Annotated in this window: 40 protein-coding genes, 1 tRNA gene and 2 pseudogenes (1 of these 43 only partly in view); 12 read left to right on the forward strand and 31 right to left on the reverse strand. The window is 43.1% G+C overall.

Going from position 1 to position 50,058, the window contains the following annotated elements; genetic code table 11:
* The 3 genes from recN to ruvX form a co-directional block, all read left to right on the forward strand.
* On the forward strand, positions 1 to 934 hold the 3' portion of the coding sequence (recN, locus tag ACINWC323_RS04915) for a DNA repair protein RecN (protein WP_009514194.1). It extends 728 nt beyond the left edge of the window; the window shows 934 of its 1,662 coding nt (coding positions 729-1,662); the start codon falls outside the window, past its left edge; its stop codon occupies positions 932 to 934.
* A gap of 114 nt (positions 935 to 1,048) precedes the next feature.
* On the forward strand, positions 1,049 to 1,603 hold the full coding sequence (locus ACINWC323_RS04910; protein WP_004774079.1) for a YqgE/AlgH family protein: 555 nt from the start codon (positions 1,049 to 1,051) through the stop codon (positions 1,601 to 1,603).
* The gene (gene ruvX, locus ACINWC323_RS04905) at positions 1,596 to 2,039 is read left to right on the forward strand and encodes a Holliday junction resolvase RuvX (protein WP_032881641.1); all 444 of its coding nucleotides are present in this window, start codon (positions 1,596 to 1,598) and stop codon (positions 2,037 to 2,039) included. Before ACINWC323_RS04910 ends, ruvX begins: the two co-directional genes overlap by 8 nt.
* 92 nt (positions 2,040 to 2,131) lie before the next feature.
* On the opposite strand, the gene ACINWC323_RS04900 is transcribed toward ruvX, so the two are convergent.
* The 3 genes from ACINWC323_RS04900 to ACINWC323_RS04890 all read right to left on the reverse strand — a co-directional run bounded on the left by ACINWC323_RS04900 (position 2,132) and on the right by ACINWC323_RS04890 (position 5,489).
* Complete coding sequence (locus ACINWC323_RS04900) at positions 2,132 to 3,133, reverse strand: HlyD family secretion protein (RefSeq protein ID WP_005280899.1); 1,002 nt, start codon at positions 3,131 to 3,133, stop codon at positions 2,132 to 2,134.
* A gap of 63 nt (positions 3,134 to 3,196) precedes the next feature.
* The gene (locus tag ACINWC323_RS04895) at positions 3,197 to 3,403 is read right to left on the reverse strand and encodes a DUF1656 domain-containing protein (RefSeq protein ID WP_005226435.1); all 207 of its coding nucleotides are present in this window, start codon (positions 3,401 to 3,403) and stop codon (positions 3,197 to 3,199) included.
* The gene (locus ACINWC323_RS04890) at positions 3,396 to 5,489 is read right to left on the reverse strand and encodes an FUSC family protein (RefSeq protein WP_009514326.1); all 2,094 of its coding nucleotides are present in this window, start codon (positions 5,487 to 5,489) and stop codon (positions 3,396 to 3,398) included. The genes ACINWC323_RS04895 and ACINWC323_RS04890 overlap by 8 nt, the downstream gene beginning before the upstream one ends.
* Positions 5,490 to 5,923: 434 nt before the next feature.
* On the opposite strand from ACINWC323_RS04890, the gene ACINWC323_RS04885 reads away from it, so the two are divergent.
* Complete coding sequence (locus ACINWC323_RS04885; RefSeq protein ID WP_009514182.1) at positions 5,924 to 6,703, forward strand: IclR family transcriptional regulator; 780 nt, start codon at positions 5,924 to 5,926, stop codon at positions 6,701 to 6,703.
* A 210-nt stretch (positions 6,704 to 6,913) separates the two neighbouring features.
* On the opposite strand, the pseudogene ACINWC323_RS04880 reads toward ACINWC323_RS04885, so the two are convergent.
* The 8 genes and pseudogenes from ACINWC323_RS04880 to ACINWC323_RS04845 all read right to left on the reverse strand — a co-directional run bounded on the left by ACINWC323_RS04880 (position 6,914) and on the right by ACINWC323_RS04845 (position 15,215).
* Positions 6,914 to 8,074: pseudogene (locus ACINWC323_RS04880) on the reverse strand (hypothetical protein).
* Between the two features lie 113 nt (positions 8,075 to 8,187).
* Entirely contained in the window at positions 8,188 to 8,775 is a 588-nt protein-coding gene (gene pgsA / locus ACINWC323_RS04875; protein WP_104021904.1) for a CDP-diacylglycerol--glycerol-3-phosphate 3-phosphatidyltransferase, read from the reverse strand.
* A gap of 103 nt (positions 8,776 to 8,878) precedes the next feature.
* The gene (locus ACINWC323_RS04870) at positions 8,879 to 9,676 is read right to left on the reverse strand and encodes a thioesterase family protein (protein WP_009514296.1); all 798 of its coding nucleotides are present in this window, start codon (positions 9,674 to 9,676) and stop codon (positions 8,879 to 8,881) included.
* Between the two features lie 102 nt (positions 9,677 to 9,778).
* Complete coding sequence (gene uvrC / locus ACINWC323_RS04865; RefSeq protein ID WP_032881642.1) at positions 9,779 to 11,578, reverse strand: excinuclease ABC subunit UvrC; 1,800 nt, start codon at positions 11,576 to 11,578, stop codon at positions 9,779 to 9,781.
* 109 nt (positions 11,579 to 11,687) lie between these two features.
* Complete coding sequence (locus ACINWC323_RS04860) at positions 11,688 to 12,551, reverse strand: hypothetical protein (RefSeq protein WP_009514284.1); 864 nt, start codon at positions 12,549 to 12,551, stop codon at positions 11,688 to 11,690.
* 123 nt (positions 12,552 to 12,674) lie between these two features.
* Positions 12,675 to 13,094 (reverse strand): PH domain-containing protein, encoded by a 420-nt coding sequence (locus ACINWC323_RS04855; protein WP_009514132.1) that lies wholly within the window; start codon positions 13,092 to 13,094, stop codon positions 12,675 to 12,677.
* A 91-nt stretch (positions 13,095 to 13,185) separates the two neighbouring features.
* Positions 13,186 to 14,100, reverse strand: coding sequence for a lipid A hydroxylase LpxO (gene lpxO / locus ACINWC323_RS04850; protein WP_009514122.1), 915 nt, complete (start codon positions 14,098 to 14,100; stop codon positions 13,186 to 13,188).
* A 146-nt stretch (positions 14,101 to 14,246) separates the two neighbouring features.
* Positions 14,247 to 15,215, reverse strand: coding sequence for a hypothetical protein (locus ACINWC323_RS04845; protein ID WP_009514246.1), 969 nt, complete (start codon positions 15,213 to 15,215; stop codon positions 14,247 to 14,249).
* Positions 15,216 to 15,702: 487 nt separating this feature from the next.
* Here ACINWC323_RS04845 and fadB point away from each other — a divergent pair, with 487 nt between their 5' ends.
* Positions 15,703 to 17,856: a fatty acid oxidation complex subunit alpha FadB gene (gene fadB / locus ACINWC323_RS04840; RefSeq protein ID WP_009514171.1), complete on the forward strand. Its 2,154-nt coding sequence runs from the start codon at positions 15,703 to 15,705 to the stop codon at positions 17,854 to 17,856.
* A 12-nt stretch (positions 17,857 to 17,868) separates the two neighbouring features.
* Positions 17,869 to 19,041: an acetyl-CoA C-acyltransferase FadA gene (fadA, locus tag ACINWC323_RS04835; RefSeq protein WP_009514307.1), complete on the forward strand. Its 1,173-nt coding sequence runs from the start codon at positions 17,869 to 17,871 to the stop codon at positions 19,039 to 19,041.
* 65 nt (positions 19,042 to 19,106) lie between these two features.
* On the opposite strand, the gene ACINWC323_RS04830 is transcribed toward fadA, so the two are convergent.
* Positions 19,107 to 19,625, reverse strand: coding sequence for a hypothetical protein (locus ACINWC323_RS04830; RefSeq protein WP_009514146.1), 519 nt, complete (start codon positions 19,623 to 19,625; stop codon positions 19,107 to 19,109).
* Between the two features lie 252 nt (positions 19,626 to 19,877).
* Here ACINWC323_RS04830 and ACINWC323_RS04825 point away from each other — a divergent pair, with 252 nt between their 5' ends.
* Positions 19,878 to 20,729 carry a hypothetical protein gene (locus tag ACINWC323_RS04825; RefSeq protein WP_009514224.1) on the forward strand — a complete coding sequence of 284 codons (852 nt, stop codon included), beginning with the start codon at positions 19,878 to 19,880 and terminating at the stop codon, positions 20,727 to 20,729.
* A gap of 104 nt (positions 20,730 to 20,833) precedes the next feature.
* On the opposite strand, the gene ACINWC323_RS04820 is transcribed toward ACINWC323_RS04825, so the two are convergent.
* Together ACINWC323_RS04820 and ACINWC323_RS04815 are read right to left on the reverse strand one after the other, a co-directional pair.
* Positions 20,834 to 22,639 (reverse strand): ABC transporter ATP-binding protein, encoded by a 1,806-nt coding sequence (locus ACINWC323_RS04820; RefSeq protein ID WP_009514188.1) that lies wholly within the window; start codon positions 22,637 to 22,639, stop codon positions 20,834 to 20,836.
* A gap of 54 nt (positions 22,640 to 22,693) precedes the next feature.
* Positions 22,694 to 23,443: a hypothetical protein gene (locus ACINWC323_RS04815; protein WP_009514352.1), complete on the reverse strand. Its 750-nt coding sequence runs from the start codon at positions 23,441 to 23,443 to the stop codon at positions 22,694 to 22,696.
* 176 nt (positions 23,444 to 23,619) lie between these two features.
* Here ACINWC323_RS04815 and ACINWC323_RS04810 point away from each other — a divergent pair, with 176 nt between their 5' ends.
* From ACINWC323_RS04810 to ACINWC323_RS04795, 4 genes are all read left to right on the forward strand, one after another.
* Positions 23,620 to 24,315, forward strand: coding sequence for a DsbA family oxidoreductase (locus tag ACINWC323_RS04810; RefSeq protein WP_009514138.1), 696 nt, complete (start codon positions 23,620 to 23,622; stop codon positions 24,313 to 24,315).
* Between the two features lie 586 nt (positions 24,316 to 24,901).
* Positions 24,902 to 26,335: a hypothetical protein gene (locus ACINWC323_RS04805; protein ID WP_009514269.1), complete on the forward strand. Its 1,434-nt coding sequence runs from the start codon at positions 24,902 to 24,904 to the stop codon at positions 26,333 to 26,335.
* A gap of 208 nt (positions 26,336 to 26,543) precedes the next feature.
* A complete protein-coding gene (locus ACINWC323_RS04800; protein ID WP_032870527.1) occupies positions 26,544 to 27,671 on the forward strand; it encodes a hypothetical protein in 1,128 nt (375 codons plus the stop codon).
* A 134-nt stretch (positions 27,672 to 27,805) separates the two neighbouring features.
* Positions 27,806 to 28,684, forward strand: a complete 879-nt coding sequence (locus ACINWC323_RS04795) for a hypothetical protein (protein WP_032881645.1) — start codon at positions 27,806 to 27,808, stop codon at positions 28,682 to 28,684.
* Positions 28,685 to 28,775: 91 nt separating this feature from the next.
* Here the strand turns inward: ACINWC323_RS04795 and htpG are convergent, their stop codons facing one another.
* The 5 genes from htpG to ACINWC323_RS04770 form a co-directional block, all read right to left on the reverse strand.
* A complete protein-coding gene (gene htpG, locus ACINWC323_RS04790) occupies positions 28,776 to 30,704 on the reverse strand; it encodes a molecular chaperone HtpG (RefSeq protein WP_009514228.1) in 1,929 nt (642 codons plus the stop codon).
* A 115-nt stretch (positions 30,705 to 30,819) separates the two neighbouring features.
* Positions 30,820 to 31,170 carry a lysozyme inhibitor LprI family protein gene (locus ACINWC323_RS04785; protein WP_032881647.1) on the reverse strand — a complete coding sequence of 117 codons (351 nt, stop codon included), beginning with the start codon at positions 31,168 to 31,170 and terminating at the stop codon, positions 30,820 to 30,822.
* Between the two features lie 136 nt (positions 31,171 to 31,306).
* Positions 31,307 to 31,909, reverse strand: a complete 603-nt coding sequence (locus ACINWC323_RS04780; protein ID WP_009514333.1) for an OmpW/AlkL family protein — start codon at positions 31,907 to 31,909, stop codon at positions 31,307 to 31,309.
* Positions 31,910 to 32,293: 384 nt separating this feature from the next.
* Positions 32,294 to 33,658, reverse strand: a complete 1,365-nt coding sequence (locus tag ACINWC323_RS04775) for a Na+/H+ antiporter family protein (protein ID WP_009514241.1) — start codon at positions 33,656 to 33,658, stop codon at positions 32,294 to 32,296.
* A gap of 76 nt (positions 33,659 to 33,734) precedes the next feature.
* Positions 33,735 to 34,607, reverse strand: a complete 873-nt coding sequence (locus ACINWC323_RS04770) for an alpha/beta fold hydrolase (RefSeq protein ID WP_009514116.1) — start codon at positions 34,605 to 34,607, stop codon at positions 33,735 to 33,737.
* Between the two features lie 114 nt (positions 34,608 to 34,721).
* Here ACINWC323_RS04770 and ACINWC323_RS04765 point away from each other — a divergent pair, with 114 nt between their 5' ends.
* A complete protein-coding gene (locus ACINWC323_RS04765) occupies positions 34,722 to 35,213 on the forward strand; it encodes a DUF4442 domain-containing protein (protein WP_005280965.1) in 492 nt (163 codons plus the stop codon).
* Positions 35,214 to 35,267: 54 nt separating this feature from the next.
* Here the strand turns inward: ACINWC323_RS04765 and ACINWC323_RS04760 are convergent, their stop codons facing one another.
* The 12 genes and pseudogenes from ACINWC323_RS04760 to tuf form a co-directional block, all read right to left on the reverse strand.
* Positions 35,268 to 35,627 carry a YMGG-like glycine zipper-containing protein gene (locus ACINWC323_RS04760; RefSeq protein ID WP_004774022.1) on the reverse strand — a complete coding sequence of 120 codons (360 nt, stop codon included), beginning with the start codon at positions 35,625 to 35,627 and terminating at the stop codon, positions 35,268 to 35,270.
* Between the two features lie 382 nt (positions 35,628 to 36,009).
* A complete protein-coding gene (locus tag ACINWC323_RS04755; protein ID WP_004774021.1) occupies positions 36,010 to 36,375 on the reverse strand; it encodes a hypothetical protein in 366 nt (121 codons plus the stop codon).
* 163 nt (positions 36,376 to 36,538) lie between these two features.
* On the reverse strand, positions 36,539 to 40,732 hold the full coding sequence (gene rpoC, locus ACINWC323_RS04750) for a DNA-directed RNA polymerase subunit beta' (protein WP_004774020.1): 4,194 nt from the start codon (positions 40,730 to 40,732) through the stop codon (positions 36,539 to 36,541).
* Between the two features lie 141 nt (positions 40,733 to 40,873).
* The gene (gene rpoB / locus ACINWC323_RS04745) at positions 40,874 to 44,962 is read right to left on the reverse strand and encodes a DNA-directed RNA polymerase subunit beta (RefSeq protein WP_032881648.1); all 4,089 of its coding nucleotides are present in this window, start codon (positions 44,960 to 44,962) and stop codon (positions 40,874 to 40,876) included.
* Positions 44,963 to 45,271: 309 nt separating this feature from the next.
* Positions 45,272 to 45,643 (reverse strand): 50S ribosomal protein L7/L12, encoded by a 372-nt coding sequence (gene rplL / locus ACINWC323_RS04740; protein WP_004774018.1) that lies wholly within the window; start codon positions 45,641 to 45,643, stop codon positions 45,272 to 45,274.
* Between the two features lie 42 nt (positions 45,644 to 45,685).
* Positions 45,686 to 46,192 (reverse strand): 50S ribosomal protein L10, encoded by a 507-nt coding sequence (gene rplJ, locus ACINWC323_RS04735; protein ID WP_004774017.1) that lies wholly within the window; start codon positions 46,190 to 46,192, stop codon positions 45,686 to 45,688.
* A 250-nt stretch (positions 46,193 to 46,442) separates the two neighbouring features.
* Positions 46,443 to 47,138 carry a 50S ribosomal protein L1 gene (gene rplA, locus ACINWC323_RS04730; RefSeq protein WP_005226393.1) on the reverse strand — a complete coding sequence of 232 codons (696 nt, stop codon included), beginning with the start codon at positions 47,136 to 47,138 and terminating at the stop codon, positions 46,443 to 46,445.
* Positions 47,139 to 47,141: 3 nt separating this feature from the next.
* Positions 47,142 to 47,570, reverse strand: coding sequence for a 50S ribosomal protein L11 (gene rplK, locus ACINWC323_RS04725; RefSeq protein ID WP_004637639.1), 429 nt, complete (start codon positions 47,568 to 47,570; stop codon positions 47,142 to 47,144).
* A 112-nt stretch (positions 47,571 to 47,682) separates the two neighbouring features.
* A complete protein-coding gene (nusG, locus tag ACINWC323_RS04720; protein ID WP_004774016.1) occupies positions 47,683 to 48,216 on the reverse strand; it encodes a transcription termination/antitermination protein NusG in 534 nt (177 codons plus the stop codon).
* Positions 48,217 to 48,223: 7 nt separating this feature from the next.
* Positions 48,224 to 48,664, reverse strand: a complete 441-nt coding sequence (gene secE, locus ACINWC323_RS04715; protein WP_009514157.1) for a preprotein translocase subunit SecE — start codon at positions 48,662 to 48,664, stop codon at positions 48,224 to 48,226.
* 76 nt (positions 48,665 to 48,740) lie between these two features.
* A tRNA-Trp gene (locus ACINWC323_RS04710) sits at positions 48,741 to 48,816 on the reverse strand.
* A 54-nt stretch (positions 48,817 to 48,870) separates the two neighbouring features.
* Positions 48,871 to 50,058, reverse strand: a pseudogene (tuf, locus tag ACINWC323_RS20420) (elongation factor Tu).

Below are 50,058 nucleotides of genomic sequence, written 5' to 3' on the forward strand. Positions count from 1 at the left end.
AGTGGCATCGATCATCCGTCGCCTGGAGTCTCATGCAGGCCGGAGTGAGCAGCTCGCCAATATCTATAACGCTTTGTTGAATGCCCAAAGTGAAATCGATGATGCTACGGCAAGCCTGCGTCAATTTATTGACCGTCAAAGCTTTGATCCGGAGCGGATGGAACAACTGAATGCGACGTTGGAGGTATTCCATCGTTTGGCCCGCAAGCATCGCACCCAGCCCGAATTACTGAAACAGGAATATGAAAGCTGGCAGCACGAATTAGAACAGCTACACCAACTGGAAGACCCAGAAACGCTGGCGGAGCAGGTTGAAGTCTCCTATCAGGACTTTATGCAAAAAGCACAGCATTTAGATGACATTCGTCGTGCAGCAGCGATTCCATTAGCGAAACAGCTCACCGAACAAGTCAAACCCTTGGCACTGCCTGAAGCGCATTTTGAATTTAAGTTTGAACCCTTAGAGCCTGCCAATGCAGAAGGACTCAGCTTTATCCAGCTGCTATTTACGGCCAATAAAGGCATTCCACCTCAACCACTGGCACGCGTAGCTTCCGGGGGCGAGTTATCACGTATTGCCCTGGTCATGCAAGTCATGAATGCAGAAAAAACAGATGCTGAAGTGCTGGTATTTGATGAAATTGATGTCGGAATCAGTGGTGGGACGGCTGAAGTGGTGGGACGCTTACTGGCGGATCTCGCCCAGCACGTCCAATTATTATGTATCACTCATCAGGCTCAGGTTGCAGCACAGTCAGACCAACATCTGCTGGTGAAGAAACAACAAACCGATCCGGCCAGCAGTACCATTATCGAACTGAGCGAAGAGCAACGTATTTTAGAGTTGGCGCGCATGTCGGGCGGCGTTGAAATTAGTGAGACCACTTTGCAACATGCCAGACAGTTACGACAGCTAAAATTTCAGTCGGCCTGAGCCAAGGCATAAAATATGAGAAAATAATTGGCGAAATCCGATTAACTCTTGTATGTTGATAAAAAGAACCTATATAGATAGATCAGCACCATACATTGAGGGAGAACCGCCTAGGTGACGAAACAATATCTAACTCACCGTTGTCTCATCGCCCCACCTGACATGGCCGATGACTTCTTTGCCAATACGGTCATTTACGTGGCTCGCCATGACGAAGATGGCGCTCAAGGTATTATCATCAATCGCCCTTCTGAATTACAGATTAAAGAATTGCTCAATGATTTAGAAATTGATGCCGATAATGTGCATCCGCATGCGGTATTGCAGGGTGGCCCATTACGCCCAGAAGCAGGTTTTGTGTTACATACCGGTCAACCGACATGGCATTCGTCGATTGCGGTGGGCGAAAACGTCTGCATTACCACCAGTAAGGATATTCTGGACGCCATCGCGCATAATGAAGGGGTGGGTCGCTATCAGATTGCCCTGGGTTATGCCAGCTGGAGCAAAAACCAGCTTGAAGAAGAAATTACCCGCGGTGACTGGCTGATCTGTGAGTCGGATATGGATCTGATTTTCAATCTGCCTTACGGCGATCGCTGGGATGCGGCCTACAAGAAAATTGGGGTAGATCGCACCTGGTTTGCATCCGAGATTGGTCATGCCTGATATGCAAACAGCTCTATCCATTATGGCCTTTGATTTTGGTACGCAGAAAATGGGGATGGCGATTGGACAATCCACGATTGAAAGTAGCAATCCCCTGCCCTTATTTGCCATGAAAGATGGTATTCCAGACTGGGATAAACTGTTAAAAATCGTCAAGGAATGGCAACCGACCTTATTTTTGGTGGGCTTACCGCTGAATATGGATGACTCTGAATCTGAACTATCGGCACGTGCACGGAAATTCGCCCGTCGTTTACGCCATCAAACCAATATTCAGACCTGGATGGTAGATGAGCGTCTGACCACGCGTGAAGCCAGAGAAGAACTCGAATCTTATCAGAGCAAAGGTCAGGCCAAGCGTTTATCTGCGGATAGCTTTGCCGCTGCATTATTAATTCAAAGCTGGTATCGCGATCCTGCCGGGATTACCCCTTAGCAAAAACCATCTTTTTATCATTAAGCGGCGTTCCATGCCGCTTTTTGTTGTCTCATTCTTGAATGAATTAGAGCACTTGGGAACCGCATGGATTATTTTTCAATAATTCTTACGGTCGCGGTACGTCCAGACACGAAGGCCAATGGATTATGCGGCTGCTCATCCAGTACAATTTTAACCGGTACGCGCTGCGCCAGACGCACCCAACTGAAGGTTGGATTCACATTCGCCAATAAATTTGAACTGCCAGAACGCTCACGGTCTTCAATCCCTGAAGCAATCCCCTGCACATGACCACGAATCTGTTGACGATCACCCATCAGTTGTACAGTTGCAGCATCACCGACATGAATACGGTTGAGTTTGGTTTCTTCAAAATAACCGACTACATAAAGTTGCTGACGGTCTAACAATGCCGCCACGGCTTGCCCAACCTTGACATAGTTACCGACACGTAAATCAAAGTTCGATAAGGTACCATCCGCTGGTGCAACCACTTCAGAACGATGCAAATTCAACTGGGCCAAATGCAGCGTGCTATTGGCCACCTCAATCAGGGCCTGTTGTTGCTGGATCGCAGCATTGGCTTGTTCAATATTGGCAGTCAGTTGCTCTTTCTCTGCAATCGCTTGATCACGTGTCGCAAAGACTTGATCCTGTTCTTGCTTGGAAATGGCACCATCCATCAAGCTGGCATAACGCGCAGCATTTTTCTCCGCCAGTTTCATATTGGCTTCAGTTTTGACCAGACTGGCTTTGGCTCCTGCCAGATTGGCATGTGCCTGCGCCAAACCGGCTTTGGCTTTGGCTAAATCCGATTTGGCCTGTTCCACATCCAGCGCCTGACGTGCCACATCAATTTTAAATAGCACCTGGCCTTTTTTCACGCTCTGGTTGTCCTGTACCAGCACTTCGGTGACCAACCCATTGACATCGGAGGCCACCTGAATCACATCACCACGAATACGGCCATCCCGTGTCCACGGTGCAGCATTGTAGTAATTCCATAAATGCACCACCGTATATACTGCGATCAGGACCGCCACAAGTAATACAATTGGACGGATGACTTTTCTCACATCAAATGCATTCATGTTCATTACCTTTACCATTTATGTTTAAATCATTAAATTTCATAGATGCGTTATTCAAAACACTTAAGCCCAGAACCATACAAATAACCCGTGCACCAGCAGCAACAGTCCCAAGTAAAAGCACAAATTAAAAATACTCGGCAGTGCAATCCAGCCTTTACTGATCAGCCGATCAAGCCATGGACCTGCAAGCTTAAACAACACATAGGCAATAATGGCCTGTACCAAAAGAATCGGAATATAAATGCCATAAAGATTAAGTTCACCCATGAGATATACCTAAGCCATACATGTCTGAATAGCGCTGTTCTGTGGAAATATGACCAATGCTTTCGCAAATATTATTCAGCGAAATCAGTAGTCGTTGACGTAATTGAACATCTTCAATCTGTGGAGCAATATGCTGCAAACGCGCGATTTGCTGTACGATCTCTGCTGGAAAATGATGAATCGACAGTTGCTTCTCTTGGGCCTGAAAATACGCGGTCAGTTGTTGCTGTAACAGATTCACTTCTTGTTGCAGTTCGGCCAGTTGCGGCAATTTCTGGCTAATTTCCTGTAAACGGACCAGATCCACAATCGAGCTACTTTCCACCAAAGCATTTTGAATCGCTGTTTTAATTTCTGGATTTTGTACCATCTTGGTATTCAATACACCGACACGATCCAGCATGCTGCGTAAATGAATCTTGAAGTCACTGCCATAAGACAGATGTAATGCCTGTCGCATGGCCTGATAATGCAAGGCCAGAATCCGTGTCGCACTGGTATCTGGAGAAACCGCACGTACCAGATCAATCACAATCAGCGACACCATCACCCCCAGAACCATGGCAAAGGAACTGTCCAGATAAGACACGGCATCCATGGTGTACTGATTATGCAAGTTCAAACCCATCATGGTGTTAATGCCCAGTACCATACCGATTGGCATCAGCATCTGGTTTGCCATCATGGTCACAGCCACCAGAAACACCGGAAACAATACCAGCGCCAACTGCCAGAAGTGAGTGACGTGCGGGAAGATACCAAAGGCGTATAAAAATACGAGTCCTGCCGAAACGATACTGCCCCAGATAAAGATGCGTAGTACTGGCACCGGATTATCCAGAGCGGTCAAGATACAGGCCGTGATGGCACCCATTTGCGCCATCATGAAACCCGCTTTCCAGCCTGATAAAATCCAGGCACCGGTAACAATAAACGTGATCAGCACGGCACTAATACCACCGCGAATCGCAATACCATGATCGCGGTGCAAACTCGGATACTTGGTAGTGATCGAGGTAATTTCAGCGGGTATGTCTTTTTTACCCTGCTGGATCTGTTGCCAGATCAGTTTTACCGCCAGCATATTGGCAATAAAATGACGCACATCCATTTTCAAGGCTGCCAGTACAATTTGCTGTTCAGGCGTTGCAATCGACATCAACTCAGCAAAGTCCTGTTCAAAACTATCAGGCAATGTTTGTAAATCTGCTGGTGTTAAACTCCGTTCCTGTTTCAGAAAGGTCAAGGTATCCTGACGAAGCCGATCTAAATGTGGGGTCAGACTGGTCAATTGCATTTGCCCGAGCTGTTTCACCCGTTGCGACAAAGCCACCAGATTCGCTACCACCAAAGACACCTGATGCAGCATTTCCTGTAAGGGTTTGGTCATGCCATTGAGCTCACCTTTTTCATAAGCCAGATGCACGGCCAAGGCATGAATATCGGAAGCATCGCGGGTAATGACCGATAAAACCTGAGTATAGTTTTCTGGTTCTTTCTGCGCGGTAATCAAACGCTCAAAGGTATTTTCCAGATCATTCAGGGTTTTATTGACCCGCTGCTTGATCATGGCCCCGACATGGACCGGGAAAAAGGTGGCTGAGACCACGGCAGTGGCCACCACCCCAATAGAAATTTCCAGCACGCGAGCCATGGCAATATCAAAAATATTATAGGTATCGATATAAGTAATCGCGTTATACACAATCATTGCCGTGGAATACCCCGCCAGCATGAACACATAACTGCGCGGCGTGCGGTCAAGTAACGACACATACAAGGCAAAACCGACCCACAAAGACAGGATAATGGTGAATAGCCACGGCGTATTAATAAAATGCGGTGTCAGCAATAAGGCAATGATTGCCCCCGCAACGGTTCCCACTAAACGGTACACACATTTGGAAGACACCATCCCTGAATAAGGATTGGCAATAATCAGCACGGTACCAATCGACCACATCGGATTGATCAGGTCCAGTTCAAACGAGATAAACAATGCCAGCATACCTGCTACAAATGTTTTGCACGCAAAGATGATGTCGAGTCGACTCGGTCTAAAAGCCAACAACTGTTTAAATAGCATGAACATGTCTCAATTCAGAGTCAGTTTGATCCTCATCACATCGATAAATAGGTGACGACTTGTCCAGACTGATCTGAAGAATTCAAATCAGGGCAATTGATAGGAATAAAACTGGATATTGGGAGTGATATACAATGCTTGCGTCTGGGATTTTTAGAGAGATTTCCCTAAAAATAATTATCCAAATAAGACATTGTGCTGCTAATTTTTTCAAAACAAAGCGAATTAGTCAATATAAATTATCACTATTTGATAATTTTTAATTTTAATCTAAAATAATTACGTTAATATTTCAGAATTTTCTCAACAACGGCCTCTATTTCCTGATCGAAGCTGAGCAAATTTAAAATCCCATACCCCACTTAAGCCTTTTCTGTTATAAAGCAATAAAAGTTCGGTTTTCACGTTATTTGGCAAGGAGTAGACAACGCATCATGGCAATTTCGAGTTTTGGTAAAATTCTCACCGTGCTGGATTTATTTTCAGTTTCACGTCCGATTATCAATGTCGATATCATTTGTGATGAGCTTGGTCTCTCCAAACCCACTGCCTATCGTTATTTAAAAGAGCTGGTCTCGGCCGATATTCTCAAGCGCATTAGTGGTACCTCGGGTGACTATACCCTTGGTTCTAAAATTGCGGTACTTGACTATATTTCGCATAGCACTGATCCTCTGGTTCAGATCAGCATTCCGTTTATGCGCGATATTGTGGAACGCACCGAATTATGTTGTTTACTCACCTATTTAAATCATGATTACTGTATCGATCTGCATCATGAGACCTTTAAGGATGCAGAATTACTGTCTTTTGGCCGAGGTTGTCCACGTCCGGTGTATATTGGCGCTTCACCTAAAATCGTGATCGCTCATTTATCCAAGCAACGAATTCAGGCCTATTATCAGCAGTTTTCAAAAGAATTGGCACAAGTCGGATTTGCGCAGACCCAGGAAGAGTTCATTCAACATATGCGCAAAATCAAGAAACAAGGCTTCTATTTATCTCAAGGTGAAATTGATCCTCAACTGTGTAGTTTGTCGGTACCTATCCGTTTCTCCAGTAAAGAAGCACCGATTGCACTGACCCTGGTAGCTTCAAAGAACCGTTTTGACTTCATCAACATCCAAAAGCTGATTGAAATTTTGCAGAATAATGCCCATCAGATTGAACATAAATTTGTAAGCTTGCCTGAGAGCCCAGGCCAGCCAGTTTGAGAATATTAAAAAACTTTTACATTTTACACGGTTGTAAATAGCAATAAATTCTCATATGATGATTATGTTCTTCAGCATACTCTCCCAAAAGAGCATGACTTTCCTCAGAGAACTAAGCTCATCGTTGTTATGGGCTTTTTTCTTGCCTGAGGTATGTTTATGCCATAAAAAAAGCCTTCTTGTTCGAAGGCTTTTACAATTAAAAGTATATTAACATATGATTTTTTGAATCAGCTTGGCTTCTACCAACATCGTCTCAGTCTGATCAGCTGCAATAGATATCAAGTGCTTTCCATTTGAATAAAGAACTGTACCCTCAGTATCCAAGCTATAACTCAACACACCTCGTTTAAGTACTTTTTGCTCTCCTGTGCTTGAATACAGGACTAGCTCCCAACTACGTGGAATAATGCCGGCAAATTTCTCTCCAGCATTTTGATTTTGCTGCACTGCCTTTTGTGCCTTAATCAAATTTCCTTCCACAAACAGTTCTTCTTCTGATTTTTGTCTCGATTTCGCAGGGTTACTACCTGAGGTTGACTTCAAGGATTCACCTGTATAGCGCTGGGTAAAGAAATCCAACCAACCAAATACTGCCCGAATAATTTTAAATGGCGCAAATACAATATCTTTTAAAGAGTTGCCACGATAGTGTTGATTCTTATAAGGTCGCTTTAAAAAATGTAACTGTCCCTTCGCATCTATTTTCGGTTTGTAGCAATCATAACGAGGGTCGGCAATAATCGTTTCCAGATCACCTGTTTTCAGATTCAAACGACACACTTCCCGAGGCCCGATACTGACACTTCCTTGTTGATCATAGGCAAAACCACAACTATCGTAATAAATAATGTCTGGATTTTGTGGATCAAAACATGGATGCTGATCCTGACAATCACCTTCTGTAACATATTGAATCCGATTAGAATCTAAACCTAAAATACAAAGATGACGTTCATAGGCATGCTCTGGACTAGCTGATAAAACTAGCCTTTTATTCTGCGCATCGTAATCCATGTGGTGAATAATAAATTCATTATTTCTTAACACTAATGCTTCGGGTTGCTGTAGATCCAAGAGTGATTTGATGTAAATCGCACAGCCATCCTGCAATTGTGCAGCATAAATTAAATGCTGCTCATCTATTAAAACCGCATCAACAGGATAAACATGCGCCAACTCCTCTTGCTCGCTATAATTCGCGACACCCATGAATTGCGCCCCCGTTCCCGAGGTTTTCCATTGCTTGCGCTGCTTGATTTCTTGCAAATTTTTCTTGTACTGACTGACCGCATGACAATCAATCGTGTGTGATTTTTGGCCTTACAATTGATGTAAGAATTGGTCAGATAAATATAATACTGATGACATTGATGTATTCCCAACTTATCGTTTTAAGCACTCACGCTTGTCCAATCAAGTATCGTGAGTGCAGTTATTCTCTAATTTTTTTTAAATTTGCGCCGGCTAGGTGGACTTAGCTTCTAAGGCTGTTTTAAATACGGCCACGCAGCTTTCATGTAAATAAACATCGACCATAAGGTTAAGATGACAGCAGCATAGAGCAAGGCATAGGCCCAGATCTCCAAAGGTTTCCAGTTCAACAGGAATACGCTAATCGCAATCATTTGAAAGGCGGTTTTGTATTTTCCGACCGTTGAAACCGCAACACTGGTACGCGCACCAAGTTCCGCCATCCATTCACGTAAGGCAGATACGGTAATCTCCCGCGAAATAATCACGATCGCCGCAAAGGCCATGGAAATGGTTGGTTGCCATTGCACTAGAACGATCAGGGCCGCTGCAACCATTAACTTGTCTGCAACCGGATCCAGAAAGCGTCCAAAGGCCGAGGTCTGATTCAGGGTTCGTGCCAGATAGCCATCAAACCAGTCGGTTATAGCTGCCAGAACAAAGATCGCTGTCAGTACCATATGACGCACCATACCCCCATGATGCTCAGCAATTCCAATTGCTGGTGGCCAGTAAGCAATCACCAGAAACACGGGAATCAGGGCAATACGTGCCAAGGTTAAGATATTAGGAATGTTCAGGATTTGCCCTGTGCTCATAAACACCGCCATGTTGTTCGCATCAAATGCAGTTTGCACAAAGGATGTGCTGAGATTGTATTCATGTGTAGGCAACTTTATACGAAATGCACCGCAGTGTCGACTAGGCAAAAACCGCAACTGTTTGTCTAAGCACCGCAATTAAACGGTTTTCACGGTTCCACAGATAAGCATATTCGGTGGAATAACCATGTTCTGCATACTCGGTCACAACTTTATACTTAAACCAGTCTTGCACCTGCTCCGTCACGGGATGTAAATAGGTAATCTGCCATGATAAAGAACTTGCCGGTGCAGGTATTTTAAACATCGGCAACACCCCCGGCGGCCACACGTCCATCAAGGCAAACAGATCAGGAAGCTGCATGGCACGGTTCTGATGCAAATCGGGTGAAAAACGGCTCCATCCACCAAAATCAGGAACTTTACTGCCAGCCATTGGATAACTGCCTTCAGCCCAGCACAGTTCAAAATGCTGTAAACATTCAGGCATTAAGCCTTCAATATAAAAGGTTTTATCGAGTTGCTCTGGCGTCGGATAAGCAGGCACCTGTGGCAAGTTTTCAACATGAATCCGGGACTCACGCGCTGAACCAAAGCTAGCGATCAAGATCGTTTGTACAGCCTCGTTCTGCCATAACCTCACTTCCAGCGTAGTCACCGACTTGCCTTCACGTAAGACTTCCGCGGTAATATTGGCTTGTCCTTGCTGTACCGGGCCCACAAACGTAATATTACAGCTCAGCAGTTGTTTTGCTGCATCTTGTAAAATACTTAAAGCTTTCTGGATCAGAATGCCTGCGACCAGTCCTCCAAACACGGTACGGCCTTGCAGCCAGCCTGACGGGATATCAATCCACTGTTGTTGTTCAACCTGCTGATAGAGCGGAAGCAATGACATCATTTTTCCTTCATGACAAAACGTCCTATCTTTGAACGTTTTTCATATTTTGTGAATGATCATTGATACAGTCTGAACAGGACGATTAAGTCAATTGGCCTTTTATTCATGCAAGATTTTATAAATTGTTCTCGCCAGCACTTCACCCAGACCGGGAACAAGCATTAAATCTTTTTCGGAAGCTTTTAATACTCCCTGAATGCCACCAAAATGGGTGAGCAAATCGCGTCTACGTTTTGGCCCCAAACCTGGTATCGCTTCCAGAACTGAACTGCTGCGACGTTTATCGCGCTTGGCACGATGTTTGGTAATGGCAAAACGATGGGCTTCATCACGCACCTGCTGTATCAGATGCAATGCTTTATGATCTTCGGGCAATTGAATCTTGGTGCCATCAGTAAAATGCAGGGTTTCCAGTCCAGGTTTACGTCCTTCGCCTTTAGACACCCCAATCATAAAGGCCTCCAGCTGTAGCTCCTGCATCACCTCCATCGCCATATGCAACTGCCCTTTACCGCCGTCAATCAATAGTAAATCTGGCAGCATATTCTTTTTATAACGGCGGATCAGCGCTTGACGCATGGCCGCATAATCATCACCACCGGTAATATCCTGAATGGCAAACTGGCGATAATCACGTTTTCTGGCACCACCCTGATCGAACACCACACAAGAAGCAATCGGTGCTTCGCCCATGGTATGACTGATATCAAAACATTCAATCCGGTCAACCGGGCGACCAACCACCTGTTCTAGCTGATGAAAACGCTCATTCAGTTCCAGATGACTACTCAACTTACCTTTAATCGCATGCTGGACATTCATTTGCGCCAGCTCAAGCCATTCCGCGCGCGTTTCACGCACTTTATGCTTGATCTGAACCTTTTTATGAAAGCTTTGCTGTAACGCCTCTTCCAGTTGAATCTTGTCAGGAATGTCGATGTTCACAATCAGTTCAGACGGCACTTCATCAGCCACCTGAAAATAAAAATTCGCCATAAAATCACTGAGCATCTGTCCCAAATCATCACTCAGCATATCCGGGAAATAACTTTTACCGCCAAGCATACGTCCATTACGCACATGCATAATCTGGACACAAGTCACCCCTGCCTGATAGGCAATCGCCAGAATATCGGCCTCGCCCTTAATTTTAAATACTGCTTGCTGGGCCTGAACTTCACGCAATAAGCCCAAACGATCGCGATAGAACACGGCTTTCTCAAATTCCAGCGCTTCTGCCGCCTGCTCCATTTTGCTGATCAGTTCCTGATTCAGCTCTTTGGTATCGCCTTGCAAGAAGCGGATCGAGTTATCGACATCTTCTTTATAATCTTCGGGGCTAATCAGACCCACACACGGCGCAGTGCATCGTTTAATCTGGTATTGCAGACACGGGCGTTTGCGTTGTGAAAAATAGCTGTTTTCACACTGACGTACATTAAATAATTTTTGTAAAACCAGTAAGGTATCTCTGGCACTATAGGCACTAGGATAAGGCCCAAAGAACTTGCCAATCTGATGCTTGCCCTTGCCTCGCCCACTGGCGATTCGCGGATAGGGTTTATCGGCAGATACAAAGATATAGACATAAGACTTATCATCCCGCAACATAATATTGTAGGGCGGACGATGCAGTTTAATCAGGTTTTGTTCGAGTAATAATGCTTCCGTTTCCGAGCGCACCACCAGCGACTCAATATCATAAATACGGGCCACCAAAGCCTGTGTCTTCGGATGATCAATGGTTTTTACAAAATAGCTCGAGACACGGTTTTTCAGGTTTTTGGCTTTGCCCACATATAGCAATTCGCCATCCTTACCCAGCATTTTATAAACACCGGGTAATTGGGTCATATGCGCCAATATTTTTTCAATGTGTTCTCGAGCGTTTGAATTCACTAGTCAGCTTTAATCATCAGTATTATCTTGATGATGTAGCCTGCCTAAATCAATTTCAAGTCAATTGAGCTGAAATCTATCAATTGAATAACTCAAATTACATTGATGATTAAAGAACCTTACCTAATACTTTGTCCACGCTCTTAAATGCAGACTCGTTAAATAAATCACAGGCCAGTTCATTTGTGGAAGGAACTACCTGAACTTCTCTTGTAGTATGATAAAAACCCCAATATTCACGAGCCTGATGACGGATCCGTGTATTCGCTAAGTTAAACTCTGTGCTGGGTTGAAATGCTGTCCATGCTGCATTCTGCCAGATTCCCTGATTTTGGACATTACTACTTGTGCTGACGTGCGCAAGATTTTGTGTCGGATAAGATTCAATATAATCTTGCGTACTCAACTGAACTTGTTTCTGCCAACATGTTGCACCTGAGGGGAATTTATCTTGACTAGCAAATAATAAAGCTTGAAGAATTTCCAGTGTTGCATCATTTATCAGAGTTGATGCTGTCGCTTGGCTTAAAAAGTATCGCACGGCGTCTGAAACTTGTAAGCCAGATAAGTCAATCTTCTTAAGCTGATAAGTGAGCTTAAATGTTGTTCTCTGTTCTAAATTATAAGGTTCGTATTCTAAAACATGATCATTAAATATTGCTTTACGCCCCACTATATAAGCTCCCGCTGTATTTTGTGGCGGAAATATTGTTGAGATACCATTGCTTGTTATAAAGTTTCGAAGAGCTTCCGTTTGTAATACAGGTTTTTCATTGTAAGTAATTAAAAGATCATTATTTTTATCGATCTGATAGCTTTTCTTTATCAGTTTGTTTGATTGATTTGCGGCTGCAAGATCATAACTGTAAAAAGCGTTATTCTTTGGATCAACAGTTCCATAATGATCATCATTTTCTTCACTACAAGCCACTAGGCTTAAAAAACTTAACCCAATCAACAATTGTTTTTTCATTATATTTTCTCATGATTTTAAATATTGAATTTTATCCAAGTCATACTACTCCGTACAACTAAAAAATTATTTCCATTCAAAAAACAAGTTTATCTAGCTCATCTGAAATAACAAATTATTCACCTATGCTTTATCGCGTCCTTGTCCTAGGGCCTGACAGAAAACATCTTTATCTTTAGGTGAAATCAGGATATGACTTATCACACCATTTTTCTGATAATCAATACGTAAACGATCCAAAGATAAGGCAGGAGATGAAATGAGGTTATGACTTTCCGAGATTTTGGTAATATCTGATCTGTTGATCTGCCACTTAAATAACATCGAACGAATCACTAAGTGCTGTTCGGTTACGATATAGCGCGTATTTAGAATCGGCCACCACAACAATACAATAGTAAAAAAATAAATTACTGCATGTTCAGGATATTCCTGTATCGTTCCCTTGATATACATGGCCCACAAAAATTGGAGCAATAAACCTGTAGTTGCGATGACCACACCCCAGAACCACCAATCAATTTTTGAACGGAATACTTGCATGTTTTTCCTTAAGTTTTTTTTATAAACTTATATTATTCTAGCTTAATCAGCCATAAAAAAACGCCCTTTCGGGCGTCCACATTATTCGAACTTAAAAGACATAAGGACGAATAAAAATCAGGAAGAACAAACCTAGCATAATGAACCACTTCAAAAAGTAGTACAACGAACGGTTCGACTTCTTCAAGGCTTTGGCTTTAATACGGATCTGGTAAATATAACCAAATGCCTTGTTTAAACCACCTGTCTGGTCACCCGCTTCATTTGGCGAACTCGCAGCCGTCATTACCTTTTTTCCAAACCAGTGATTAAACTTTTCCATAAAACGTGTTTTTAATGGACGCTCAACATCGGCAAAGAAGATAATACGGTTTTGATCGGTCGTATTTTCAGCATAGTGGATATAGGTTTCATCGAACACCACACTTTCGCCATCACGCCAAGAATAACGTTCACCATCTACATCAATAAAGCAACGGTCATCATTTGGTGTGATTAAGCCCAAATGGTAACGTAATGAACCAGCATACGGATCGCGGTGACGAACCAGACGGCTATCTGGTGCCAGTTCAGTAAACATCGCTGCTTTAATCGTAGGCAATGTTTTTAATAAAGCGGTTGTTTTCGGACAAAGTTCAGCTGCTGATGGATGCGCAGAGTCATACCATTTCAAATAGAACCGTTTCCAGCCCGTTTTAAAGAACGAGTTAAAGCCCAAGTCATCATAACTACTTGAAGCTTTAATCCCACCTTTGTCATACAAAGCTTTGGCTTCATCACGAATCATTTCCCAGTTTTCATCAAGGATTTTTAAATCCTTAAAATGCTGGGTGTCGATATACGGCTGATTCGGCACTTTGGAAAACATGTACATTAAAAAGTTAATTGGCGCGAGGATCGTCGAATGGTCAAAAAACTGACGATAAAACGAATGTTTCACTTTCCCACGACGCTGGATATACAATGCAGAAATGATAAAAATCGCTAATATGATCCACTTAATCATATAGTTACCCCTTCTCGGTTTAACTAAGCTAGCTTCAAAGCTTGGAAGTGTCTGGAAAAATTTTAGCAATATTAACAAAAGCTACTGAAATAGAGAAATATAAAAAGCAAGGGAGGTGCCTTGCTTTTTATTAAAACATTTGAAAATTATAGTTTCGCTATGGTTTGTGCTGCAATATCGTTATACCACGAACAACCTTTTTCCAACTCAGAAACATAAGCTTTTTGATTATAATAGTTATATGGGTCTGTTTCTTTATTGAGGGTGGCCAAACGTTTTTGCTGCTCCGTAATCATATTACTCAGATGAGTATCTTCAAAATGATTCATTTTACCTATAACAAGTTCACCTTTAAAATTAATGAGGACTGCCTCAAAAACGACTCCATAAGCATCATATTCACGATAATAACGCCAGGTATAGTCATTCCATTTTCCTGTCGAAATCTTATAAGTATGCCCTGCTTCTTTCACAGCTGCTTTGAAATTTGCTTCAACCAAGGATAAGACCTCATCATAGTTGTCACCAGTCATACCTTCTTTAGAAAAAGTAATATATGGCTTATCAACAATCTCATCTTGGACTTGATAACAATAAGACCCCTGAGGAAAATATAAGGGTACTGTTCTTTGATAAGCTTGACCGACTGTTTGCTCCTCAAACCCACTAGTCCCCCATTGATCAAAAATAACTTTATAACCAGGGTAAAAGCGATCAAAAACATTTTCACCAGAGATATTTATCTTCTTAAACGTATGGTAATAGCCTGTTTTAGGAGCATCACTAAAATAAAATTTTAAGGGTGTAATTGCTTTCGTATCTGAGTCAACCCAAGTGTTTGTAAAAAGTTGATCTGCCGTCAACAAAAACTCATCTTCACTTAACGGTGTATAGTAGGTTATTCCTTTAATCACATTATCAACATACGCATATTTTTGCGCAGATAAAGTTTCAGGATCTACATGATACAAATCTACTGTAACTTTTTCCTGAATGGGTACAGTTGTATTATTGTCACTCTTTGGACCGGAATCATTTCCTGAACTGCCACCTCCTCCACATGCGCTTAACATCAATGGAAGCATGGCCAATACAACAATTTTAATTTTTAACATAATTTTACTTTCTTAAACATTTTTATCACATGAAGCTTATCTAAAGATAAAAAAATAGACAAGTCTTTCTGTCTGTTATACAAAAAATGTCCTAATTTGTTTAATAAGAATGTTTGTTTGATATTTTCAATCTTTAGATTAAAGTCAAAATTTATAGAGATAACTCCCGCTTCACTGGTCTGATTCGTAGCATTAAAAACAGTTGAATATTTAAAGAACGTAGGCATTTCGACGGGATAAATAAAGCCTCATAAAAGCCAGAATAAACACAACTAAGAATACTTAAAAATTATTTTTTTCAAAAAGATAAATTCAAAGATAGGGCAACAAAAACAAATGGTGACCCTAGCGTCACGGCTTGATACAACTTGTTATGTCCTTTTTGGATATAGTTATCGTAAGATTAGCGAAGCTTTTTTATGTGCTCAAACTGCACATATGCTTTATGACATCCACTTAGAATCCTCCACAACAAGGGAGATCAGGCATGATCCACGCTGGCAATGCCATTACCGTCCAAATGCTTGCGGACGGAATTGCAGAATTCCGCTTTGACTTACAAGGTGAGTCGGTTAACAAGTTTAACCGTGCAACCATCGAAGACTTCCAAGCAGCAATTGCTGCAGTGAAAGCCAATAACGATATTAAAGGCTTAGTCGTAACTTCTGGCAAATCAACCTTCATCGTTGGTGCTGACATTACTGAGTTTGGCGATAACTTCGCTGCTGGTGAGCAAGCGATTGTTGATTGGCTTATGCCTGTACATGAAATCTTCAACAGTTTTGAAGACTTAGATCTACCTAAAGTTGCTGCCATCAATGGTACAGCGTTGGGTGGCGGTTTTGAAATGTGCTTGGTGTGTGACTATCGTGTGATGTCAGAACAAGCGCAAGTTGGCCTACCAGAAATCAAATTGGGTATTTATCCTGGTTTCGGTGGTAGCGTACGTTTAAGCCGTTTAATTGGTATCGACAATGCCGTTGAATGGATGGCAATGGCGAACCCGAAAAAACCAGCTGCTGCATTGAAAGACGGTGCTGTAGACGCGGTTGTTGCTGCTGACAAATTACAAGAAGCTGCGGTTGATCTAGTTAAACAAGCTATTGCTGGCCGTTTAAACTGGAAAGCAAAGCGTCAAGAAAAATTAGATGCAATCAAATTGAACCCACTTGAACAAATGATGGCGTTCAATACGGCGAAAGGTGCGGTCCTTGCAAAAGCAAACCCGGCTCAATACCCTGCGCCAAAATTATTGCTTGATTCTTTACAAGCAGGTGCAAGCTCAACCCGTGATGATGCGTTAAAAGCAGAAGCACAAGGTTTTGCAAAAGCTGCGATTACTCCACAAGCAGGTGCATTGATTGGTTTATTCATCAATGACCAAGTGGTGAAGAAAACTGCGAAAAAATATGAGAAAGGTGCTCATCCAGTGAACCAAGCCGCTGTACTCGGCGCTGGTATCATGGGTGGTGGTATTGCTTACCAAGCGGCAAGCAAAGGCACACCAATCATCATGAAAGACATTGGTAACCCACAACTTGCATTGGGTATGAAAGAAGCGAATGGCTTGCTCACCAAGCAAGTTGAACGCAAGAAAATGAAACCTGCGCAAATGGGTGAAACACTGGCTCGCATCCGTCCAACTTTAAGCTATGACGAGTTTAAAGAAGTGGATATCGTGATCGAAGCGGTGACTGAAAATCCAAAAGTCAAAGAAATCGTGCTTGCTGATACTGAAAAGCATGTTCGTGAAAACACGATTATTGCGTCTAACACGTCTACGATTTCAATCACACGTTTGGCGAAAGCTTTACAACGTCCTGAAAACTTTGTAGGTATGCACTTCTTCAACCCGGTACACATGATGCCGCTTGTAGAAGTCATTCGTGGTGAAAAGACCTCTGAAGAAGCAATCGCAACCACCGTTGTTCTTGCTCAGAAAATGGGTAAAACCCCAATCGTTGTTAACGACTGCCCAGGTTTCTTGGTTAACCGTGTATTGTTCCCGTACTTCGGTGCATTCGACCTGCTTGTAAAAGACGGTGCGGATTTCCAGCAAGTGGATAATGTCATGGCGAAATTCGGCTGGCCAATGGGCCCTGCATACTTGATCGACGTTGTTGGTATCGATACAGGTGTTCATGGCGCAGAAGTGATGGCAGAAGGTTTCCCTGACCGTATGAAGCCAGACTACAAAGGTTCAATCGAAGCAATGTACGAAGCAAAACGTCTTGGTCAAAAGAACGACGTTGGTTTCTACAAATACGTGTTAGATAAGAAAGGCAAGAAAGCGAAAACTGTTGATCCAACAGCATACGACATCATTGCACCATTCGTGACTGGTGAAAAACGTGAGTTTGATAACCAGGAAATCATTGACCGTATGATGCTTGCTTTCTGTAACGAAACTGTTCGTTGCCTAGAAGACAAGATCGTTGCAACTGCTTCTGAAGCAGACATGGCAATGATCATGGGCGTTGGTTTCCCTCCATTCCGCGGTGGTCCATGCCGTTACATCGACCAAACAGGTGTTGCTGAATACGTTGCGCTTTGCGACAAATATGCACACTTAGGTAAGGCTTATGAAGCGCCACAAATGTTGCGTGACATGGCTGCTAACAACACAAAATTCTACGGTTAAGGAGCGACGTGAATGGCTACTTTAAATCCACGTGACGTTGTGATTGTTGATGGCGTTCGTTCTGCCATGGGCAAATCACGTAACGGTATGTTCCGCAATGTACGTGCCGACAGTTTATCTGCTGAATTAGTACGTGCACTTGTTGCTCGTAACCAGTTTGATACTAATGAAGTTGAAGATGTAATCTGGGGCTGTGTCAACCAGACTTTAGAGCAAGGTATGAACATTGCTCGTAACATTGGTTTATTGGCTGACATTCCAAAAACTGCCGGCGGCCAAACAGTTAACCGTCTGTGTGGTTCTTCTATGCAAGCAATCCACACGGCTGCTGCACAGATTGCAACCAACCAGGGTGATATCTTCATCATCGGTGGTGTAGAGCACATGGGCCACGTCGGTATGATGCACGGCATCGACCTTAACCCAGAAGCATCTAAACACTATGCCAAAGCATCGAACATGATGGGCTTAACCGCTGAAATGTTAGGTCGCATGAATGGTATCTCTCGTGAAGAGCAAGATGCTTTCGGTGTTGAATCTCACCGTCGTGCGTGGGCTGCAACTCAAGAAGGTCGTTTTAAAAACGAAATCGTTGGTGTTGAAGGTCATGATGCAAATGGCTTCAAAATCCTTTGCGACATCGACGAAGTGATTCGTCCTGATGCCAACCTTGAAGCATTCCAAGCATTGAAACCAGTGTTTGATCCTAAAGGTGGTTCAGTCACAGCAGCAACTTCATCTGCTCTTTCCGACGGCGCATCTGCAATGTTATTGATGTCTGCTGAACGTGCTCAAGCATTGGGTTTAAAACCACGTGCTGTAATTCGTTCAATGGCAATTGCGGGTTGTGATGCTGCGATCATGGGTTACGGTCCAGTACCAGCAACTCAAAAAGCGCTTAAGCGTGCTGGTTTAACCATGGCGGATATCCAGACCATCGAGTTAAACGAAGCGTTTGCTGCACAAGGCTTATCAGTGATGAAAGGCTTAGGCGTTTATGACAAGCAAGACATCATCAACTTGAATGGTGGTGCGATTGCATTGGGTCACCCATTGGGCTGTTCTGGTGCACGTATCACAACAACATTGTTGAACGTGATGGAACAACAAGATACACAAATCGGTCTTGCGACCATGTGTATCGGTCTTGGTCAAGGTATCGCGACCATTATCGAACGTGTTTAACCGACACTAAGATAAAAGAAAATCCCCGCACTATGCGGGGATTTTTTATTTCTAGGAACAAACTTTTAACGCGGCAATAAAGGATTCTGTGGCGGATTTAATCCATCTCGAATCTGTTGCTGCAATTTCAAAATATCGCCTAGATCGATTTTAATCGTGCCATTGCGAATACCGTCAATATTACCTCGGTTAATATTCAAAGGCTCCAGCATTTTAAAAAGACCATTGGTCGGGTCTGAAGACTGAAAACCTGATGCCACAGCCAATATGTACTGCTGCAAAATCGGAGAATATTGAGACAGATCCGGCTGTGCCGTCGTAGGCTGATAATTCACAGTAGTCGGACTTGCAGTCACACCTGCATTCTGTATGTCATTGTGAATTTTATAGACACGATGCTGCAGTGCTTGGCGAGTTTGCTTATCTTCTTGATAAGGCACGAAACCAACTTCTTCACGCAGTTCGGATTCAGCCATGACCCGAATCGTCGGCAATGCCGTCACCTCATCCTCTTGCGCATAAGCCATTGGCATGCCTGTAATCATCAACAGGGAGATTAAAGCTGCTTGTTTTTGAAAATTCATCGTTTGCTCCAAATATCCCTCATCCATAAGACAATAGTGAGTTAAATAAAAGCAGATATAAATAGGCTACAGCAAAGTCAGAATGGATTCAGTAAGGGTCAGATAAACGGTAAATTTCAATTTAAATCCGCCCTGCTTCATCAGAAATAAAAGCCTATTTAAATTATTAAAAAATAATAATGATAACTATTTACTTAAATACATTATTTATCCATAATTTTACAAAAATTTACTCAACCTCTTAAAGTACACATGAAAAAATTACTCTGTTGTTTGGCAATTGGTCTTTCTGTCACAGGCTGTGCAACCACTAAAATCTCTCCAGAAGAGCGAAATAAACTCAATCAAACTCAAACGCTGATCAAAACAAATCAGGTTGCCGTTATCTCGGATGGATGTTTAATTCGAAGTGAGTTGGGCACCAGTCTGATTGAAGGTGAACAGTCTCGTTTAACCGCCCAGAAATTTGCAGCCCTGCTCTCCAGCCAGCTCAATGAACAAGGTGTAACAGTCAGTCATACTTTCATGCCTTTTGTGTGTGGTCTTATGCCTGAAGAGCAACTGAAGAAATATGACTATCGCCTAGATAGTGAAACTAAACGTGCTGAAATTAAAAATTATCCACTTGTTTCTTTAGAAAACAAAACCTTGTCAGAGCAACAGCAGCAAGCTCTGCTCAATCTTAAACAAAGCTTTAATAAACAGGTAGCATTGGCTGTTAAAAATGCCAAAGAAAAAAAACCGGTGAGTAATCTGCTTGAACTAAGCGATCAAGACGTTACTACAATTAAAGACTTAACCCAATCCAATTACGCATTTATTGCATCAGTGACAGGTACGGATGCGTCTTTTGGTAAGAAATTTGCCGCCGGCGCTTTAAGTGTAGGCGTTACCCTTGCAACCGTCGGTGCTGGTAGCGGTCTGGTAACGGCCTATATTCCACAGGAAGGGCAACAGTATGTGGTACACATTGTTGATTTAAACAATAAAACCATTATGTGGACAAAAGCGGGGTTACTGATGGGCAAACCTTACTCCAAGAAAAATCATTCTGTTGAAGCGAAAGCAATCTTGAATCCACTCTTCGAAGTCGCAAGTAAATAAAATTTTAAAAGAAATCCTCATCAACTGTGGGGATTTCTTTAGCTCTGTTGCAAATCGTCGCAAGGATATTTAACTGAGAATTTGTCGAACTGAATGAAAATCCACTAACTATGGGTTTCCTCCTCATCATCCCCCTCAAAAGTCTTGGAAATTTTTTCGATATTCAGGCTCTTGGCCATCGCATCAAAGATGTTTTTATACACGCCTTGTTGCTGGTACAGCTGATGATGCTCACCATGTTCCACGATCATGCCATCCTGCATCACATAGGTATAATCCGCATCAATAATCTGTGACAGACTATGGGAAATAATAATCACGGTGCGTCCCTGCTTAATCTCATCCAGACTATGTTTGATCTGTTCAGTTGCGATTGCGTCCAGACTTGCGGTTGGTTCATCCAGAAAAATAATCGGGGGATTTTTCAGGAACATGCGGGCAATCGCAATCCGCTGCTGCTGTCCACCTGAAAGCAATAAGGCGTCGGACTGATAGGCCTGCGGTAATTTCAGAATCTGCTCATGAATCGAGGCTTTCTTCGCGGCAGCAATAATTTCATCCTGTGTTGCATTCATCTTGCCATAACGGATATTTTCCTCAATGGTTCCCTGAAAAATATGATTTTTTTGCAATACCAGACCAATATGATCCCGTAAATATTGGGTATCAATATCATTTAACGAGGTGCCATTCAGTAGAATTTCACCCGACTGCGGCAGATAAAACTTATCCAATAGACTGATCAGGGTAGATTTCCCCGCTCCCGATAAGCCCACCAAAGCCGTAATCTTGTTGGGCTGAATCGTCAGGTTAATATCCTTCAAAGCATGAAAACCATTGGGATAAGAAAAATTCACCTGTTTCAGCTCAAATTTGCCGGTGAGTGGCGAAGGTTTTAATTGGCCCGACGTCTCCACCTCATCATCCGCTTCCAGTATCTTGAAAAAGCTTTCTGCATAAATCATCGCGTCATTGACTTCGTCATAGATCCGGTGCAAGGACCGGATCGGCGCAGAGACATTGTTGAATAGCAGAATATGAAACATGATCATGCCGATGCTCATATCACCGACCAGCACAAAATAGGCGGTGAGGATGATAATAAACACCACACCGATCTGTTCAATAAAGGTTTTTAAGCCCTCGAACAAGAAACTGAGCTGCCGTGTCCGCATCTGGTGATCGGTTAACTGTTTTTGTAGCGTCAGCTGTTTTTCTGCTTCGATCTGTTCACGGTTAAAGGATTTGATCACGGTGATCGAATTAATGATACTTAAAATACCCTGACTTTTACGTTCGCGCCCATCACGTAAATTACGGCGTGTGCCACTGAGTTTCTGCGCCTGTTTAAAGGTGACCCAGAAATAAATCGGGACAATACACAGTGCCACCAGACCGATCCAGACATTGGCATAGAACATCAAACCCAAGGCAATCAAGGCACTACTAAACAGCGGGAAAATCTCGATAAAGAAAATCTGTACCAGTCGGGTGATCGAACCGATCCCCCGATCAATACGGGTCTGTAATTTTCCGGCCTGATTATCATCCTGGGTAAAGAAAGCGAGCCGATATTGTAAAAATTTCACGATGATCGACTGCGCCACATCCTGCGAAATCAAAATGCGGAGTCTCTCGCCAAAAAGCTTTTGCCCAAATTGAATAAAGATATTGATGATCTCTTTACTCAACAGAATCACACTGATGGTGACCAGAATATGCCAGCCTGCTCTCAAGCCCTGTCCTGATTCGACTACGGCATTGATCTGGTCAACCGCATATTGCAAGGTCAACGCATTGACCTGTGCAGTGAGAGCACCAATCAGGGTTAGCAGCAAGGTCACGGCAACCAGCCACTTATAGGGAAGGACAAAAGGTTTTACTTTATGAAATAACTGCCATAAATTCATATATTCGACGTCTGCCTTTTATGCGTGCAATGTGTATTGAGTCAGCGATATTGATTACAGTTCTTCTTCCAGTACCTCTGCATTATTTCTCTTGATCTTCTCCATTTTGCTATTCAATTTCAGCACATCCTGATACAGCGTATTAAACTTTTTCACCTGCGCGGATTCACGGAAAAGGATCATTTTGTCTTTTCTTTGCCATTGCTGCTTTTTCAGCATGTCAAACATGGCTTGTGCTTTTCCAATAATCTGCTGTTCGATCGGGAAAATATCATGCGCTTTATCGGCTTTCAGGTTACTTTCCAGTTTTGCCTGTAAGGACTGTCGCATTTCATTATGAATGGCCAGACTTTTTGCCTGTTGCATGGAACTGGACTGAATCTGGTGTCGTGCTTGCTCATATTCAGCAGATGCTTTACGCACATCGGCCAGCATCTGTTCCGTTTCTTTATAATCCTGCTTTCGGTCCCGATCCAGTCGTTCCACATCCAAGAAGGTATCCCAGTTCGCAGCTTTGAGCGCACGTAAATAACGATTGCGTGCCTCAACATTCTGCATCCAGTAATTGAGCAGGAATTCTGACATCAGCTTATAATCGCCAGACAGCCGATCATCATGAATATCCAGTTGTACGGGTGTGCTCCAGTCTTGGGCCTGATCATAAAGTGTACGCATTTTCTCTGCCATCACCACTTCAAACATCTGTTTGTTGTTGGCGGCACGTTGCTGTAAATGATGCTGATAAAGAAAAAAAGAACCGATGCCCAGAACCACCACAAGGACAAATAATAAAAAACGGCGCATGTTGCCTCCAAATTCATTATATTTTTTTATGTTCTAAATCTTAGTTTAATCGATCAAAGACAATCCTTTATATGATTTTTATTTCAGTTCTCGTAACGCAGCATTACATATTCATCGCTTTAAATTCATCGGTTGCGCCCCTATTATCTGTTTAACGAGAATTGAAGAGATACGCCATGCGTGTAGATATTTGGTCAGATGTGGTCTGCCCTTTTTGTTATATCGGTAAAAAACGTCTTGAACATGTCGCAGAACAAGCAGGCATCGAGCTGGAAATTCACTGGCATAGCTTTGAGCTGGACCCAGATGCACCAGCCAAGCATGACACCTCAAATACCGAACGCCTAGCCAAAAAATATGGCCGTAGTTATGCGGAAATGGAAGAGATGGAGCGTAATGTTGCAGCGATGGCAGCAGCTGAAGGCATCGACTTTCAATGGCAAAAAGCCAACTCCGGCAACAGCTTCAATGCGCATCGGATTATTCATCTTGCCCAGAGTAAAGGCTTGGGTAACGAAGCAGAAGAAGCATTCTTCCATGCCTATATGACCGAAGGTCTGGCCATTGGCGAACGTGAAGTGGTGGAAGAAATTGCATCACGTATCGGTCTGGATAATGCTGAAGTCGAGTATGTTCTGGATTCTGATGAACTGGCAGATTTTGTCCGTCATGATGAGAAAATTGCACGTGAACAGTTGAATGTCACTGGCGTACCGTTCTTTGTGTTTGATCAGAAACTGGCGCTGTCTGGTGCCCAGCCACGTGAGATTTTCTTGCAAGCCTTGCAACAGGCGCAATCTACATCCTCTGAACAGATTGAGCAGGATGACACCGCTCAATGTAATGATGAGCAATGTGAAATCAAGCCTTAATCATCACACTCAGCTGCTTTAATCTCATGATTAAAGCAGTTTTTTCTCCTGAAATGATAATCCCCCTTATTGACCGCCTGCCCTTTTATATCCCATCAGCGTTGGATTGCTGTACCATATCAGTGTGCCACCAAGCCGCTTTTTTATTTGCTGGACTTTTCATCGCTGCTTCTGTGAGTCTGGTCACAACTCGCCCATAAATTTATAGATACCTTTTTGCTTTATCATCTAGATATCCGATCTATTGTTTTAAAATGTTTTTATTTTCAAAGACAAACCATGATCCATATCTCGATTTAAACTGTTTGAATGTGATTTTCTACTTATTTTCGAGCTATAGATTTTGTCTGGTTTTCTTCTATAATCGTCATAAAGTGACAATCTTTTGTGATGTATATTCAAGCGTTACGCGCGTTATTCGAGCTTTTAATGCCAGTCGAATAGACAAATAGCTCACAGCTTGTCATAGGGGCAAACATATACTTGAGCAACAATAATTGATAAAGCCGGTCTAAAACAGCGGTCAAATTTGCACTGATTCATTATTTAAAAAACAGGCTCAAGCCTATCTCTAAGGAAACAGCAGATGGACGTATTAGAGAAAGCACTTTTGGTGGATGAGCTGCAACATCTCATCGATGGGCTCAACAATGAAAAAACCTCACTTTTTGAAATTGCAAAAGCCAAACAACGGATTAAAGATATTTGCGCCTCTTGCGACGATCCTGCATTTCAGCAACAAGTAACGCCATTCAAACAGTTTATTCTGAATGAAGAATTTTCGGCTGACGATTTAGCCAGTTATGGTTTTAGCATGACCTATCGCGGGACCTATAACTTCATGGGACGGGTAGAAAATGCCTTATTTGCTTCGGCAGATATGGGCTGGGCAGCGTTGCGTCAGGCACAACTCTGGCAAGTCTGGGTAATCCGGCCGGCCTTATCCTTTCTCAAAAGCCCTTGGCTAAACTCATCAACAGATGCCCTGCAGTGGCTGCAAAATCATGCTCATGAATATATCAAAACCGATCATGAACTCCAGCATTTGATTCCGGTTCTGCAACCGCTGGATCAACATGTATCGGATCAAGACCAGCAGGCTTCAAACGATGCACTGGCAAGACTCAAACAAGAAAGCGCCAACTTTCAGTCCCAGCTCGATGCGATCATTCAAGATAAAATCAGAACAGTGCCAGAAAGCGTAGCTGCGCCTGTTCCTACCGAGAACCGGATCAAACCCGGTTTTAGACACAGTGCCAAGCCTTCACCGCACCTGAATAAAGCACAGCCTTTAGCCTTGAATGATTTTAATCTGGATGGCCTGATCTGCCGTCTGGAACGTATTGATGCACGAACCTTCCCCTCATTGTATCGGGCCGACTTGCATAATGAGATTGACCAGAATATTAAGATTGACTGGCTCTATTTAAAAGCCGAAAACGAAGCACAACCCATCTGGGAATCTGCGCAGGTTTTTGTCGCGGAACAGCTCTATGCACAAGGGCAGTTTTCCCATTATGTGGTGCTGGTGGGAACCCATAACGTGGAATATGCCATTACTATTCTGCAAGCCTATACTGATCAGCGCCATACCCGCACCAGCTCGATTCATCAAACCAGCTGGTCCCATTTCAAACAGCATTACCATCAGCACGAAAGCCTGTTCAATGAATGCATTATGAATGGTACCTTGGTGTGGCAACGTGATCAGCGCGTTTATCCGTATATTCCAGCATCATTTATCAATACACAAAAATTCATTCCATTTGAAGAAACCTCGGCGACCTTTTTCACTCCTGTGATTTTATTACGGGAACGTCAGAAAATCCGGGTCATTCATGGCTTGGAACGGGTAAAACTTTCCAGTGAAGATCAGGCCTATCCCTATTTATTATTAGACCGCAGCGATGGTTATACCTGGCAATTGATTCGTCAGGTGATTAGCCGATTACCGCAACCGATTTCGGTGCACGATTTATATCAGGCACTGGAAAACAGCATGCCGGTCGAATCCTCTTAAAAGCCTTTCAATCGCTCATTCATTTAATCCATCATTTCAAGCTATTCAAAAATCGACTGAAGCTTGGAATGATGGCTATTTATTACGCTAAATCCTTATGATCTTTAGCATTTTTGTACAGTTAAATTGCTGCTTTTTGTGACAGCCGCTTGATTTTATGCATTAAATCATCAAAAGTTAAACCAAGAACAACATATAAGCCTTTATTATGAATAATTTGCAGCAAATGGTACCATCGCGTATCGTTTTTGCTTTGCTCGCATTGACGATGGGTACGTTCAATGTAGCGCAAGCAGAAACTACTCCCTCACCGCAAAATCAGCAGCCGAATACAACTTCGCAAAGCAATTCGGAAAATGCGCTGGACTATATTCCCCGTTTGGTCGATGCCACTCCGACGATTTTTCCCGAGCAGTCCGACCAAGTGAATGTTCCTCCCACCGCGGAAACAGAAGATAAAACCTGGTTTGATAAAAAACAGCGTCGTATTCGGGAATGGGCCGATAATACTTCAGTGAAAATTGATGACTGGTTTGGCGAAGTCGATCCTGATAAACCCGCCTCAGCAACCATCCGGGTTATGCTGGATAATTACTGGAATGAATATGATAATTATGAGGTCAAGCCCCGTATTCGCGGTAAGATTAAATTACCGACCTTAGAGAAAAAGGTCAGCGTGGTATTTGGTGATGACACCTTGGATGATGAATTCAAGAACAATGTTGGCAATACCAATAATCAGCCCAATCAGGACCCAGATAAAAAATTTGACTCCAAACAGACCCGTGATAGTAATGGCTCGCTGGCCTTGCGTTGGTCAAATTTCTCCAAAAAATTACCTTTTGAGACCGATGCCGATCTTGGTGTGCGCTCAGGCACGGATATTTATGCGCGTTTAAGAGCCGAAAAACATTGGGATTTACGCAATGATTTCCGTTTTAATGCCGAACAGATCTATCGCTATGGCAGTAAAAGTGAAAACTATTTACGCACCAATCTAGAGTTGATTCACGCGCGCCCAAACCAGCCTTTCTTATCCAATCAATTCAGCTTAACTTATGCAGATAAGCAGGATGATGATCTATGGTGGGATAACCGTATTTTCCGTCAACACCAGTTCTTTGCCCACAATACCTTCAATTACGGCATTTACACAGGCGGTTATTACAATAACAGTGACTTGCGTTTAAATAACTGGGGTCCATTCGTATCATGGCGTCAACCGCTGTGGCGCGAATGGTTCTACGTACAAGGTGATCTCAACTATTTCAATGATCACCGTGAAGACCGTAACCATTACGTAAGTACCTTTGTGCGTCTGGAAACTTTATTCTAAATTTTACACCAGCCTCGAAAAGCCCAAATGCTCCGTTGTTTGGGCTTTTTTTATTGAAAAAATAATATTTCTTTCAATAAATCCTTAAGCTTTGCTTGTTACCGTCATCTTTTTTTATTGTTCTTGTTTATGGCATGCGTCATCAATACGCTGTAGTTGTGTATTTTTTGATTGTAGGGAACCTGTGTCTGGGGGATGTGCTGATGCTTTTATTTCCAATACTTTTACCTGTCAGCAGATCGTTTAACCGTCCTTTTGTTTCAGGACATACAGTATTTGTCCAAGCCTACCACTCACCGAGAACCAATTTTAGTTGCGCAGAAGAAAATAAGCTTGCTCCCGATGATTCACAACTTGCCCACGACTTAATGGCGGTTTTCGGCACCGATACCCTGTGGCAACGGGCTCAACAGCCTCAACCAGTCAAAAAATTAGGTAAAGACAACAAACATCACAGCCAGCAAAAGCTTGCGACAGCAAATCCGCTCAGTGCAAGCTGGTCAACCATTTCAAGCCTATTACCTTTTAGTAATGATCTTGATCTGGGTGCAAATTCTGATACCGATATCTATATCCAGTTTCTCGCCAAAAAGAATTGGGCTTTGCCTTTAGGATTACAGCTCAATACGGCGCAAATTTTCCGTTATGGCTCCAGCAGTAAAAACTATGCCGAAACCAATCTTGATCTGACCCAAAAACTTCAGCATCAAAACCAACTGTCAAGCCAGTTCAATGTCTCTAAAACTCAGGATACCGACTATAGCTGGAGTAATCGTACCTTCCAGCAACTACATTTCTTGTCGCAGGATAAGCTGAGTTATGGCATTTTCGCTACAGGGGAATATGAAAATAAAGAACTGCGCGTTAACGAATGGGGGCCCTACTTTTCCTGGCGTCGCCCCATCTGGCGCAACTGGATTTTTATGCAAAATGATCTGAATTATTTAAATGTCCCTGCCACCAGACAGGAGGATCATTTTAGTTACCAGATGAGCTTTGAAGCACAGTTCTGATGAAAACATCGCCACAGTTGTGGATAACTTTAAGGTTATCCATAGCAATAAAAAAACCTCTGCCGAAGCAGAGGTTTCTTGATCAAATGCCTTATTTTAATAACAAGCTATTGATGCGTTTGACATAGGCTGCCGGATCTTCTGGTAAACCACCTTCTGCGATCACCGCCTGATCAAAGATCACATTGGCAAGGTCATCAAATTGCGCCGAGCTTTCCAGTTTTTTCACCAATGGATGCTCAGGGTTAATTTCCAATGTCGGTTTAATCTCTGGAACCGCTTGACCCGCCTGTTTCAACATACGAATCAATTGTGGAGACAACTCACCTTCACTGGTCACCAGACAGGCTGGTGAGTCTACCAGACGTGTCGTGACACGCACTTCTTTGGTCTTGTCTTTTAACGAGGTACTTAAACGCTCGACCACCGGTTTAAACTGCTCTGCTGCCTGCTCTAAGGCTTTTTTCTCTTCAGCATCTTGCAAGTCGCCCAAGTCAACTGCACCCTTCGATACGTTCTGAAGCGGCGTACCATCAAACTCAAATACGAAGTTCATGGCCCACTCATCGACACGGTCCGCCATGAGTAAAACTTCAATGCCTTTCTTCTTGAACACTTCGAGTTGTGGTGAATTCTTGGCTGCAGTCAGGTTTTCTGCGGTGACGTAGTAAATCGCCTTCTGACCTTCTTTCATCCGTGCTTTATAGTCAGCAAAAGAGGTTGAAATCTCATCATTATTTGAAGTCGCATAACGTAATAGTTTTAAGATACGTTCACGATTACCCGTATCTTCACCTAAACCTTCTTTCAATACTGAACCAAATTCAGTGTAGAAAGTCTTGAATTTCTCTTGGTCTTTCTCATCTTCCGATTTTGCCAAACCATCGAGTAAAGTCAGCACACGACGCGCATTGCCTTCACGAATGGTTTTTACATCACGGCTTTCTTGTAGCAGTTCACGGCTGACATTGAGCGGTAAATCAGCGCTATCGACCACGCCTTGAACGAAACGTAAGTAATTCGGAATCAGGTTATCCGCTTCATCCAGAATAAATACACGTTTTACATAGAGCTTGATGCCCGCCTTGGCTTCACGGGTGAATAAATCCTGTTTGGCCTGACTTGGGATATACAATAATTGCGTATATTCAGTACTGCCCTCAACACGGTTATGTGCCCATGCCAATGGTTCAGCAAAATCGTGGCTCAGGTTTTTATAAAATTCGATGTATTGTTCATCAGTGATTTCGCTCTTATTCCGCGTCCACAGCGCGCTTGCCGAGTTGATCGCTTCCCATTCATCGGTCTTGACCATCTTACCGCCGCTTGTAGCGTTAGCTTCTTCAGCTTCAGCGACTTCGTCCTCTTGCCAGATTTCTTTTTGCATTTCGATAGGCAAGCTGATGTGGTCAGAATATTTATTGATAATTTGTTTAACTTTCCACGACTCTAGATACTCAAGCGCATCATCACGTAAATGCAAGATAATGTCTGTACCACGTGTGGCCTTATCAATGCTTTGAACTTCAAACTCACCTGTGCCGCCGCTAATCCAGCGCACACCTTCTGCTGCATCTAAACCGGCACGGCGTGATTCCACCGTAATCTTGTCCGCAACGATAAAGCCTGAATAGAAACCAACACCGAACTGACCAATCAACTGCGCATCGGCTTTCTGATCGCCGGTCAGTTTAGACATAAAGTCTTTGGTGCCCGACTTGGCAATGGTTCCCAGATTATCAATCGCTTCTTGCTGGCTTAAGCCAATTCCGTTATCCGAAATGGTGAGGGTTTTATTGTCTTTATCTAAAGTGACACGAACATGCAGGTCTGGATCATTTTCATAATATTCAGGATGATTAATCCCTTCGAAACGTAACTTATCGCACGCATCAGACGCATTTGAAATCAATTCACGTAAGAAAATTTCAGGGTTGGAATACAGAGAATGCGTCACTAAATGTAATAACTGAGCAACTTCAGCTTGGAAACTATAATTTTGTGCGACTTGTTCACTCATAAATCACTCCTTTCTGTGAGGCTTATCTATTTGGAATGATTTATGAATGGTGTATATCTTGAATTTTTCAATCCTTGAAGCGTATTTTTCAGGCAAAAAATATACAAAACGGTAATTAGAACGGACCTCGACTCAATACTCGCTCCTGTAACAGCTGATCAAGCTGCTGTTGACGTTGCGCATAAGCATGTTTGATACACGGCGTATTAGCACCACATGAGTTACGTTGTTTTAACCACTGAAATTGTCTGTCTTTTTCAGCATCACGTCCGCCCATTGGCAAGGCATGTAAAATAATCTGATAGGTCGTTGCCATTCTCACATCGGCATCATTCAAACTACGTTCATTACAGATTTGCTGTTCGACTTTCAACTTGGCTGCCTTACAGGAGTAACTGGCCGCATGCGCTGGGGATAAAAATAACACGGGGATCAACAATAAAATCGAAGTCATTAGTTTTTTCATGATGATGGTCTCACTTTTATTAAGATTATTTTTTCAGCATACAAAACTCTCTGTGTAAGGCCTGTATCTGTTTTATATGGGAATTGCAAAAATAAAAAAGCCTCACAACGTGAGGCTTTTCAAGAGCAAGTTCAGCTTAGAACTTATAGCTATAACCCAATGTGTATACCATCGGATTAATATCTAGATCAGTCAGCTTCTGACCATTTAATTTTACTTCAGGACTGATTTGTGCATAACGCGCGTCAAAGAATACACCCCAGTTTTTTGCATCAGCAGGCTGGAAGTTAAAACCGACCTGGCCGGCAAAACCAAAGTCTTCTTTCACTTTTAATTTTGCGCCTTCTAAAGCACCTGTTGTTTCTTCATCCCAAGTTACAAAAGCTGTGCCACCGACACCAATATAGGGTGTGAAACGGGTTGAATTTTTAAAGTTATATTTAAAAGTCACAGTAGGTGGCAATTGTTTAAGCTTCGCTACTTTTTCACCATTTAATGACACATCATGTGAAATTGGTGTCGCCAATAATAATTCAGCAGAAAAAGGCGTATCACCGAAGAAATATTCAACCGATGGTGTAAATGCAAATTCATGATCTGCTTTTAATGTGCCAACACCCGCAACTACAGTATCGTCTGTTGGTGAAATTACACTTCCACCAAACTTAACCTGAAAGCCCCCTGCAAATGCAGTTGAAGATAACCCCAATAAAGCAACAACTAAAAGTTTCTTTAACATTTAAACAACCTCTTTAACAATTTATGTTCTTGTTCAACATAATAAACACGCATATTTACATTATGCAATAGAGATTAATTCCAACTATTTTAATTTACTTTATAATGCATTGAATCTTAATAAAATATAATTGTTAAAATATGTAATAATTAGTAATTCAGACTATTTTAATCAACTTAAATAACTATAAAACCTAGTATTTTTATCAGATTTAAAAATAAATTAAGCCAGATTTAAAAATATAATCGCATACAACTTAATATTAAAAACACATTATAAAATCAAATTTAAAAAGAGACAAAAAATGTCATTTAATGATTATTTCTATATTTAAGCTATACTTTATAAAGCAAAAAAAATGGCTCATTTCTGAGCCATTTCTGATTATAAAACCATTGCTGCAATCCAGCCAAAAATAAGGAGCGGGATATTAAAGTGTATAAAGGTGGGAACCACACTATCCCACATATGGTCATGCTGGCCATCCATATTTAAGCCAGATGTTGGTCCAAGCGTTGAATCTGAGGCTGGAGAACCCGCATCACCCAAGGCTGCTGCAGTTCCAATCAGGGCGATGGTTGCCATCGGACTAAAACCAAATTGTAAACACAGCGGAACATACATGATTGCCAAGATCGGAACTGTTGAAAAAGAAGAACCGATGCCAAGTGTAATCAGTAGACCAACCAGAAGCATGACAAAAGCAGCCAGCCCCTTACTATCCCCTATCCAGCCTGCTGTAGCCTTGACCAGTTCAGGAACCTGATGCGTTGCTTCAATCACTGCCGCAAAGCCCTGCGCAGCAATCATGGTAAAACCGACTAGAGCCATCATACGCATACCGGTCACAATCACATCATCGGCTTCTTTCCATTTAAAAATTCCTGCGCAGCTCAAAATTGCAACGCCAACCAAACCAGCGACAATCATCGAATCTGAGTAAAGTTGCACAACGATTGTGGCAATAATGGCAAAAGCGGCCATGAACAAAGTAAATTTTGCGATCTGCGGTGCCTGTTGTTCCTGGGTCATCTCTCCCACGATGCTGCGGGCAACATTATGTAATGCCTTATCTTCATAGTTCCGGGGCTTCCGATAACTGATGAAAACTGCTGTTAACATCCCTAAAAACATACCCGAAATAGGGATCAGCATGGCTTGAGGAATTTGATCGTTACGAATATGGAAACCATAACTTTGACCAAAGTGATTGATATTATGTGCCAGAATATCATTCAGGAAAATTGCACCAAAGCCCATAGGTAAAAACATATAGGTGGCGACCAGTCCAAAAGTCAATACACATGCAATCGCTCGACGATCCAGACGTAAATGGTTAAACACAATCAATAAAGGAGGAATCAGTACCGGAATAAAAGCAATATGGACTGGAATAACATTTTGCGATGCGACAGCAGCAAGCCCAACCGTAACAAAAATGAGAAATTTCACTTTCTTCTGGGCACGTATATCTGCACCATTTTTAAGGCTTTTAACCAGTTTATACGCCAGCAGATCAGGCAATCCAGAACGTGCCAATGCCAGTGCAAATGCTCCCAGCACCCCATAAGCCAAGGCGATTTGTGCCCCGCCACCTAAACCATTATTAAAGGCCTGAACAGTACCTTGCATGCCCAGACCGGCCAACAAGCCTCCTGTTAATGCGCCAATCACAAGTGCAAAAACAACAGGAACTCGCCCCAAGGCAAGACCGAACATCACAGCAACAGCTGAAATAATCGCAAACATAACTTTGAACTAAATGAAACGAGGGCGTCATTCTAACAGAGTTTAATTTCAGCGATTGCTGCTCATCGATTTTTATTTATGCATTTTTCACGATAAATTGATGAATATAATCCGCGATTTTTTCGGGTTGACTCAACACTGCCCAATGATTGGCATCCAGCTCGACATATTCAAAGTTTTCGACCCATTTTGGCATCGACTCGGTAATGTACTCGGGACTAACGAAAGCATCGCGCTTTAACACGATGGCCTGCACTGGACACTGTGCATAACGCTGGCGTGGCCGGGTTAAAGACGGAATAAAGTTGGCGCGATACAGGTTAATCCCGTATTTGCCATCGGAGGCGATGTTGGCATTTAATGGCAAACCTTGCTTTCTCTCTAAACCACTTAAAATCTTGCCCCATTTTTCAGGACTAAAAAAGGTCCATACCGTCGGTGCAATCAGGGGTAAATGAAAAGCCCCGATATACCAGGATTTCGTCAGCATTTTTAATACATTGCTTGGCGCAGCTTTAAATTTTTCCCGTAGATAAAATGAGGCATGATCCAGACAAGGTCCTGAAATCGTAGTATAGGACAACAGTCGACCTTTCAGTTTTGGTTCAGTTGCAGATTCCCAAGACTGCAGAGATCCCCAATCATGTGCTGCCATATGGAAATTACGATTCGGTAACACCTGATCAACAACTTCCTGTAAATCCAGTGACAAGCGTGGCAAACGGTAGTCCTTAATCCGTTTCGGAATAGATGATAAGCCTGCACCACGCACGTCATAGGTCACGACATAATATTCATCGATCAACTTTTCAATGATCGGTTCCCAAACTTCCTGATTATCTGGATAACCATGCACCAGCACCAAAGCTGTGTTTTTCTCATCGCCCCATGTTTTGACACAAAGCGTTTGCTGGTCTGATGTGGTTACTGTTTTTACTTGTGTTTGCATAATTCTTTCCCATTTTGTTTTCTATCGGCCTGGTGATAAAACAGCCATTGCCAGCGATACACTAAAAATGATACTTATGGAGTATGAATAGAGTTGCAAGAAAAAAAATTGACCATGAAAGACTTTTTCAGAAAAATTCGAACCATTCCGGCAATTTCCAGATTTCTGCTGAATCACTACTCCCCTTATCGTGGTGCGGGAATCGAGATTGAAACCATTGATCTGGATGATTACTACATTCGGGTTAAAATGCCACTCACCAGACGCAATCGCAATCTGGTCGGAACGCATTTTGGCGGTAGTTTATATTCGATGGTCGATCCTTTTTATATGTTGATTCTGATCCATCATCTGGGCAATAAATATATTGTCTGGGATAAAAGTGCCACAATTAATTTTATTGCGCCAGGCCGCAATACCGTTTATGCCGAGATCCAGCTGAATGCCAATGAAATCACCGAAATTAAGCAGCTGGCAGAAAATCACCAACCGGTTTTACGGCATTACAGCTTAAATATTGTGGATGATGCCGGCACACGTATTGCCGAAGTCGAAAAAGTGCTTTATATCCGGCGTAAAAAACCCAAAGCATCGTTAAAACCATAGCAATAAAAATGCCTGCAACACGTGCAGGCATTTTTTAAATCTGTTGCGCAGACATTATCTTTTCTTCTCTTGAATGGCTGCACCAGCACCACCGCCGATTGCACCACCAATCGCAGCGCCTGAGTCACCACCAAAGATGGCTTTACCTACCACAGAACCGATACCCGCACCAATCGCGCTACTGGTTGTAGAACTGCTATTCGCGCCTTTTGCATTGGCACCTACACCTGCACCCGCAGCTGCACCAACGCCCGCACCAAGACCACCGCCCACGTGGTTACCTAAACCACCACCGACAGCACCACCAAGCGCTGCGGTACCAATACGCTGGTCAGAGGCACTCATATTTTGACAGCCTGTGAACATTACCGCCGATAACACCAAAGTTGAAACTAAACCGATTGTTTTTTTCATGCCTATACTCACTTCTCTTATGCTCTATCCAAAAGCATAATCCTCTTTTATGGGGAATTTGATCACATTGTGTTATCACTCTGTCCCAATCGATTAGTATTTTGTAAAGACAGTGTTTGGGGCAGCTAGCTCGGGTGGCTAAAGGATTTTGAAATAATTAAGGATAGAAATAATCTTGATACACCTGATCAAAAACTTGGTATTTATTCAACAGAATTTATTTGTTATGAAGCCGACTAAAGACATTATAATTTTTCTTGAAGCGCACTCAGCAATCCGTCTTTATCACTGAGAGAAACATTTATAAGATAATAGTTAGAAAGATGATCTGATTGAAGTATTCAGATCATCTCCCAAGTCATCTGCAAATTTAGGTGCGGGCTTAGTACTTGCCTTTTTTCTCGCCATAAGCAGAGCCGGCACTACCACCTAATGCGCCACCGACTGCAGCGCCTGAGTCACCGCCCAATACCGCACCACCGATCACTGCACCTAAGCCGGCACCGATTGCGCTATTACGTGTATTTTTACTATTTGAACCTTTAGCATTGGCCGCAACACCTGCACCAATTGCAGCACCAAGACCAGCGCCAAGGTTACCACCAACATGCTTACCTACCGCACCACCTGCACCGCCACCAATCGCAGCAGAACCGATACGTTTACTTTCTGGGCTGGCATTTTGGCAACCGACAAACAAGGTGGTTGACATCAAACCTACACCAGCAATCATCATCATTTTTTTCATTCGACCATCTCCTCTCTCAGATGTGCATAGGATAGTATTGTTTAATGAACTGTTTACTTTGATTAAGTAATCAAATACTGATGCTGTAATGCGTTTTTGTAACAACTGCTTCATTTTTCCACAAAAAAAGGCACCCGAAGGTGCCTTTTTCATTGGTTAAGACTTAGAACTGGTCTGAGTTCAACGCTTGACTAAATGCTTGGTCAACTTCACTAAAGTCATTGTGAAGTTCAAATTCAGCAGCTTCTGCTTCTTGACGACGACGCTCTAGGTGATACGCAAGACCTGTACCTGCTGGGATCAAGCGACCCACAACAACGTTTTCTTTCAAGCCACGTAAATCATCTTCTTTACCTGTTACAGCCGCTTCAGTTAACACACGTGTGGTTTCCTGGAACGATGCAGCAGAGATGAACGAGTCAGTAGAAAGCGACGCTTTGGTAATACCCATCAATTGACGTTCAAACTTCGCAGGGAACTTGTTCTGAGCCAAGACAGCTTGGTTCTCTTGAACAACGCGGATGTAATCCACTTGCTCGCCTTTGATGAAGCTTGTATCACCGCCATCAGTGATATCAACTTTACGCAACATTTGACGTACAACTACTTCAATGTGCTTATCGTTGATTTTTACACCTTGGAGACGGTAAACGTCTTGAACTTCGTTCACGATGTAGTTGGTTAATGCCACTTCGCCTTTTAAACGTAAGATGTCATGTGGGTTTTGTGGACCATCAGAAATGGTTTCACCACGGTTGACATGCTCACCTTCGAACACGTTAATGGTACGCCATTTTGGAATCAATTCTTCGTAAATCTCAGAACCATCATCCGGAGTAATCACTAAACGGTTCTTACCTTTGGTCTCTTTACCGAAGCTGACAACACCTGATACTTCTGCAAGGATCGCATGTTCTTTCGGCTTACGTGCTTCGAACAAGTCAGCTACACGCGGCAGACCACCGGTAATATCACGAGTACGTGACGTTTCTTGTGGTACACGACCAATGACATCACCCACACCAATCGTTTCGCCATCACGGACAGTTACAATTGTGTTTTGTGGCAAGAAGTAGAACTGTTCGCCGCCATCGGTTGTATCCAACACGATTGCAGGACGTAAATCTTTACCAGAAGCAGGACGCGCTGTTACAGGCAAGATTTCAACAGTAGTCATACCGGTTGCATCATCAGTTTTCGATGTTGCAGTTACGCCATCAGCAATCTGGCTGAAACGCGCTTTACCAGCAACTTCTGTGACCAATGGATGTGTATGTGGATCCCAAGTCGCGACGATACCGCCAGCTTCTACAGCTTCGCCATCTTTCAACAAGATGCTTGCACCGTAAGGAAGCTTATAACGCTCGCGCTCACGACCTAAATCATCCGCAATACCGATTTCACCTGAACGTGAAACAGATACTTGGTGACCTTTGGCATGTTGTACAGTTTTCACGTTGTGGAAACGTACAGTACCTTTGTTACGTACTTGAACACTGTTTGCAGCAGAAGTTCGGCTCGCAGCACCACCCACGTGGAAGGTACGCATCGTTAACTGTGTACCTGGCTCACCAATTGACTGTGCAGCCATTACACCCACTGATTCACCTGGGTTCACCAAGTGACCACGTGCAAGGTCACGACCATAACAACGCGCACATACACCGAAGGTAGATTCACAAGCGATAACTGAACGTACTTTAACTTCATCGACACCCGCTTCTTCAAGCTGAGCAGCAATTTTCTCGTCAATCAAGGTACCACGTGGAAGAACCACTTCATCATCAGATGCACGACGTACATCTTCAGCAGTTACACGACCCAATACGCGGTCGCGTAATGGTTCAATAACGTCACCACCTTGAATGAACGGAGTCATCACTAGGCCGCCAGCTGTACCACAGTCAGATTCAGTAATTACCAAATCTTGTGCGACGTCTACAAGACGACGTGTCAAGTAACCAGAGTTCGCAGTTTTCAATGCTGTATCGGCCAAACCTTTACGCGCACCGTGTGTCGAGATGAAGTACTGAAGTACCGTCAAACCTTCACGGAAGTTTGCTTTAATCGGGGTCTCAATGATCGAGCCATCCGGCTTCGCCATCAAACCACGCATACCTGCAAGCTGACGAATCTGCGCCGCACTACCACGGGCACCCGAGTCAGACATCATATAAATCGAGTTGAATGATTTCTGCTTCTCGTCTTCACCTTGTTTGTTTTTCACAAGGGTATAAGACAAGTTATCCATCATCGCTTTCGCAACCTGGTCGTTTGTACGCGCCCAGATATCGACAACTTTGTTATAACGCTCACCCGCAGTTACGAAACCTTGCTCAAACTGTTGTTCGATTTCACGAACTTCTGTTTCCGCTTTATCGATAATCGTATGCTTGGTTGGTGGAATCAACATGTCTTCCATACCAACAGATACACCTGAACGCGTCGCTTGACGGAAGCCCAAATACATCAATTGGTCAGCGAAGATTACAGTATCTTTCAAACCAAGTTTACGGTAGCAAGAGTTGATTAACTTCGAGATGTTTTTCTTGGTCATCTCAAGGTTGATCGATTCGAAGCTTAAACCTTGTGGAACAACTTCCCATAACAAGCAACGACCAGGTGTTGTATCAACAATGATGGTTTGCTTTTCACGGTTACCGTTTTCATCAATCACCGTTTGATGTACACGTACTTTTACACGCGCATGGATCGCAACTTTACCCGTCGCTAATGCACGGTTAACTTCGTGAGTATCCGCAAACACCATGCCTTCACCTTTGGCATTTACCGCATCACGTGTGATGTAGTAAAGACCCAAGACCACGTCCTGAGAAGGAACGATGATTGGCTCACCGTTTGCAGGTGACAAGATGTTGTTGGTCGACATCATCAAGGCACGTGCTTCAAGCTGTGCTTCCAATGTCAACGGAACGTGTACCGCCATTTGGTCACCATCGAAGTCGGCGTTAAACGCAGCACAGACGAGTGGGTGAAGACGGATTGCCTTACCTTCGATCAGAATAGGTTCAAATGCTTGAAGACCTAGACGGTGAAGTGTTGGCGCACGGTTCAACATCACTGGATGTTGACGAATTACAGAGGCTAGAACGTCCCAAACTTCCGGCGTCTCGCGCTCAACCATTTTCTTCGCAGCTTTAATGGTTGTTGCTTGGCCTGAAGCTTGTAGTTTTGCGAAAATGAATGGCTTGAATAATTCAAGTGCCATCTTCTTCGGAAGACCACATTGGTGAAGACGTAAAGTAGGACCTACGGTAATCACCGAACGACCTGAATAGTCAACACGCTTACCGAGCAAGTTTTGACGGAAACGACCTTGTTTACCTTTGATCATGTCTGCCAAAGATTTCAATGGACGTTTGTTCGAACCTGTAATTGCGCGACCACGACGACCGTTATCAAGCAACGCATCGACAGACTCTTGTAACATACGTTTTTCGTTACGTACGATGATGTCTGGCGCAGCAAGGTCAAGAAGACGCTTCAAACGGTTGTTACGGTTGATCACACGACGATATAAATCGTTCAAGTCTGAAGTCGCGAAACGACCACCTTCAAGTGGTACAAGCGGACGTAAGTCTGGTGGAAGTACAGGAAGTACGTTCATCACCATCCATTCAGGCTTGTTGTTCGAATCTTTGAAAGCTTCCATCAATTTCAAACGCTTAGACGCTTTTTTAAGTTTCGTCTCTGACGTTGTTTGTGGAATTTCTTCACGTAAACGCGCAATCTCAGCTTCAAGATCGATATCTTTTAATAAGTCCTGAACTGCTTCTGCACCCATTTTCGCAGTGAATTCATCACCGTGTTCTTCAAGTGCATTGTAGTATTCTTCGTCTGTTAAAAGCTGATACTTTTCAAACGGAGTCATACCAGGATCAGTAACCACATAAGATTCGAAATACAATACGCGCTCGATATCACGTAATGTCATATCAAGAAGTAAACCGATACGGCTCGGTAATGATTTCAAGAACCAGATGTGTGCAACTGGAGAAGCAAGCTCGATGTGACCCATACGTTCACGACGAACTTTCGCTGTTGTTACTTCAACGCCACATTTTTCACAAATGACGCCTTTGTATTTCATACGCTTGTATTTACCACACAAGCATTCGTAATCTTTTACTGGACCAAAGATTTTGGCACAGAACAAACCGTCACGTTCAGGTTTAAAAGTACGGTAGTTAATGGTTTCAGGCTTTTTAACTTCACCGTGAGACCATGACTTAATCATCTCTGGTGACGCAAGACCAATACGGATACGGTCAAATTCAATAGGTGCATGACCTTCTGAATCCGTTTTCTTACGCATGATATCGAGCAAGTCTTTCAATTTTTTTCTCCGTGTGTCGGGGAGCTAGGCTCACCCGACTGGGTCACAAATATTGTTTTTACTGAAATTTGGAATCTCCCCTAGCCCCTCTTTAAGAAAGAGAGGAACTTCCCCCTTTAACAAAGGGGGATCGAGGGGGATTTAGTCACCATTTTTCAGTTCAATGTTGATACCTAAAGAACGGATCTCTTTGGTCAATACGTTGAACGATTCAGGCATACCCGGATCCATATAATGGTTACCATCTACAATATTCTTATAGATGCGTGTACGGCCTTCGACGTCATCCGACTTCACGGTAAGCATTTCTTGGAGGGTATATGCTGCACCGTATGCTTCAAGTGCCCATACTTCCATCTCACCGAAACGCTGACCACCGAATTGTGCTTTACCACCAAGCGGCTGTTGCGTCACAAGAGAGTAAGAACCTGTTGAACGCGCATGCATCTTGTCATCAACCAAGTGGTTCAATTTGAGCATGTACATGTAACCTACAGTTACAGGACGGTCAAACTGCTCACCGGTACGACCATCAAACAATACTGTTTGACCAGTACGTGAAACGTCTGCCAACTCAAGTAAGTCTTTGATCTGGCTTTCTTCAGCACCATCGAATACTGGAGTTGCCAATGGAACACCAGCACGTAGGTTACCTGAAAGCGCCAAGATTTCTGCGTCAGTCAAGCTATCCAGCTCTTCCTGCTCACCACCAACCTTGTTATAAATCTTGTCTAAGAATTCACGCAGTTCAATCACTGTACGTTGTTCTTTCAACATTTTTTCGATCTTATCGCCAAGACCTTTCGCCGCCATACCCAAGTGAGTCTCAAGAATCTGACCCACGTTCATACGTGACGGTACACCCAGTGGGTTCAATACGATGTCGACTGGTACACCATTGGCATCATGTGGCATGTCTTCAACCGGCAAGATGTTTGATACAACACCCTTGTTACCGTGACGACCCGCCATCTTATCACCAGGCTGGATACGACGTTTAACCGCAAGGTAAACCTTAACAACTTTCAATACACCCGTTGTTAATTCATCACCTGTAGAAAGTTTACGCTTCTTCTCTGCAAACTTCTCGTCAATCTCGTAGCTCTTCTCTTTCAAGAACACTTGAATCTGAGTTAAACGTTCAGCGATGGCTTCATCATTTGGCTGGATTTCAAGTAAATCAACAAGCTCTAAACCAGACAATACGTCTTCAGAAAGTTTATCGCCGCGTTTAGTTGAACCACCACCGTTAGATTCTTGACCTTTCAACAAACGAACAATACGTTCGCGTGCTGCTTCTTCGAAGATTTTGTATTCTTCTTTCAAGTCTTTACGGTATGCATCAAGCTGAGCTTTTTCAATTGCTTGTGCACGTTCATCTTTTTCCAAACCGTCACGCGTGAAGACTTGAACGTCAATCACCGTACCTTTAGTACCAGACGGAACACGTAAAGATGAATCTTTTACGTCAGCCGCTTTTTCACCAAAGATTGCGCGAAGTAATTTTTCTTCAGGGGTTAACTGAGTTTCACCTTTAGGCGTTACCTTACCAACAAGGATGTCACCCGCAGTCACTTCAGCACCGATATAAACAATACCTGACTCATCCAGTTTAGACAGTGCAGCTTCACCGACGTTAGGAATATCGGCAGTAATTTCTTCTGCGCCTAACTTGGTATCACGTGCTACACATGACAATTCCTGAATATGAATCGAGGTTAAACGGTCTTCTTGAAGTACACGCTCAGAAAGTAAGATCGAGTCTTCATAGTTATAACCGTTCCATGTCATGAACGCGACGCGCATGTTTTGACCAAGCGCAAGTTCACCCATGTCAGTCGATGGACCGTCAGCCAAGATATCACCACGAGCAACTTTATCGCCCAGGTTCACGATGACATTTTGGTTAATACATGTATTCTGGTTTGAACGTGTATATTTGATCAGGTTGTAGATATCTACACCTGCTTCACCCGCGATCATTTCATCTTCGTTGACACGAATAACGATACGAGATGCATCAACATATTCAATCGCACCGCCACGGTTTGCGATCACACACACACCTGAGTCACGTGCTACGTTTGCTTCCATACCTGTACCAACAAGCGGCTTGTCAGCACGCAATGTAGGAACAGCCTGACGTTGCATGTTTGAACCCATTAATGCACGGTTCGCATCATCGTGTTCAAGGAATGGAATCAATGATGCTGCAACAGAAACAACCTGCTGTGCAGAAACGTCCATATGTGTGACGCGCTCAGGCGACATACGTACGAATTCACCTTGATGACGTACAGAAACCATTTCTTCAGTCAAGTTGCCATCTTTATCCACTGCAGAGTCGGCCTGTGCAATGACAGTACCCACTTCTTCAATTGCAGATAAATATTCAACATCATCAGTTACACGACCGTCTACAACTTTACGGTATGGTGTTTCCAAGAAACCGAAGTCATTCGCTTTTGCATAAACAGAAAGCGAGTTGATCAAACCAATGTTTGGACCTTCAGGCGTTTCAATTGGACATACACGGCCATAGTGAGTTTGATGTACGTCACGTACTTCGAAGCCCGCGCGTTCACGTGTCAAACCACCAGGACCAAGCGCAGATACACGACGTTTGTGTGTAATCTCAGACAATGGGTTGTTTTGGTCCATGAACTGAGATAACTGGCTTGAACCAAAGAATTCTTTGATTGCAGCAGCAACTGGTTTCGCGTTGATTAAATCTTGTGGAGACAAGTTATCAGTTTCTGCCTGGCTTAAACGCTCTTTAACAGCACGTTCAACACGAACTAGACCAACACGGAATTGGTTTTCAGTCATTTCACCAACAGAACGCACACGACGGTTACCCAAGTGGTCGATATCGTCGACTTCACCTTTACCGTTACGGATTTCTACCAATGTACGCAGTACATCAATGATATCTTCGTGCGATAAAATACCTTCAACTTCACGTGACTTCTGATCAGTACCCACTTCGTAAGGACGACCCAAACGACGGTTGAACTTCATACGACCCACTGGAGACAGGTCATAACGCTCAGAAGAGAAGAACAAGTTGTTGAATAAGTTTTCAGCAGCTTCTTTCGTTGGCGGCTCGCCTGGACGCATAACTTTATAGATTTCAACCAGCGCTTCTTCACGGCCAGTTGTGGTATCTGCACGTAATGTATCTGCAACGAAAGGACCACGATCGATGTCGTTGGTGAACAGGATGTTAAATTGTTTAACACCACCTTCAGCCAACTTAACCATCACTTCATGGCTAAGCACGGTATTCGCAGGAATCACATCACCACTTTTCAGGGTGATATCTTCAGCAGTAATACGCTCATATAAATATTCATCAGGTACAGAAAGCTTGGCTAAGTTCGCAGCTTCCATTTGACGTACGTGACGTGCGTTAATACGTTTACCCTGTTCAACAATGGTTTTACCATCATTGTCCAAGATATCAAATTGCGCCATTTCACCGCGTAAACGATCTGGAACGAGGTCAATTTGATAGCTACCCATGTCAAGATAGACAGGTACTTTTTCGTAGAACAAATTCAGGATTTGTTCATTGGTATAATTCAAGGCACGCAAGATCACAGTCGCCAACAATTTACGACGACGGTCAATACGTACGAATACTAAATCTTTTGCATCAAATTCAAAGTCTAACCATGAACCACGGTAAGGAATAATACGTGCTGAATACAACACTTTACCGCTTGAGTGGGTTTTACCCTTATCATGGTCAAAGAATACGCCTGGTGAACGGTGTAATTGAGATACGATTACACGCTCAGTACCGTTAATAACGAATGTACCGTTATCGGTCATGAGTGGCATTTCACCCATGTAAACTTCTTGTTCACGAACGTCTTTAATTGATTTCGTTTCACGATCTTTAATGATCAAACGAATTTTTACGCGCATTGGTGCTGCATAAGTTGAACCACGTAAAATACATTCACGTACGTCAAACTCAGGCTTACCAAGACTATACTCAACAAATTCTAAAGCAGCATTGCCAGAATAACTTTCAATAGGAAAAACTGAACGAAATGCGGCTTGGAGACCGATATCTTCGCGATTTTTTGGTGTTTTACCGCCTTGTAAGAATGTACGGTACGAATCGACCTGAATCGAAAGTAAGTACGGTGCTTCCATTACGTGGGGCAATTTACCAAAATTCTTACGGATCCGTTTCTTTTCGGTATATGAGTATGCCATCTGGAGTCCTCGGAAAGTAAACTAAACCCGCCTGCAGAACGGGCTTAGAAGGAATTACGCAGGCCGATATGGCCACCACTGTTTACAAATGCTGCAATTTTTAGTGGTATTAAAACGCTTAACAATATTTTTATAAGCAAAAAAATATTGGTAAGCGTTTGATTTTATTGATTTTGCTCAAATAATACGCGGATTATACGCAAAACTAACAAAAAACGAGCCGATTATTGTAACGCAAAAAGGCTGATGACCCAAGAGCCATCAGCCAATTTTTGGAGCCGATTATCAAAAAACCGACTCCCTACAGAATTACTTAAGTGTAACTGTAGCACCAGCTTCTTCAAGCTTCTTCTTAAGTTCTTCGCCTTCTTCTTTAGAAACGCCTTCCTTAAGAACAGCTGGAGCGCCTTCAACCATATCTTTAGCTTCTTTAAGGCCAAGACCAGTAGCTTCACGTACTGCTTTAATTACAGCAACTTTGTTAGCACCGAAAGAAGTCAACTCAACGTTGAATTCAGTTTGTTCTTCAGCAGCAGCAGCGCCAGCACCTGGAGCAGCAGCAACAGCTACAGCAGCAGCAGATACGTTAAATTTCTCTTCGAAAGCAGAGATTAATTCAACAAGTTCAAGAACTGTTTTTTCAGCAACTGCGTTTAAGATTTCTTCGTTAGTTAAAGCCATGAGAGTAACTCCAAATGGATATTGAATGGTGTGAAAATAGGATTAAGCCGCTTCTGACTCGTTTTTCTCTTTGAGCGCTGTAATGAGGCGACCCAATTTCGAAATCGGAGCTTGAAGAACAGAGGCAAGCATAGTAAGCGCTTTCTCTTGGTTCGGAAGGTTCGCAATAACGCTAACGTCAGCACCTTTATAAACTTTGCCATCAAATGCAGCAGCTTTAAGTTCAAATGCTTTGTTAGTTTTCGCAAATTCTTCGAACAAGCGTGCAGCTGCACCCATGTCATCTTCAGAAGTAGAGAAACCGAGAATTGTTGGACCAACAAGGTCGTCATTCAAGATATCGAATTGAGTACCTTCGAATGAACGCTTAGCCAAAGTGTTACGCACGATACGTGTAGTAACACCTAACTTACGAGCTTCAACACGAAGTGTTGTTAATTGCTCTACAGTTAAGCCTTGGTAGTCAGCAACAACGGCAGAGAACGCTTTAGAAGCAACTTCGTTTACTTCTGCAACGATCTGTTTTTTGTCTTCGATAAGAAGAGCCATCGTAAAACCTCCTAACGGTGATTTATGCACCCTTAACGGATGCACTCCCAATTCGTAAGTCCTATTCAGACTTACACGCGGAGGAGGAACAAATCACACCACCGCGTCTACTCAGACTGGATGATTAAGAAAAACATTCGAAAATATTTCTCGCCTGAGGTCTTTGACGCTGATAAATATTCATTTATCAATTCAAAGTTTGCTTAGATTTTCTCAAAGAGAAAACCTAAGGCTTTAAAATTCTTTCTAATTACTTAGATACGTTGCTTACGTCAACGATCAAACCAGGGCCCATAGTTGAACTCAAAGTGATCTTTTTAACGTATACACCTTTAGAAGTTGCAGGCTTCAACTTTTTCAAGTCTGCAATTAAAGTTTCAACGTTTTGACGTACAGCTTCTTCGCTAAAGCCAAGTTGGCCGATCGCAGCGTGGATGATACCCGCTTTGTCTACACGGTAACGTGCTTGACCAGATTTAGCATTCTTAACCGCACCAGCAACATCAGGAGTTACTGTACCCACTTTCGGGTTTGGCATTAAGCCACGTGGACCAAGAATTGTACCCAACTTACCAACAACGCGCATTGCATCAGGAGCAGCAATTACTACGTCGAAATCAAGGTTTCCACCTTGAATGCTTTCAGCAAGGTCATCAAAACCAACGATATCAGCACCAGCAGCTTTCGCAGCTTCTGCAGCAGCACCTTGAGCAAATACAGCTACACGTACAGTTTTACCAGTACCTGCAGGTAAAGTCGTCGCGCCACGAACAACCTGATCAGATTTACGTGGGTCTACGCCAAGGTTTACAGCGATATCTAAAGATTCTTTGAACTTCGCAGCTGGAAGGCTGTTAAGAACTTGTACTGCTTCTTCCAAAGTGTAAACTTTGTTTGCTTCTACAGCAGCAGCAATGGCTTTTTGACGTTTAGTTAACTTTGCCATGTCTTATAGCTCCACTTCCAAGCCCATAGAACGTGCAGAACCAGCGATGGTACGAACACGAGCGTCTAAATCAGCACCAGTTAAGTCTGGTTCTTTAGTAGTCGCGATTTCTTCTAACTGAGCACGAGTCAACTTACCAACTTTAGTTTTGTTCGGTACAGAAGAACCCTTTTGAATACCAGCAGCTTTCTTAAGAAGAATAGATGCAGGTGGAGTTTTCATGATGAAAGTGAACGACTTATCGTTGTACACAGTGATCACGACAGGAATTGGCAAACCAACTTCAAGTTTTTGTGTAGCAGCATTGAATTCTTTACAGAATGCCATGATGTTTACACCACGTTGACCTAAAGCAGGACCAATTGGTGGAGATGGATTCGCTTTACCAGCTGGAACTTGCAGCTTGATATAGCCGTCAATCTTCTTAGCCATTGAAAATTACCTCTGGGTACAGACGCCGCTAGGCTCCCCAAAAAATTAAACAACACCGAAGTGTTTGAACAACAATGCCCGATCAGATCGGGCGCTTATCAACCTAAACAGGTTAAATCGTTTTTTCGACTTGGCGAAACTCGAGTTCAACCTGAGTTGGTCGATTAAATACATTAATCGTCAACGTCAAACGTGACTTATCATATTGAACTTCCTCCACGACTCCTTTAAAGTCAGTGAACGGACCGTCAACAACGAGCAATTCTTCACCTGGTTCAAACATCGTCTTAGGACGTGGTGCTTCACCAGTATTACGTACACGCGCAAGAATCGCATCAGCTTCACGTTGTGAAATAGGTGCCGGTTTTTCTGGTGTACCACCAATAAAACCAAGGACCTTTGGACACTCTTTAACGATGTGCCAAGTATCATCATTCATTTCCATTTCGACTAATACATAGCCTGGAAAGAATTTACGTTCAGACTTACGCTTCTTACCATCCTTCATTTCCACTACTTCTTCAGTAGGGACGAGGACTTCACCAAAGCTATCAGCAACAGTGCTGCGCTGGATTCGGTCATTAAGTGAACGCATCACTTGTTTTTCAAAACCTGAATAGGCATGAATAATATACCAACGTTTCATCGCACTCTTACCCGATAATTAACTTAATAAACCAACCTAACCCGTAATCGAAACACCATAAAACCAATGATGCAACCACTACAACCAAAAGCACCTGCCACGAAGTCGTGATCGTCTCTTGTTTTGTTGGCCAGGTCACTCGACGCAGTTCAATTCGCGCATCTTGCAACAAACGCACAAAGCCTTTGCCTTGATGGGTGGCGTATAATAAACCTAAAGCGACGACGATACAAGCCAAAATTACCCCAACGCGCACCCAAATATCATTTGCTGGTGCCCAATAGGCAGGTAAATGTTGATTTACCAATGCTGAACCGATCAATAAAGCGATAGCAATCAACCACAAGACAGCATCAAGTGGAGTACCAGCGCTTACAACTTCTGCAGCATTATTTCTTTGAGGGATTGGCGCGTCGCTTAATGCGTCACGCGATTTATCATTCGACATTTTTTTACTCGTCGTAGAATTCGCGACTTATTATATGACAACTCAGCCAGAATTAAGCTTTTTTATAAAAAAAAAGTGGCAGGCCAGGAGGGACTCGAACCCCCAACATTCGGTTTTGGAGACCGACGCTCTACCAATTGAACTACTAGCCTATTATGCAAATCGAAAGCCGAAGCTTCCGATTTGAGTGTAACACAGTATTGGGCTTATGCAGTTACTTTAGCAACAACACCAGCACCTACAGTACGACCACCTTCACGGATCGCAAAACGTAGACCTGGGTCCATTGCGATCGGGTGGATTAACTCTACTGACATTTCTACGTTGTCACCAGGCATTACCATTTCTACGCCATCTTGTAATTTGATCGCGCCAGTTACGTCAGTTGTACGGAAGTAGAACTGTGGACGGTAACCGTTAAGGAATGGAGTGTGACGACCACCTTCTTCTTTAGAAAGTACGTATACTTCTGCATCGAATTTAGTGTGCGGCTTGATTGTACCTGGTTTAGCAAGTACTTGACCACGTTGTACGTCTTCACGCTTAGTACCACGAAGCAAGATACCACAGTTCTCACCTGCACGGCCTTCGTCAAGAAGTTTACGGAACATTTCTACGCCAGTTACAGTTGTTTTAACTGTATCTTTAATACCAACGATCTCGACTTCTTCACCAACTTTAACGATACCAGCTTCTACACGGCCTGTTACTACAGTACCACGACCAGAAATTGAGAATACGTCTTCGATTGGCATCAAGAATGCTTTGTCGATTGCACGTTCTGGTTCTGGAATGTAAGAGTCAAGCGCTTCAACAAGAGCGATAACTGCTGATTCGCCATATTGACCAGCATCACCTTCCAACGCTTTAAGCGCTGAACCACGGATAACTGGAGTTCATCACCGGGAAGTCATAAGTAGAAAGAAGTTCACGAACTTCCATTTCTACTAATTCAAGTAATTCTTCGTCATCAACAAGGTCACACTTGTTCAAGAATACAACGATGTAAGGTACCCAACCTGACGTGAAAGAAGGATGTGTTCACGAGTTTGTGGCATTGGACCATCAGTCGCAGCACATACAAGGATCGCGCCGTCCATCTGAGCAGCACCAGTAATCATGTTTTTAACATAATCGGCGTGGCCCGGGCAGTCTACGTGAGCGTAGTGACGGATTGGAGAATCGTATTCTACGTGTGATGTATTAATTGTAATACCACGTGCTTTTTCTTCAGGAGCTGAGTCGATTTGTGAGTAATCTTTCGCTTCACCGCCGTAAGTTTTTGCACAGATCGTTGCAATCGCAGCAGTTAAAGTTGTTTTACCATGGTCAACGTGACCAATTGTACCCACGTTTACGTGTGGTTTGTTACGTTCAAACTTGGCTTTAGCCAT

It is taken from the genome of Acinetobacter sp. WC-323, from assembly GCF_000314615.1.
Lineage (GTDB): Bacteria > Pseudomonadota > Gammaproteobacteria > Pseudomonadales > Moraxellaceae > Acinetobacter > Acinetobacter courvalinii.

Bases quoted from the DNA above. Each gene is read 5' to 3' on its own strand.
- htpG (WP_009514228.1), bottom strand. From the start codon at position 30,704: ATGAGTGAACAAGTCGCACAAAATTATAGTTTCCAAGCTGAAGTTGCT.
- secE (WP_009514157.1), bottom strand. From the start codon at position 48,664: ATGTCGAATGATAAATCGCGTGACGCATTAAGCGACGCGCCAATCCCT.
- ACINWC323_RS04810 (WP_009514138.1), top strand. From the start codon at position 23,620: ATGCGTGTAGATATTTGGTCAGATGTGGTCTGCCCTTTTTGTTATATC.
- ACINWC323_RS04795 (WP_032881645.1), top strand. From the start codon at position 27,806: ATGCGTCATCAATACGCTGTAGTTGTGTATTTTTTGATTGTAGGGAAC.
- fadB (WP_009514171.1), top strand. From the start codon at position 15,703: ATGATCCACGCTGGCAATGCCATTACCGTCCAAATGCTTGCGGACGGA.
- lpxO (WP_009514122.1), bottom strand. From the start codon at position 14,100: ATGATTAAGTGGATCATATTAGCGATTTTTATCATTTCTGCATTGTAT.
- ACINWC323_RS04820 (WP_009514188.1), bottom strand. From the start codon at position 22,639: ATGAATTTATGGCAGTTATTTCATAAAGTAAAACCTTTTGTCCTTCCC.
- ACINWC323_RS04870 (WP_009514296.1), bottom strand. From the start codon at position 9,676: ATGTCATTGCTTCCGCTCTATCAGCAGGTTGAACAACAACAGTGGATT.
- ACINWC323_RS04760 (WP_004774022.1), bottom strand. From the start codon at position 35,627: ATGAAAAAAACAATCGGTTTAGTTTCAACTTTGGTGTTATCGGCGGTA.
- ACINWC323_RS04775 (WP_009514241.1), bottom strand. From the start codon at position 33,658: ATGTTTGCGATTATTTCAGCTGTTGCTGTGATGTTCGGTCTTGCCTTG.
- ACINWC323_RS04830 (WP_009514146.1), bottom strand. From the start codon at position 19,625: ATGAATTTTCAAAAACAAGCAGCTTTAATCTCCCTGTTGATGATTACA.
- rplJ (WP_004774017.1), bottom strand. From the start codon at position 46,192: ATGGCTCTTCTTATCGAAGACAAAAAACAGATCGTTGCAGAAGTAAAC.
- rplA (WP_005226393.1), bottom strand. From the start codon at position 47,138: ATGGCAAAGTTAACTAAACGTCAAAAAGCCATTGCTGCTGCTGTAGAA.
- ruvX (WP_032881641.1), top strand. From the start codon at position 1,596: ATGCCTGATATGCAAACAGCTCTATCCATTATGGCCTTTGATTTTGGT.
- ACINWC323_RS04805 (WP_009514269.1), top strand. From the start codon at position 24,902: ATGGACGTATTAGAGAAAGCACTTTTGGTGGATGAGCTGCAACATCTC.
- ACINWC323_RS04895 (WP_005226435.1), bottom strand. From the start codon at position 3,403: ATGGGTGAACTTAATCTTTATGGCATTTATATTCCGATTCTTTTGGTA.
- ACINWC323_RS04890 (WP_009514326.1), bottom strand. From the start codon at position 5,489: ATGCTATTTAAACAGTTGTTGGCTTTTAGACCGAGTCGACTCGACATC.
- ACINWC323_RS04855 (WP_009514132.1), bottom strand. From the start codon at position 13,094: ATGCAAGTATTCCGTTCAAAAATTGATTGGTGGTTCTGGGGTGTGGTC.
- ACINWC323_RS04860 (WP_009514284.1), bottom strand. From the start codon at position 12,551: ATGAAAAAACAATTGTTGATTGGGTTAAGTTTTTTAAGCCTAGTGGCT.
- rplL (WP_004774018.1), bottom strand. From the start codon at position 45,643: ATGGCTTTAACTAACGAAGAAATCTTAAACGCAGTTGCTGAAAAAACA.
- rplK (WP_004637639.1), bottom strand. From the start codon at position 47,570: ATGGCTAAGAAGATTGACGGCTATATCAAGCTGCAAGTTCCAGCTGGT.
- ACINWC323_RS04825 (WP_009514224.1), top strand. From the start codon at position 19,878: ATGAAAAAATTACTCTGTTGTTTGGCAATTGGTCTTTCTGTCACAGGC.
- ACINWC323_RS04900 (WP_005280899.1), bottom strand. From the start codon at position 3,133: ATGAATGCATTTGATGTGAGAAAAGTCATCCGTCCAATTGTATTACTT.
- nusG (WP_004774016.1), bottom strand. From the start codon at position 48,216: ATGAAACGTTGGTATATTATTCATGCCTATTCAGGTTTTGAAAAACAA.
- pgsA (WP_104021904.1), bottom strand. From the start codon at position 8,775: ATGAGCACAGGGCAAATCCTGAACATTCCTAATATCTTAACCTTGGCA.
- ACINWC323_RS04800 (WP_032870527.1), top strand. From the start codon at position 26,544: ATGAATAATTTGCAGCAAATGGTACCATCGCGTATCGTTTTTGCTTTG.
- rpoB (WP_032881648.1), bottom strand. From the start codon at position 44,962: ATGGCATACTCATATACCGAAAAGAAACGGATCCGTAAGAATTTTGGT.
- ACINWC323_RS04785 (WP_032881647.1), bottom strand. From the start codon at position 31,170: ATGAAAAAACTAATGACTTCGATTTTATTGTTGATCCCCGTGTTATTT.
- ACINWC323_RS04885 (WP_009514182.1), top strand. From the start codon at position 5,924: ATGGCAATTTCGAGTTTTGGTAAAATTCTCACCGTGCTGGATTTATTT.
- ACINWC323_RS04815 (WP_009514352.1), bottom strand. From the start codon at position 23,443: ATGCGCCGTTTTTTATTATTTGTCCTTGTGGTGGTTCTGGGCATCGGT.
- fadA (WP_009514307.1), top strand. From the start codon at position 17,869: ATGGCTACTTTAAATCCACGTGACGTTGTGATTGTTGATGGCGTTCGT.
- ACINWC323_RS04770 (WP_009514116.1), bottom strand. From the start codon at position 34,607: ATGCAAACACAAGTAAAAACAGTAACCACATCAGACCAGCAAACGCTT.
- ACINWC323_RS04780 (WP_009514333.1), bottom strand. From the start codon at position 31,909: ATGTTAAAGAAACTTTTAGTTGTTGCTTTATTGGGGTTATCTTCAACT.
- ACINWC323_RS04765 (WP_005280965.1), top strand. From the start codon at position 34,722: ATGAAAGACTTTTTCAGAAAAATTCGAACCATTCCGGCAATTTCCAGA.
- ACINWC323_RS04845 (WP_009514246.1), bottom strand. From the start codon at position 15,215: ATGTTAAAAATTAAAATTGTTGTATTGGCCATGCTTCCATTGATGTTA.
- ACINWC323_RS04755 (WP_004774021.1), bottom strand. From the start codon at position 36,375: ATGAAAAAAATGATGATGATTGCTGGTGTAGGTTTGATGTCAACCACC.